The following is a 57671-nucleotide window of genomic DNA, read 5'->3' on the forward strand; positions in this document are numbered from 1 at the left end:
AGCACGCGCAGCTTCTCCTCGGGCGTCCACTTCTGCGGGTCAGTGGGCTTCTTCTCCTCGGGCGGCGGCGTCATCGCCGCTACCCTACGCGCCTCGCGCAACCACTGCGACAGCGTCGGCTGCGAGACTCCCACCTGACGGGAAAGCGCCGCAGCGCTCACCGCGCCTGGCCCCACCATCCGTTTCACCATCTCCGCCTTGAATGCATCCGTGTACGACACAGCTACCTGCCTGTACTCGCCCCCGGGGGTGGTCAGCTCGGCCGGTCAGCCGAGGCGACAACTTCCCTGACACAGGGGGGTCTTGGCACGCAGACAGAGGACGTCCCGAACGCACTGACTCCCGACAGCGCCGTAGATGCGCTCGACGAACGCTAATAAATACCCCTTGATGCGGCTCCCTTTTTCGGCCACAGCCGGGGGCACCCTCAAACTCAGCGTTGGGTCCTCGCTCGGCTTGAGTCGGTCCTCTTCACGCAACCATGCAGTGAAGGACTTCAGCGCAATGATGCGGTACTTCCGAGCTGTCCCCCAATCGGCCAGGAGCTTCCTCAAGTCTCGAAGTTGGACCTTGCGCAAGTCACGGCCAGCCAGCGCTTCGCCCCAGGCGGCAAGATAGGATCGAACCGCGCGTCTGTGGGCCAATCCCCGCCCCTTCTCCGTAAGATGCAAAAGAAGGCCAGCCATCGCATCCTCATCAATATAGACGGGAGCGCTCTCCAGAGCGGATTGGCGCCGAGTTCGGTACGCATCCGGATCTCGCTCCCAAAGCGCCAGTTCGGCAAGCGCCTCTCGCTCACTGGCGACGTCAAGCGCAACGCTGTAGCGACGCCCAGCCCATTGCCGCTCAATGACCCAAACCGCTCGACCGGCTGCATCTCGAATTCGACCGCCAGCCCACTTCCCGACCCACATTGCACCCATCGTCATCCCTCAGTGCGTTACCGGTGCGTTACCGGTTCGCTCAAAGGGCTAAATGGGGACGTTTTCCCTCTGTGGCTCCATGAGACCGGATTCGCCTTCAAAACCGGTGAGGGGCGCCGAGAGGCGTCCCTGGCGAGTTCGATTCCCGTGCCCTACCGCCACCTCTTGCCCTCTGAACTCGGTCGGTTGTGGCTGAGCCGCAGAGGTGTCCGCCGCCTCCAGACAGGTGCGCATGCATTCAGGCAGTTCCATGCGAGGAGAGCATCACATCCGCCAGCCAATGCATGCGCACGTGTTCAGAGAAGGCCAGGAGGTCGGATTGCGCGGCGTGGAGGCGGTCGAACACAGTGGGGTCCATTGTCCCGATACCCACGAATGGCTCCATGATGCGTTGAATACCTTGGATGACTTCCGCCAGGGAGGGGCGTGCCGCGGCCTCTTCCGGGGTGATTTCACCGAGGAATCGGAGCATTCGCTCCACAGCAGAACTGATGCCTACGCAGGCTTCGCTCAAGACCTCCAGCTTAGCGGAAACATCCTCCTTCAGTACAGCAAGCCCTGTTGAGTCCAGCTCCATGCCATTGAATGCATCCGAGATCTGAGCCATCCCATCGAGCAACTGACTGAAATGGACCACAGCCTTTTGGAGATCCTCGGCACAGGAGAGGCGAGGCGAACTCCAGCACATGAGGCCAAGCTCGTCCCATTTATCCCCTGGGATTTGATAGAGAAAATGGTTCCACCATCCCAATTCGAGCGAGCTGTCGGCCAGCAGCGTGAGCATGCTGAGCACCCAGGCATTGGGCTCGAACGCACGACCGCAAAAGGTCGGGACGATGACGACATGCCGCCACGTGGTGCGGACGATATCGCGAAATGGTCGGCTGATTTGTTCGCTCGAACAAACGGCACGGAGGATCTTGAACACCGCCTCCCGTGCCGTGTGGAGTTTCAAAGGCGTGTCCATGTCCAGCACCACCCAGAGCGCCGGTGCGTGCGCCCAGGGTGCATCCGTTTCGAGTAGGCGCGCAGTTGCCTGTTGAGGCGGAAGCGCCGAAAGCCTCGACCGCAGGTCGGTCCGGATGCGATCCAGGCCCTTCTCAACGCGGCCATGCGCGAGCGCCAAGGGCTGTTTCAGCCGGCCACGCTCGGGAGCAGTGATGAATAACAACCAGAGGGCCCGTACTGCCCTCACCATTTCCGTCTCCTGTGTCTCCAGTGCCACCAGATCGTGCGGAGCCAGGAACCGTGCGAGTCGCGAGGAGAATTCACGTTGAAACGCCGGAAGTTCCTCGATGGCATCTGCCAGGTTGAACATCGGCAACATCAAATCGGGTTCCTCCTTGTTTCGTTGACGAAGAATCGCGCGCGCCACCTCCGCCTGCGGAGCGGTTCCCCGAACAAGGAGCGGATAGAGCATCAGGGGCATCAGCACCTGCTTCAGGAAGTTTGAGAGGGCTCGCTCGTAGTTGCCGAGGGCCCTCACGTAAGGCTGATGTCGCACCAATGCCAGTTGATATTCCCGCCGTTTCTGGTCGTTCTCATTCGACTGTTCTGACTCCTCCGACGACCAGCCCCACTCATCCACAGCGGTTCGCGGGAGATACCATTTCCCCTGGGCAATCCGCTCCCGGTCGACCTCGTATGCATCCCACACCGGCTGATCCGGCTGCACCAGTGACACCGCTTCCGCGCCCCGGAAGTAGCGTTCGAGTGCGTCATGGACCCGCTGCATGAGGCGCATCAAATCTCGCCTTAGGGCAAGAACTCCGACTGCGTGCGCCTCCCAGGTTTCCGGGCGATCCTGGTAACTGACGCGGTTCAGGTACATCTGGTTGAGGCGAGTGGCCCATACGGGAGGCAAGTAAGAGGCCCGAATGTTCTTAATTGATTCATCGTGGCTCTCGGGGAGAAAGCGGACGCGATGCCCGTACCCTTGGGTGGCATAGACTTGTCTGCCCGGTTGGAGTTTGGAGAGCAATCGCGCGCGCCCAATCGCCTCCTCGTGTGGCTTGTTCCCTCCGGCCGACCCTTGACTGACCAGGTCGGTGGAGGTTCGGCGGATGAGGATGAAGTGTGCCTTGAGGGTATGCTCATCGTCCTCCAAGCGGACGATTCGAGCCTCACGACGAAAGCGCTCCAGCAGCCTTGGGCGCAGCAGAGTCAACCGCTCGGCAACTCGCACATCCTGGTGGAAGGAACATGCGTACGCCACCTCCGCTGCAGTTTCGAGCGGCAGCACATCAACCACGTCGGCGTAGGTCTCCAGCAGTGCTTCCAGCGCGGGCAGCGGGACGCCGATGCGGGCAGCGTGGAAGATCGTTTCAGCGGCGCTCGCCCATGCTTCGGGGCTGCTTGGGGCCTCGCGCGGCAACGGGGCATCGCGCAGCCACTGACCGGCCACGTCGAGGATTTCGCGAGGCTCGCTCTGGCGTGCCTGGAGTTCCCGGAGGGACTGCTTCCTCTCCTCTGGGACAATATCGAGGCTCAGGATGGGATTGACGTTGAGTTCCGGGGCGATATCGCGAACGTTCGCCACATCTGAATTCAACATGATCCACCAGGCACTACCGGAGCGGGCCTTCGCCTCGGCGATCACCGCCGCGTTTCGCGCCACGTAGCTGTCGAGCCCCCACCAGATGAGCGCACGGAAGACATGAGCAATGCCTTCCCACGAAGCGGGCCGTAACTTCGAGAGCGCATGCTGAAACTGCCCGTGTGCCTCCGCATGCCGTGAAAAGGCATACAGCAGGAAACCGCCAAGATCGCTCTCCACCATCTGAGGGAGACTGCGCGTCGCAACCTCGCCCCAAGGGTGGAACACAGGGTCCGTGAGCAACCCGACAAGAATCCCGGAACGCACAGGATGCAGTCCCTCGATCCATCGGGCCGACATATCGGAGCGGATGAGGAACTCACGCTCAAGCCTCCGCACGGTCAGACGCGGTTCGGCAAGCCCCAGCTCCCTTCCCAGCAATACGAGATCAAGCCGGGCACCATACGCCGAGGCAACCGCCACGCGCCGCAGCAGTTCCAGTTCCACGACAGGACGCTCGCCCCGGTGCACCTCGTCACTGATCCGGCCGACCTGATGCTCAAGGCGCGCATGAAGAGTATCGTGGTGGGTGAGGAGATAGGTGAACTCCAGCAAGGGGCCTCCTCCGCCGAAACGCCTCCAGGCATCCTCGAAGTCGAGATGCTCGGCTGAAGGCTGCCGCTCAAGGAACGACGCATGGATCGACTGAGCCTCCTGAGCATCTAGCTGGAGCCTGATTTCCTCGAACCGCAGGTCCGCCCGGCTAATGCTCGCGCGCAGCCAGTCCTCCTCACGGAGGGTAATGAGGATCCGGACGGAGAGGTGTTCGTGAAGTGACTGGACGACGTCTGTCCAGGCCGTATCGCCAGGGGTGACGTCCAGATAGACATAGATCGCCGTAGGCCCGCCGATGGCGTCGACATAGCCGCGCAGAGCTTGCGCGATGTTCCTGGCATGGCGACGGTCCTGCACCAAGCGCACTTCGAACCGGCTTACGGAGGGGACCCGGTCGTGCAGGAAGCGATACGCAAGCGCGCTCTTTCCCTGCCCGGATGCGCCCTGGATTACCACTACCCGGGACTTCTGGAATGCTGTCTCGATCAAGTCGAGCCGCGCGGGCCGGATGACGTCCACGCCCGCGAGGACATGCTCGAAGCGGGCGGAAACACCCTGATAGAACTCCTGCCCCAGGTTCTCCCTGCCCGTCACTGCCGCGATCTCCAGGAGCGGATGGACTGTCGAAAACCACTCTGCCTGGTACGCATCCCGATCCCGGAGGAATCGGCCGACAGCATTCAACCGCTCAATCAGCTGACTTCGGGTAAGGGTCGCGCGCGCTTCCGAGGCCTGGAAGAGCCATGCATGCAGCAGGTCGAACGCGGAGACAGGGTCACAGCCCGTCATCAACTCCAGCAGGCTGGCGGAAATGCTCGCCTTGAGTGCCTCCTCATTGACGGAAAGGAGCTTCACGCGGGACAGCAGTACTTGTGCCTGGACAGGTGAATACTTCCACCCCTCCAGGAGTTCTACGGCGTGTGCGCGATGGGCTGGCGATCCACTCCATGCCGCCTGCATTTCCTGCCCATAGGGACCGAAGGACACGATGCATTCCTGCGCGTCAGGAAAGTCCACCCGCCGCTTGAGCACACGTCGGAAGAAGGACTCGGGCTTCTCTGGCTTCAGCGCGGAGAGCGTCAGCGCCGCACCGTAGGCCTTCATCTGGATGACCTCGAGGACCCGCCCAGATTCATCCAGGATGTCGAGGTCCTCGCGTCCTTCCAGGCGGAAGACCTTGGCCGCATCCGCCGGTTGGAGCATGCGATAGAGGGTATACAGCGCTTGTAGCCTGTACCCCCTCAGTGCAGCCTGGGCGCCCGGTTCAGCCAACGTGGACCTCCATTCAAGGGTAGTTCAGAAGCTCCGCATGTCCCCTTACTACTTGCAAGGGGACATGCCGTGGCCATGGCCGAGTTGTACTGAGCCTGCCGGGCTACTCCCAGCCCGAACGTTCCGGCGTTTACGTGGGACTTATGGCTCCACGCCTGCTGGTCGATGTGGCGCGCAATCTGCCGCAGGTCGCCGTTCGCAAGCGTCTTCAAGAACTTCTAGCTCACGCTCAAGTCCTGTGGTCGCCGGAAATACCTTTCGGGTTTATAAACAATAGACCTCGGCCCCGAGAGCCACCGGCCGCATCTCCCTCAACTGAGGCCCCGCCCAGGCTCCCGGGAGGCCCGAGCCAGCAGCCGCCGCACGTCCCTTCCCTGGAGGCCGCCCATGACCGATGACCGCACGCCGCCCCACGAAACGCAGTTCGCGGACCCTCCGCCGGAGAACAGCTCCGACCTGGAGCGCGCCCGACCCGGGCTCCGGTTCACCATCGACACCACCACCTACGCGGCCCTCCGCACGCTGAAGCGGCGGGGCAATGGGGAGGTGGTACTCCTGGCCGAGCGTCACCTCCCCCATGGGCTCGCCGGGCACGTCACCCTCAAGCGCCTGCGTAATCCCGCCTCCTTCGAGCGCTGCCAGCGGCTCATCGAGGAGGTCCAGCTCGCCTTCCGCCTCCACCACCCGGCCATCGCCCAGGTCCATCACCTGAAAATCCACGCCGACAGGCCGCACATCATCGCGGAGTATGTGGACGGCCCCACGCTGGACACCGTCATCAGCCTCGCCACCATGCGCGAGCGGCCGCTCTCCGCAGCCTTCGCCCTCTACATCGCCGCCGAGATTGCCGATGCCCTCCACCACGCGCACACGCTGAGGGATTCGGAGAACCGGCCGCTGGGCATCATCCACCGCGACGTCGCCCCCCGGAACATCCGCGTGGCCCGGAGCGGCGAGGTGAAGGTGACGGACTTCGGCGCCGCCTACTCGCTCATGGTGGGCCGGGAGGAGACCCCGGGCCTCCTGCTCAAGGGCGACGTGGCGTACGCCTCGCCCGAGTACCTGCTCCGCAAGCCCATGGATGGCCGGTCCGATATCTTCTCGCTGGGCCTCGTCCTCATGGAGATGCTGACGTGCAAGCACCTCTTCGACCTGGAGGACGCGCAAGCCCCCAGCGCCGCCCTGGACGTGAAGACGGAGGAGGTGCCCTCCGTGCCCCTCACGCAGATGATCGCGCTCGTCAGCCGCTACCGCTCCGAGGACGTGGAGCACGCGATGGCGGGCCTGCCGGACGCGCTCAAAGCCATCATCCACAAGGCCCTCCAGCGTAAGCCCTCCGAGCGCTACACCTCGGCCGCCGAGCTGCGCGATGCCCTGCGGGCGGCGCTCGCGACACAGTCCCAGCCCTTCGGACGGAAGGAGGCGGCTGAAGAGCTGGCGCGGATGCTGTCGGACGCCTCCGTCCTGCGCGACCGGGTGGAGCTGGACGAAGCGGGCATCTTCCCCGAGGGCCTGGACGCCGACGAAGCAACTCCCGCGCCGAACGCGAAGTGAGCGCGGGCGACCGGGCGCCGCGTCAACGCAGCAGCACCTGGGCCACCTTCACGAGGGCGTCGAGCTGCTCCTCGTCCATCTTTCGCGCGAGGCCGGTGAGCTGCCGCAGCCTGGGCGCTCCGCCCGGCCCTCGCGCCCCCTTCCCCTCCTCCGCGTCCGCGAGCCCCAGCAGCTCGTCCGAGCCGATGCGCAGCACCGCGCACATCCGCAGCAGCGTCTGCACGCTGGGCAGCATCTTCCCGCGCTCCAGGCGGCTGTAGACCATGTGCGCCAGGCCCAGCTTCTCGGCCACTTCCGCCTGCGTGAGCCCGAGCTGCGTCCGGGCCTCTCGGGCGGCACTTCCAATACGGGTCGCCAGTTCTTCGTTCATGCGTCGAGGTACCAGGAACACCGAGGACCCCGTCTGCCGCGGGCAGGAGGCCCGCGACTCGGGAACGCCCTCCCTGCCGCATCTTGGCGGCCGTGTCGATGCGCGACGAGCCCCCTGTCACACGGCGCCGCCCCACCTACCGGCCGGCCCCCTCGGGCGCGGGAAACGCCAGGCCCTCACCGCTCAGAAGGAGGTCCACGGAGACACGAAGGACGCCGCACAGGTCCACCAGCGTGGGGAGGCTGGGCAACAACCTGCCGCGCTCCAGGCGACTGAGCACCAGCGTCGGCACGTGGATGGCCTCGGCCACCTGGGCCTGCGACAGGCCCGCTCGATGCCGGGCAGCGCGGACCTGGGCTCCAATCCGCTGGGAGAGCTTCGCGTACATGAAGAGACCTGGGAAAAGAGGAGAATACCGCGGAGACGGCACTCCGAGCATATACCTCAACAGGTTCAACCATGGTATCCGTCCAAGGTCTATGCTCCTCCCGCGCTGCTTCGCGGGGGGAGCTCTCACGAGTTCCATTGCCCGTTGAGCGCATGTCCAGGAACGCCGAGCCCGTACGCCCCGCCGAAGGAGAGGACTCGTGAGCCCGCGTCTGCATCCCGTCGTGCCCCCGGGCACGGACATTGGCGGGTACCTGGTGGAGGAGCGGCTGGGGGCCGGGGGATTCGGCGCCGTGTACCGCGCCCGGCGTGGAGAGCGGAGCTCCGCGCTCAAGCTCATCCCGCTCTGGGGGCTGGCCGAGTGGGCGGAGCGCGAGGTGGCCATCCTCCTGCGGCTCAAGCACGCCAACCTGGTGCGCATCCGTGGACACGGCCAGTGGCCGGACGAGGCGCCCCAGTCCTTCTTCATCGTCATGGACTACGTGGAGGGGCGCCGCCTGGACGTGTGGGCCACGGAGGAGAACCCCTCGGCCCGTGAAGTCCTGCGCAAGGTGCTCGGCGTGGCGCGCGGGCTGGGCGCCGCGCACCGGGCGAAGGTGGTGCACCGGGACTTGAAGGAGAGCAACGTCGTCGTGCGCGACTCGGACGGCGAGGCGGTGGTGGTGGACTTCGGCGCGGGCGGGTACGAGAGCGCCCCCAGCATCACCGGCGGCGTGCTCCCGCCGGGCACCCTGGAGTACCGCGCGCCCGAGGCCTGGCGCTTCCAGCAGGAGCACGGCGACGAGCGTGGCCGCTCCTACCAGCCCGGCCCCTCGGATGACCTGTACGCGCTGGGCGTCGTGCTCTATTGGCTCCTGACGGGCAGGCAGCCCTTCCTGCCGGACGAGGCCGAGGGCGTGGAGGCCGTGCTCAACCGCGCCCCCAAACAGCCCCAGGCGCTCAACCCGCGCGTCCCCGGGGCCCTCGGCGACGTGTGCATGCGCCTGCTGGCCAAGACGCCCGAGGAGCGGCACCCCGACGCCGACACGCTGTGCGCGGAGCTGGAGTCCCTGCTGGCCCAGGCGGACGAAGCCTGGGACGAGAAGCTCTGTGACGCCCATGGCGCGGACACCGCCACCACGCTCGCGGAGGCGCCGCAAGCAGTCGAAGACGAGCTGGCGCAGTGGCTGAAGCGGCGCAAGGCCCGGCCTCGTCGCGGGCCTCGTCCGCCACGAGGTGGGGACGCATACGAACCCGATGCAAACGCGGTGGCCATCCCGTTCGAGCCGACGCCCGCGGCACGCGCCGGACATTCCAAGGCCCTGCGCGTGGCTGCCTGGATGGCGCTCGTGGTGGTCTTGATTGTGGGCGGGCTGGTGCTCTCGCGCGGACTGATGCCCTCCTCCCCTCCTGCCGCACGTCACGGGATGGCACCCCATGCCCATGTCACCGTGGGCTCGCCCCCCGGCGGATCCGCGTTCGCGCTCGCATCCTGGACTCCCGGTCAGGAAGTGGCGGCACCCTGGAGGCCACTGGAAGCTGACGAGGCCGCAGGCTCGCTCGATGGAGCATCCACCCTTGCGGCCGTCGCCGTTCCCGCGACGTATTCCAAGGAGAAGGCCTCCGTGAAGATGAAGAAGGACACCGGCATGCTCCCCCAGCCCGAGCCGCAGCGCCTCCGGGGCACAGCCGTTGGCAAGGCGCTTGGCCTGGGTGTCGCGGCCTGCCTTTCGATGGCGTGCCCTGGCTCCCAGGTGCGCCCGACGCTGCCTCCCGAGGATTGCCCTCCAGGGGCCATTGAGGCCATGGAGCAACTCGGCCTCTTCACCCCCGGACTCGAGCGGCCTTCAACCACCTTCGACCTGAGCCCCAGCAAAGGTGGCAGAAACATCAAGGTCCGTGAGGGCACGACCACGGTCCGCATGGGAGTCACTTGGGGACGCATGCCTTCGCAGACCCTGTTCTCCGGGCAGCTCCTCGTCGGTCCAGAGCGGGTCTACGGACGACTCACCGAGGCACGTACTCCCAAGAATGAGCGTATCCCCGTCTGCGTGCAGTTCGTTGAACCGGAGGACGGCCGCATCGGACTCCTGAAGATGGAGCCCACCCGAGCTCCCGGCACGGCCACCGTCTACTCCGCCCTGGATTTGAAGGCCGTGCGCCGCTTCGAGTGAGGACCGACCGTGCCCGCGTCGCCCATCGCCTTTTTCGTGGTGCTCGTGCTCGCGACAGGAGCCGCGACCACCCAACCGTCTCCCACGGTCTCGGGCCTTGGGGTGCGCCGCGTCGAAATCTCGGCGGAGCCATCCTCGGCGGTGCCGCCCCCCGAGGTTCAGATAAGCCCACGGATGTCCACGTCATTCGAGTTCGACTCCGCCCTGGATCCGGCGAAGGTCGTGCTCGAAAGCGAAGAGCGCTTTTCGCTCGTGGACCTCGGGCGAAGCACGCTCCGGCTGGTGCCCTCGGAGCAGCTCCTACCCGGTGAGCGCCTACGGCTGACGGTGCGATTCCAGGATGGCTCGGTCCCCCTCGGTGCGGCCTTCGTCCTCGTCGCCCACCCCGCGCGCGGCGAGCGCATCGTCGAGGTGTGGCGACAGGCGCGCACGGCGGAGTCCTACCAGCAGGAGGCGAAGGAGGCCCGAGCGGAGGCCCAGCAGTGCCACGAGGAGAACGCGCGGCTGAGGGCGGAGCAGCGGGAACCGAGCGGCATCGCGGGCCTCCTGGCCAACGGTGTCATCCAAAAGGAGGAGGGCGTCGCCGCGAAGCTCCTCCGCGTCAACGAAGAGGTTCGTCAGCATCCAGGCAACGCACTCTGGGCACACCGGGCTTGGAGCTATCGCGCCCCTGTTCGCGTGGCCGTAGCGGTGGAGTTCGAGAACCCGGACGCCGCGAACCTCTGGACGGCGGAAGGTGCATCGCTGGTGAGCAAGCCGGGCACGTCCCTGAAGATCCTGACCGTCTGGCAAACGGCTCCCATCTCGCGCTATCCGTTCGGCCGCGTCGTGGTGGAAGCGGAAGTGACGCCGGATGCGGCGCAGGGGCCGTTCACCCTGAAGCTGTGGGGGCCGGGCGGGCTGCGCGCCATCACGCTCTCCGGCGTGACGTTCCCGTAGGCAGGCCGTCAGCCTCACGCACGCGACCCAGCGCCGCTCCAGCCCGAAGCACCTATCAGGTCTACTTGGTATTGCAGCAGCCCCCGGGCAACGTGAAGCGCTTCGGTCCCCAGGCCCTCCACAACACCGAGAACGTCATCCCGCAAGACAAGGACCCGCACACCAACGTCAGCTCCCTCTACTCGTCGGTCCGCATCGACAATACTCAGTCCCTTACGCAGACCGTGCGTCAAGGGTTGAGCACACAGTCCTACGAGGCCCAACGCGAGTTCGGGCTGTTGGCCATTGAGAACGTGAAGAAGAGGGTCTGGTGATGACGTTGGAAGAACGGGTCGAGCAGTTCACTCGGAATGTCGCGTGGAGTTGCCCCGTCAAGGTCGGACAGGTTGGCGGCTCGACCATGCACTTCTGTCACTCCCGTTCTGAAAAACGCTTCTTCCACTCCGCTGGCAACGTGGGCGGGCCTTTCAACTCAAGAAGCTGCCGCAAGTCGTGCTTGAAGCGCCGGAGTGCTGCGCCCAGGTCGTCCCAGGCAAACTCCGCGTTCTGCCACTCGGGATGCGGGGCGCCACCACCGATGCCGGCGACGATGGAGAGGTGGAGGGACGCGTCCGTGCGCTCGAAGAGGAAGGCGGGGTCGCCCTGCTCGCACGAGTCGAGGGTGTAGGGCTGTCTGTCGGAAAGTGCCGCTACGGCCCCGGTGAGTTCGTCCCACCACTGCCCGAGGCACACATCGTCCGGCCCCCAGAAGCCCATGCACGGCACGCGTCGCTCGCCGATGGTCCACGCCAATTCACCATGAACGTGAGGCTCATCTTCGCAAAGCGCCGCCAGGGGCCGACGCTCGTTGCCCTCGCCGGGCACATGGGCGCTGCGGAGTTCAAGCTGCATCGATGGGGAGCCTGACGACATCAGCCGACCTCCGCTGGAATTGCTCTCCTCCGCCGAGTACCGGCGGCGGCTCCTGCCCTGCCCAGCCCCTCCAGGGGCGCCCTCTTTCGTCGTCTTCTCCATCGGTCAGACTCGCTTTCTAGCCGAACGAGCCTGTCCGACTCTTCAAGGCGCTACACCATCCACGATGCGGACTCGCTCGGGTTCTCAGACAGCGGGCTGATCACGTATCTCATGGACTGTAGTTCACCGGAGCCAGCTTTGGACCCTCGGGAAAGGGCGTGGTACCCACGCGGACATGACGCGTCCCTCCTGGCTCCTGGCTGCGGCCCTGCCGCTCTGCCTCACCCTGACCGCATGCGGCACCACGACGGATCAGCCCTTGCCCTCCGTCGAGGAGCTGTCCTGCCACGACCGCATCCGGGAACTCTCCGCCCAGGACCGGAAGCTCTCCAGCCGGGCGGACCATAAGTACCAGTCCGCGAAGGAGGCCCCGGACGCGGAGCATTTCGTCTCGGTGATGCTCACTTCGCGGGAGAACGGTGAGGCCTTCGCGTGCGGACTGACCCGCGCCTGGGTCACCGAGGTGTTCGAGGGCCTTGAAAGACAATACTCCGAGTACCGGAATGACGATGGCATCGATGGCTCCAGGGCCGGTTACCAGATCGTCCACGGCGACGGGCTCGCCGCTCTCTTCCAAAGCCATGCAGAGAGCCTGGAGACCGTCATCTACCACGTGCGCCACACCGGCACGGAGGACCATGTCGTCACCGTCGAACAGCTTCCTCGCGGCCAGGGCTATCGCATCTATCAAAGCTATATCAACGCCTACAGCCTGAACGCATGGCTCTCCGCCAGCACCGACGGCCTCTTCGATGCGGACGCAGGGGAGATCATGGTGTGGCGGGGGCTCCAGACCGCCGCCAACGCCACCCTGGCGCAGGTCAGCGGCGGAAAGGCGTCGCTCGACAACCTCGACGCCCTGCCCGAGGAATGGCGGTTCGCCCGTCCGTATTACGAATACGTGCGCGACTATGACGAAGCCCGGGTCATGGCGAACTTCGAGAAGGCATGGACGCGGTACGGCCAGGGCCGCGGCCTCCCCCCGGCGGAGTTCTTCGACGACTACCTCGTCAAGCTGGCCCGACTGGAGGCGTACTTCCGTCAGAACGACCACGCGAGCAAGCCGTTCCCGGAGGACATCTGGAATACCTGGATCGACCTCTACGCCTCGCCCAATCCCCTCCACTTCCCGGGGATTCCCCATGACTTCATCACGGACCTGCTCCTGGCGGACCGCGACTACCGCCTGGAGATCCTGGTGGTGCCCCTCGCCGGAGACGACGCCGCCGTGAAGGCCGCCTGCGCGGAGAACGCTCGCATCCTCGGCGCGTCCCTCGCGGAGCCCTGAGCAGCCCGAACGCGAGGCTCGCCTGGACGAGGGAGCCCAGAACGCCCCTCCAAGGTCGGACGCCCCGGGCCCGTCGAATTGTTGCTCATCCGGGGAGTCCCGCCCACGCGTATCGATGCACGAGTTCTTCACGCCACAGGCGAGTCGCACGCGCCGTCTCCCCGTCCCACGAGGCCGGCGACCTCTGGAGCGAAAGAGCGCATTGTGACTTCGGGATACTGGCCATCAAGAACATCGAGAAGGGGCTCTGGTGATGAAGTTGGAGGATCTTGTCGAGCAGTTCGCCCAGAACGTGGCCGCACAGAACGAGGCCATCCTCCGGGGAGACGCCAAGACCGGGAACAAGCACGCCAGGAAGTACGGTGCCGCCGTCGATAAGCTCCTGGCCCACGGCAATGTAGGCCGTGACGCTCTCGCCGTGCTGCTCAAGCATGAGCGAATGGACGTGCGCGTGATGGCCGCCGCGCATCTGCTTCGCTATCGGACGGCTGAAGCCAAAGCGGTCCTGGAGGAAGCAGCCGAGGGGCAAGGGCTGGTTTCGTTCGGAGCGCAGCAGGCATTGAAACGCTGGGAAGAAGGAACCTGGGCGCTCGATCCAGAGTAGCCCACATCGGATGGACGACCTCATGCCGAAGCAGTTCTTCAAGTGGACCGATGATGTGTACCTCTTCGGCCGGTGGGAGCTGGGGCATCCTCTCGCTCATGAGGGACGGAAGCTCGATGACCAACTTGGCGCTGTCCAGGCGAGCCAGGTACACATCGCCGGTCAAGTCCCGAATCGTGTGTAGTTGTTCCGGAGGGGTTCAGGGGAGGAAGGCGCCTCGGAGGGATCAAGCAGTGGTGGTGTCAGGGGGTGACTTCAGCAGGGACATGTCGAGGTAGCGGCCGTCATCCCCGACGCTGGTAACTTCCAGTGCGACGGCGATGATGAGGCGCAGGGCACTGGCGCGGTCCGGGAAGGCGCCCACGAAGCGGATGCGGCGATTCACCTCGCTGTGAAGGCGCTCCAAGCCATTGGTACTGCGAAGGCGCTTTCAGTGGGCCTTGGCGAGAACGTTTCGCGTCAGGTGCACGGTACAGCGCTGCAGCCGCACCTCCGGAAGGGCCTGCCGGGCCGCAGCGGCCAGCCCTCTATGCCCATGTGAGTGAGACCCAACGCGGGTTCGGGCTGTTGGCCATTGAGAACGTGAAGAAGAGGGTCTGGTGATGAAGTTGGAAGAGCTGGTCGAGCAGTTCGCTCGGAATGTCGCGGCCCAGACTGATGCCATTCATCGAGGAGATTCCAGGACGGGGAACAAGCACGCCAAGCAGTACACCGCCGCACTTCAGGCGCTATGCGCGCAGGGGGATACTGGGCGAGAAGCCCTCGCCGTGCTGCTAACACATCCCCGTACGGATATTCGCGCCATGGCGGCTGGATTCCTGCTCCGCTACCGGACGGCGGAAGCCAAGGCCGTGTTGGAGGCTGCGGCGAAGGAAGGAGGCATCGGCGCCCTCGACGCAATCATGACCCTGAGGCACTGGGAAAACGGAACCTGGGCGCTTGATCCGGAGTAGCCCGCATCGAAGGGCCACCTCGGCGCTGTCCAGGCGAGCCAGGTACACGTCGTCGCAAGTCCCGCGGCAATTCGCCGGTGACGCCCCCGTTGTGGCCACGAAGCACACGGCTTCGCGGCCACAGCAGTCCAGCGAGAAGGCCACCTGGACGCGCTCCCCGTACTGGGCCGCCCGCAGTCCCCCAGCGCTCCAGGTGGCAATGCATCAGTACATCAGGAACGTGTCAGCGTAGGTGCCGCCGCCTGGATGGATGGCGATGAAGTCCGCCTTGCCGTCGCCGCTGAAGTCGCCCGGCAGGAAACGCGTGGCCGCATCCGCCCAGTAGTCAGCCGTGAAGCCGCCGGACGCCACTTGCCGGATGGTGCCGTCACCGTTCGAAAGGAAGGTGTTGGCATAGGTACCGCCGCCTGGATGGATGGCGATGAAGTCCACCTTGCCGTCGCCGTTGAAGTCCCCCGGCAGGAAGCGCGTGGCCGCTTCCGCCCAGTAGCCGGCAGAGAACCCGCCGGACGCCACCTTCCTGAAGGTGCCATTAGCGTTCGAGAGGAACGTGTCAGCGTAGGTGCCACCGCGCGGATGGATGGCGATGAAGTCCACCTTACCGTCGCCGTTGAAGTCGCCCGGCAGGAAACGCGTGGACGCATCCGCCCAGTAGTCAGCCGTGAAGCCACCGGACGCCACTTGCCGAATGGTGCCGTCACCGTTCGAGAGGAAGGTGTTGGCATAGGTACCGCCGCGCGGATGGATGGCGATGAAGTCCGCCTTGCCGTCGCCGTTGAAGTCGCCCGGCAGGAAGCGCGTGGCAGCATCCGCCCAATAGCCGGCAGAGAACCCGCCGGACGCCACCTTCCTGAAGGTGCCATTACCATTCGAGAGGAAGGTGTCAGCGTAGGTACCGCTGCGTGGATGGATGGCGATGAAGTCCGCCTTGCCGTCGCCGTTGAAGTCGCCCGGCAGGAACTGCGTGGACGCATCCGCCCAGTAGTCAGCAGTGAACCCGCCGGACGCCACTTGCCGGATGGTGCCGTCACCGTTCGAAAGGAAGGTGTTGGCATAGGTACCGCCGCGCGGATGGATGGCGATGAAGTCCGCCTTGCCGTCGCCGTTGAAGTCACCCGGCAGGAAGCGCGTGGCAGCATCCGCTGAATAGCCGGTAGAGAACCCACCAGAAGCCACCTTCCTGATGGTGCCGTCACCGTTCGAAAGGAAGGTGTCAGCGTAGGTACCGCTGCGTGGATGGATGGCGATGAAGTCCATCTTGCCGTCGCCGTTGAAATCCCCCGGCAGGAACTGCGTGGACGCGTCCGCCCAGTAGTCAGCAGAGAACCCGCCGGCTGCCACCTTCCTTACAGCTCCAGGACCGGTCGGGAGGCGCGGATAGAGGTAATTCAGCGCGGTGATGTCGGAGGCGGTCCACTCGCCGATGTCGGGCGTGAGGCCGCAGGAGTTCATCAGCGACCCGCCGACCGTCGCCGTGTTCGGCGTGTTGGGGATGTGGATGGCGCCCACACCCGCCTCTCCTTCGTTACCGCCATCACCGCAGCTGATGTTGCGATTGTAGTAATCCGAGTGGCGGAAGCCGATCGCATGACCCAGTTCATGGGTGATCACGTGCTCGTTCACTTCCACGCTGTAGCTGTTGAAGCCAGTGCCAATGAGAATTTTCCCATAGGGCAGGCCGCCCGACGGGAAGCCTGCCTGAGCGCCGCTGCCGGACACCGCCTGCGCGGTGATGGTCGCCGTACAGCCGCTGGCCGGGCCGCGCGCGAAGGTGATCCGCAGACCCCGCTCATTGTAGTTGATGATGGCCTGATCCAACCCCCTGCTCAGGTTGGTATAGGTATTGAATTCGGCGGTGGGGTTGACGCAGATCTTCGTCACACCCGTGCCGACGAGGTTGGTCGTGCGGTACTGCTCTGCGCTCCCCTCGGGGGCCTGGAGCATCTCGCGGGACGCGTCCAGCGTCACGTGGGCGTCGCGGCCCACGTACACAGCACCGTCGACGACCAGGATGTCGTCGGCCGGAAAGCCGGCTTCGATGAGGTTGGAGATGATCTCCTGGCTCTCCACCGTCGGTTCGGTGCCACAACCCACCATCACTGCGCCACAAGTCATAACGACAACGGATGCCTTCTTGAACATGGGGGTCCCTTGGACATTCAATGACAGAGGTGCGCCGTCCACCTGGGGATTCCAAGGTCGACCGCACAACTCTCAATCAGAATACCCAAAGGGAAATCAGGAATTCACAAAAACCGCACAATTCACGATATCCGCGAATGCGGCAATCTTCACCTCTGGTGTACTAGAGGTGAGCTCAGAAGACATTCGCGAGCCTGCGAACCTCCGCGGCCAGCTCCGGGTACTTCTCTCGCCCCAGGAACAGCTTGCGTCCCACGACGAATGCTGGGCGGATGGGCGGAATGGCGCAGGTCGTCACCATGGCCTGGTCGCTCTGAACCTTTTCCATGATGTCTGGCGCGGATGCACGCGCCAGAACCGCGTCGGGGTCCACCGGCAAGTCCCTCACGACCTCCCGAGTGACACGCGCCCCCACGTCGTTCTGCCAGCGATAGATCTTCTCGATGACCTCCCAGAAGCGTTCGGGGAGCGCTTCTCGGAGTGCCTCCGCGAACCCCGCGGCGAACACGCTCCCCGCCCGGTACCCCGTGATGCCATGAACCCACCGGAACCGAACGGCACTCCGGGCATCACCCAGCGCATCCATCAAGGGCTTCTCGCCCCCCGCCCACCAACCATAGACGAGGTCCCCCAGCTCGATGACCTCCACCCTCCCCTCACCTCGCGAAGGAACCTCGTCGCGGGGGAGCACGGGCGCTGGAAGCTGAACCTCGGGCTCGCGGCCCAACACCCGCTCCAGGCCGAAGCGCGCAAGCGCCATGTCCGTCCGCAGGCCATTCCCTCCCATGGAGAGCTGCTGCTCCAGGAGAATCTTCGGATCGAAGCGTCGATCTCCTTCGTGCCGAAGCAACAATGCCCCCATCCCCTGAACCCATCGCTCAAACGCGGTTTCAGGCGCCTCGCCTTTCGCCACATCGCTGCTCAGGGCCTCGTTCAGTTGCTCCACGACCTGCTTCGCCTCGGCCCCCAGGAGCTTTGCATCCAGGGAGGAATGCAGCCGCAAGGTCGCGAGCAAGGACGGCATGTCGCGAATCGCGGCCAATCCCGTGAGGAACACGCGCGGTGAGCCCGCCATCCGGGGCGGCGTGTACAGCCGGGCGAGCCGATGCGCGATGAGGAACTCGATTCCCAGGTCGCGGATGCACCGTGCGAACACGGGGTGTCGTGGGGGCTCGTTCGGGTCCTGGGTCATTGCAGGATGAGGCGGAGGTAGGGGGACAGGGCCTGTCGAAAAGCACCATCGTCAACTTCGATGCCGGTCGCAGGCGCTGGCGCCTGCAGGCCGTAGCGGCGCGCCAGTTCTTCCAGCACGAGCATACGCTCGCCGCTCGTCCGCGTGGCCAGCACGATGGCGTCTTCCATCTGCTTGCGCAGGTTCCCGGCGTCCGCAATCGGACGGCCGCCCATGCGAGACGCGAATCCTTCAAGGACCACCCGGACGGCTTGAGGGTACGTCAAGGACTCGGTCGCCAGCAGGTAGGCCAGCTCCAGACGCGGATTGGTCAAGTGCATGCCTGCGTTGTCCGTGTTCACGGAAACGCGAAGTGCGGGTTCGTCCTGCAGCATACGCGCCACGGGATGTGCCGACCATGGGTCGAGCCCGCTCAGCAACACGTTCGACGTCGGGTTGATTTCGATCACCACGCCGAGGTTGACGGCCTGGCCCAGGAGTTGTCTCCGTTTCTGCTCCATCGCCAGGAGCGCCTCCACCGTGTAGCGCTCCTTCCCGCGAACCCACACACCCTTTCGCTCCTTGAACCCCAGGCTTGTCATCAGTCTGGAGTTGACGCGCACCGGGTGCCCCGGGTCGACGAAGGAGGTACCGAGAATCACACCATGGCCGACGCGATCGGACCCGTAATCGAGAACGAGACGCACGTCTTCCAGCAGCGAACTCAGCGAAACCTGCCCCCGCACCTGCTCGCCCGCATGGACGGTGATCCCCAACAAGCCCCGGAAGCCATCCCGCGGCGCAAGGTAGTTCGTTTGATGCTCAACCCCGACGTGCGTGATGGCGTCGCGCATCACCCGATTCCAGACGCCCAGTTCACGTGCGCCCAGGGTCCCATCCTGAATGGCTTGGGCCAGTCTGTCCGCGACCACCAGGGGTGGTGTGTTCGCCGGAAGACCGAGACGTTGGACGAGGAAATGGAAGCGGAGGTCCGAACTGGACTCAAGGAATTGCTGAACACCGTCTCGCAGCCCTTCGTTGCCTTCGAGCAGTCCCACCAGTTGCTGACGATTGTACTGATGGACCTCCAGGAAGGGGTTGAGATAGGCATCTCTCAGTCCCACCGTGTCCTTTCCGATGCCCCCGGATTCCAGCCCGCTCAGATCGAATCCGAGAACGTAGGCCAGCTCGCCATCGCGAATTCGGCGCATGATCTCCGGGATGAAGTTCGGATCCGCAGCGTAGTTCTTCACCTGCGTGACAATGAGGCCCTGAACAAAATCCGCTCCAGATTGCCTCATGGCCTCGAACCATGCTTCGACATGATCGGAGAGTCCCTGGCGCAGCTCGAGCATCGACACGCCGTGCTCGTGAAGGTCGCTTGCCGCCATCGTGAGGAGCTCGAGGCCCGATTTCCTTCCGAGCAGGAATCGCTTCTGCCGGACGAACTCAGCGAAGAAAGGCGTGAGCAAGGGCTTCATCGTGGCATCGGTCATGGGCATCGAGACAACGTCCTCGATGTGCTCGATCAGCTTCTCACGCAACACGTGAAGGATCGCCGCATCCTCGGGCTTCGGCTCAACGAGCGAGGAGCGGTAGGCCTCGTCGTACTCCTTGAGGGCGGCCCGCGCGTCTTCCTGGGACTGTGTGAAGCGAGCACGATCCTCTTTGGAGATGCGACGCCTCCCCTCACGCCCGGAAAGCAGGTCGTTGACGGCCTTGATCCACCGATTGAGTTCCCCGCGAGCGCTTTCGGGGTTCGCCGTATCACCAATGAGTGCCTCCATGTACCGGACGATGTGTTCCGCCTCGAGCATGCCCCCCAAGTGGAGGTGGGTCTCCGCCAGCGGCAGCAGCCCTGGTGACGCCAGATCCCTCGCATCGCGCCCGCCCAGCAAGCGAAGGAGGATGTCCGCCAATCTCTGGGTGCGCTCCACGCTGACTTCATTCGCCGCAAGGGCCGTCTCCCCACGCGGCATCACCAACGTGCGGAAGAACTCCGGATTCATCGCCACGTAGGCCTCGACCAGAGGTCCTCGTTCCCGAAGAATCTGCCGCAGCTCGGGGGGCATTTCCGCGAGGCGAGCAGCAACCGTCGCCTCATTTGGCACCGTCGCCGCGACGAAGCCGACACCCGGCTCCAGGCTCATCGCCCGGACGTTCGCGGCATGTGTCTCCACCTGCAGCCGCAACGTCTCGATTTCGAACGCGATGCGAGTCCGGACGTCAGGGTCCGTGGCCAACCGAAGCGCCTGCGCCCGCTCCTGGATGATTCGCGGGAGCTTCTCCAGCTCGAGCCTGGCCTCCCACGCGATGGTGCCCGGCCTCGCTCCCGGATTGGCTCCGAACCACTGCCGGACCTGTGCCAGCAACCGCTGCACGGAGCCGCTCAAGCCCTGGAGCTGACGCATGGAACGCGCCGTCCGCACATGCATGTGGATGTCCACGGCCCGTGCCTGTGGCCCCACCTCGAGCCACACGCCGACGATGACGTCCTTGTGTGACACGTAATGCACCTGCACCGAGCCTCCCGTGAGCTTCGGATTGACGTGGACGGGAACCCGGTCACGCAGGTCTCGTGGCAGGGAGAGCGACGGGTCCTTCGCGCGCCCCGCGGTGCCGGGCTCCACCAGCTCCACCAGACGCGCGGCTTGCTCGCGCACCGCGGCCGGATTCGCGCCCTCGCGCACCACCAGGTGCACCTGGCCATCACGAATGACCACTGCGGCCTCCGCCGTGAGGCTGCCCTGCAAGCGCGCCATCTCCGAGGCTGACACCGACGTCACCGGAACCTCACGAGCGAGTGCCCGCGCGTCCTCCGGGAGCCCCTCCTCCATCTGCGTCCGCACCGCCTCCAGGGCCTTCGCCGTGCGCGACACCTCTGAATGTGCCTCACCGCTGCGGCGGCCCACGTCGGCGTCGAAGTCAGCCGACGTGCGGCCTGGATGCATCTGCTGGTACTCGGCGAGCCGCGCGGCGCGCTCCCCTTCGAGCATCTGGTTGAAGTCGGCCTCCGTCCGGCCTCGGTCCTCCGCCAGGAACTCCTCCAGGTGCAGCCGTCGTTGTTCATTCACCAGCGCCAGGAAGTCCTGCTCCGAGCTGCCCGGGTTGCGACGCTGGAACTCGCGAAGCGCCGCCTCGTGGGACTCCGGAGAGGTCAGCAGATGCTCGTGCGACAAAACGTCCGGGGCACTTCCAAGCCGGGGGCCACGAGCAAACCGCCAGGCCGCGCCGCCCACATGGCTCACCGAGGCGTGCCCGGCACTCATGGCGAGCCCCAGGGCCAGCCCGTGCCCCATCTGCTCCGAGGTGCCACGCACGATGTTCACCAGCGGGTTGCCATGCTCCCAGGCCTGGTCGTTCGCCACGTTGGCGATGACGGCGGAGGGCAGCGACTGCACCGCGTTCTCCATCGTCTGCGCGATGCCGTGTGCGGCGAGCTGGCTGAGCCGCCCGCCTTGCAACATGCGCTCGAGCATGGCGATGGAACGGGTCGCCTGCGTCAGCCGCCCGGTGCTCCCCACGAAGAGCTGCCGCAGCGACATCGACAGTCGCTGTGCCGCCCCCCGCATGCCAGCGCGCGTCACCACCGGCGCCGCGACGGCACGGCCAATCTGGCTGATGCCCAGCAGGCGATTGCCGAACCCCGCTGTCAGCCCCCCGACCAGGGCATCCACCAGCCCCAGCCCCAGGTCCATGAGGATTTCCTCGTGGCCGTACTGGTTTCCCAGCAACAACCACCGCGTCCCCATGGAGGCGGCCGTGCTCGCCATGGACGCGATGATGGCCAGGGCAATGGCGGCGGAGGCCCCGCCGGTGAAGATCGCTCCCACTCCCCCGACAATCAGCGCCACGGTGATTCCCACCACGTTGGCGATGCTGTCGGTCATCTCCGCCACCGCGGCGCGGTGGTCCTCCACGGCCGTCCGCACCGCATCGGCGTGGAAGTCGAAGTCGCCCAGCAGCCGTGCCCGCTCCTCCGGAGAGACGTCCGCGTCGTACATGCGGTCGGAGAGAGCCTCCAGTTGGGCCAGGCGTATCTGCATGAGCGCCTGCTCCGGGCCCGCGATTCCCTGCGAGGGTTCCTCCAGGGCCATGCGTGCACGCTCGATACGGACCCGGTCCTCGATCGTCTCCGGGGCCCCCATGAGCGCGATGCGCATGTCCATGTCATCGGAGCCGCTCAGCTCACTGGCCGCGCGACTGTCGAGCGTCTCGCCCGGATTCTCCCGGGCCCACTGCGCCCGCATCTCCTCGAGCTCTGCACGGGAGGCACCCTCGATGGCTCGACGAGCCCCCTGCTCATCCGTGCCCGCGCCACGCACCGAGAAGTCGAAGCGCTGGTAACGGGTGAGGTATCCGCCCTGACGCAGGAGTGTCCGCGCGCGCTCGCCGTCCACACCACTGGTGGATTCATCGAGCGCCGTTGCCAGCGACTCGCTGTACGTGCCGGCGTATCGCTGGCTCAAGGCGGTCATGTTCCCGTCAGCGAGGGCTCGCGCCTCCACCTCCAGTTCCGCCTCGATCTGACGCTCGACGAGCTGCTGCCTCCGCCAGCGCTCGGCAGGCGTCCAGCGTTGGCCGGTTTGCTGCCTGAATTCGGCCTCCTCCAGGTCGAGCAGCGCCATGAGGGCACGGCGCCGCTCGGGTGCCATGTCCCTCCGGACTGCCTCCAGCGCTCGGTCGTACTGCGACTCGAGGACCCGGTTCATCTCCGTATCGGAGGCGTAGAACGTGCTCTGACGCTCGATGGCGAGGCGTGCCGCATCCGCGCCAGTCTGGTCGTTGCTTGCCAGCGACAGCACCAGGTCGCGGTTGGGCCCGCTGAAGCGCGTGGCGAGGTCCTCCTCCAGCGAGCCTCCGATGTGGCCGTACGACGACAGCCCTCCGTAGGCATTGCTGATGGCCTGGACGCGACGGGTGACCTCCGCCTCGAACTTGTCTTTGGACCAGTCCGCGCTGCCGGGCACCTCCGTGACATCCCTGCGGACCTGCTCGTAGATGGCGGCAACCTCGTCACGAGCCCCCGCCTCGAACGAGGTGCCATAGGTGAGGTTGAACGCGTTGGCCCACGAGAAGCCGTGCACCTGCTGATTGATGGCGATGGCGTCCGCCGTCGCGGTGTCGCTGCGAAGCAGGGCGTCGGCGCGATCGGCATCGTGCGTGGTGAACGTGGCCCAGTCGTCCAGTTCCTCCCGCAGCGCGGCGTGGAGATCCTGGTGATACATCTCCCGGTACAACCGGGAGATTTGCTCGACCTCCTCCGGAGTCTTGTTCCGGAGGATCTGCATGATGGTCGCTTCGTCCGTCCCCGCGCCGGTCCCCAAACCGGCTTCCTTCATCGCCGTGTAGAGCGCGGCGGCGTCCGCTCTGTTCCGGTCTCCCGCCAGCAACGCGCGTGCGCGCTGGTATTCGGCCCCGGACAACTCGCTCTTGCTGTCTTTTTCGAGGTCCAGTCCGTAGGTCTGCCGATAGCACTTGCGCAGCGCCAGGGCCTCGAGAGGCCCCAGCCCCGTCATGGCTCGGAAGGCGCGGGCCTCGTCCGTCCCGATGCCCGTAATCCCCCCGTGGTAGGCGCGATAGATTTCGTCCGCCCGATGCGAGGCATCGAATTGAGTGTTCCCCGCGGCGCGGGCCACGTCGGCGAACACCGTCCAGGGCAGGTCGGAATCCGTGAACAAGTCCCGGATGCCACTCTCCAGTGAATCCTTGCGCTGGTTGAAGATGCGCGCCCGCATGCCCGCGGCCACGGCGCCAATCGGATCACTCGCCCCCTCCGCCGGGTCCGGATTGAAGTAGGCGTGGACGAGAGCCTGCTCCTCCGCGGACAACGCGTTGGCGGCAAGCAGCGCCTGTTCAGAAATCCCCGCGGAGGCCGCACGCTGAACCCGATCGAGCATCGCCAGGTCGCCCGCGACGGCCTGGACCGTCTCCTGGTTTTGCAGCGCCTCCCAGGCCTCGGCGTTGGCGCGAGTCTGGTCCGCCCAGTCCTCGAGCATCTCCAGGAACGACTCCCAGAAATCCCGCTCCTCGCCCAGTTGAGCCGCGGCCCACTCGCGAATCGATTCGCGCCCATCGTTGCCCGCGCTGGCCAGCTCCACTCGGTAGCCTCGACCCGCGTCGCGTGCCTCGGCTTTCAGCCGCTCGAACTCGCGGCGTAGGAAGGCCTGTCGCTCGGTGAGCCAGGCCGTGCTGCGAGCCACATCCGCCTGGACCTCCACCTGACTGCGCTCGCCCCGGTCCTCGTCGAGCTGGAACTCGTCTCGCTGAGCCGCGGCCTCATAGGCAGCCCGTTGGTCCTGCTCGGCCTGGACGAGTTCCTGCTCGCGGACCGTCGCCGACCGGCGATACAGCGCGTCCGCTCGCGCCACGCGCCGGTTGATGTCATCCAGGAGCGCGTCTCGCTGCGCGGTGACGGAGGCGGTCGGTGAAGAAGCCCCTCCCTCCGCTGCGCGCGCGCGCGCCTCCATCCAGATACGGCCGCCCGCCACCCCGTCACTGACCGCCTGACTCGCGCCTCCGAGTTCAGCCGTGGCCTCCGGAAGCGACATTTGGAGGCTTTCCTCTTCCAAGCGGGTCCGCTCGTCGAGCACGCGCCGCCGCTCGTCGACGGCCGTCTGGAGGTCCTCCTCCGCGATACCTGCCTCGGCGGCGATGGCGTTGAGCTGTTGCTCCAACGTGCGCTCGAACTCCGGAGCGAAGGTGTCCTCGCCCAAGCGGGCCGTCTCCGTGACACGCTCGAGCGCGCCGTTGGGGTACGCACTCCTCCGAGCCGAGGAGACCCACTCCCGCGCTTCCTCCCCTTTCCGGGCGAGCAGCCGCGCGATGACCTGCGCCGTCTGGGTACGCCGCGCCGGAGTGAGCGGAGGAACTTCAGGGGGCCTGGGCTCCTGAAGCGCGACGGGCGTGCCGTGACCGGGCTCGGGGGCCGAGCGCTCCATGAGGCGCTCGCGCATCATGAGCAGCCGGAATCGTGCCTCGTCATTGGGGTCCGAGACGGGAGGCCCCTCATCGAGCACCCGGTGGAGCTGACGGATGAGGTCCGCCGACACCGGCCGGTCTCCCGACCGCGGGTTGTTTCCAAAGGGGCTCACGGTGAGCGCGGGGGGCGTCTGCGTGGGGAGTGGCAGCCCCGACTTCACCTCGACGCCCCTTCGGGCCTCGGGAACCGGGTCTTCGGGAGTTGGCAGTGTCTCCGGAAGCCCTTCAGGCACCGGCGGCATCGCGGTCTCGGCACTGCGTGGGACGTCCGTGGCGCGGAGGCGCAACAGCTCCGCGCGAGACACCGTCACGGACCGCACCTCTCGGGCGCCGCTTGTGCCCGCCGTCACCGGAGCCACCTGAATGGCCGCCGTCCGGCGCTGAATCTGGGCCCGCACCGCGGCCATGGTGGGCGCGCTCCCCGTACTGGCATCCGCGACGACGTCCAGCGGGGAATCGGACAACGCAGGCGTGAGCTCGGGCACCTCTAGCGCCGCGTCTGCCGCCATGCCACCGCCAGCGTCCACGCCCTCGGGTCCCTCTTCGACTCGCGCCACCTCCACCGCTGGTGGCTCCTGCTCGGGCGCGCCTTGTGCTTCCTCCTCCGGCGCGGATGGCTCACGCTCCTGTGAAGCCCTGGCCGTGGCAGCCGAGGGGCCCTCGTCTCGCGCATCGTCACGCGACACCTCGCTGCCTGCCTCTTGATGCGGTGAAGATTCGACTGCCGCGCCATCCTCCGCACGCGTCGAATCAGCCGTCGGCTGCACTTCATCGGGAACAGGCGCTTCCTCCGGCGGCGCATCCAAGGCTTCGCTGTGCGCCCCCGCCGAGGCGTCCTCCATCACGGGTTCATCCAACCCCGTCTCGGAGAGGAATTCGGGGGTGTCTGACTCCACGAAGGAGGTGCCCGACGCCTCGCCATTCATTGGCGCCAGGTCGAGCGGCTCTGAGCGCAGCGCCTGCAACAGCGGTGATTCGTTCCCCTGCGATAAAGGGAGTATCGCCTGCGCGCTCAGACGAAACATCAAATAGCGCGGCAGGCGCGGGGACTCCGCTCGCTGTCGCGACTGTTCATCGCGTCGGGCGGTTGGCTCGGACGTGCGTGCCCGGACGTCTGGACGGGAAACCGCCTGCGCTTTCACCCGTGCCTCCTTGTCAGCTCAAGCCAGGCCAGATGCCCCCTGAATCATCGATACAGAATAGCCAGACTCCCAGACGAGGCGGACGGCCTGACAGGTTCTACGCATTCCACCCACCGCACCAAGGCCTTCTCACGCCCGTATGAAATCCGACACCATTCCGACACATAAAGTGCGAGCAGTCTTCACGGAAGGCGAACTCATCTGACGGACATGGGGGCTCCGCAGTGGCCAGTTTTTCCGCCGTCTACTCGGTAGGTGACTCGCTGGTCTCGTACCTGCGGCACGCCTATGAGTTGTCTCGGGAAGACGATGGGCTCCCGGCCTGCAGCTTCAGTCTCGTGCCCAGCACGACCATGGCTGGAAGTGAGACCAACGCTCCGCCGATAGACACGCCCGGCGTCACGCTCTTCCTCTACCGCGTCTCCGTCAACGAGCACCTGCGCAACGAATCCAGGCCGGAGGGCCCCCCGCCGCTCGCCCTGGACCTGCATTACCTGCTCACCGTCTGGGCAGACTCCGTCGACGTCGAACACCGCCTCATGGCCTGGGTCATGTTGCGATTGCACATGCATAAGGCGCTGAGCGCCTCGGACCTCACCCCCGCGGGAGCCTGGGGACCCGATGATCTCGTGCAGATCATCCCCGCGGAAATCAGTCACGAAGACCTCGCCCGGCTCTGGGATGCCTTGCGCCGCCCCTACCGGCCCAGCCTGACGTACGTGGCGCGCGTGGTGTGCATCGACGTGCAGGGCAAGCCGGCTGGAAGACCCGTGGTGGCGCGTCGCTTCGACTTCACGAACGAGGTTCCCAGGCGATGAGGATGGAGCGCATCGAGAGCCGGGCCCTCGCCGGCATCCGCCTCCTCGACGCGGAGACGCTGCGCCCTGTCGCTGAGCCCGTCACCCTCTCCGGAGAAGGCATTCGCATCCTGCGAAACACGAGCGGGCTGCTCGTGGTCGCGGCGGCGCCAGGCTTCGCCGACTACACGGAGCATTTCGAGCCACCGGAGATACCACCGCCCCCCACGCCCTTCACGCTGGTGGCGAGCGACGCCTCCCGTCGCTACCTGGACCGGAGCTTCACCCTGGTGCTGCCGCGAAGCACGACCCCACCGCCCCCAGGACAGCCGCTGCCCGCTGACTCGGTCTTCCGGCCCGTGGACGTCACGCTCTACCCCTCCCCATTGATGCGCCCCTCCGTCCGCAGCGCCGTGGTGCGGCTCCGGGTGGAGGATGCGCACGGCAAGCCGCTGTCCAGCGCGCTCGTGTCCCTGACCCTGGCCTCGCCGAGCATCGAGCGGTGGGGCCTGTCGAACCACAACGGAGATGCGCTCATCCCCATCGCTGGCATCCCCGTCGCGAACTGGAGCAACCCCGAAGCCCCGCCCCACTTCACCTTCAGCATCCGGGCCGCATGGGCTCCTTCGCCGTTGCCCCCCGACCCTGATTCGCTCGCCGCCGCGTTCCAGCCATTGAGCAGCACCCTGGAGATAGCCGCTGGCGAAGAGGTGACCGCCACCATCCAGCTCACCTGGGCCAATCCATGACTGTTGACCCTGACGGCGCGGCTGCGCGCCACGTAACCACGAAGAGAGGGGGCTCGCGTGCCTGAATATCTCGCACCTGGTGTCTACGTCGAAGAGACGAGTTTCCGAGCCAGGTCCATTGAGGGAGTGAGTACCAGCACCAGTGGCTTCGCGGGTCCTGCTCGCAAGGGTCCCACGAATGGCACGCCGGCGCTCGTCACGAGCTTCGCCGAGTTCATCCGGCTGTTTGGGGGTCTTGGCGATCTGGACCTGACCGGTACGGACGAAACGACGAACTACCTGGCGCACTCGGTGCGTGCGTACTTCAACGAAGGCGGCGCGCGCCTCTACGTGGCGCGGGTCTTCTCGGGCACGCCCGCCAGCGCCACCGCCCAGGCGGAGGTCATCCCCAACGCCAACGCCGACCTGCGCGCGCGCTTCACCGCACGGTTTCCGGGCAGCGGCGGCAACGGCACCATCACGGCGCAGGAGGTGCTGACGCCTGCCACGGTCGGTGCCATGCGGCGCGCGCCTGTTGGCAGCATGGTGCGGCTGAATCAGACCGCGGCCTCCGCCGCGCGCGTGGTGGGCACCCTCCCGCCGCCGTTCAGCCTCCCTGACGGCACCACGCTCACGCTCCAAATCGATGGAGGCCCGGACGTCACCCTCACCTTCCTGGGCCGCAACGCCGAGGCGGGTGCGACCGCGGAGCTCGACCCTACCACCACGTTCCTTGAAGCCAACAGCACGCTCACCGTCACCCTGGGCGGACAGGTGCAAACGCTCACCCTGCCCACCGACGGCCCGCTGACGCCCTTGGAGGTCGTGGACCACCTCAACCGGCAAATCCGCGGCGGCTATGCCCGGCTGAGCGGCGCTGATGACGCGGCGCCCGCCGGACGGCTCATCCTGGGCACGGACGCCCGAGGCACCCAGGCGCTCATCGAAGTCTCCGCGAATCCCCAGCTCAAGCTGGACGCCCAGACGGTGGACAACGCGGCGGACCCGGCGAACAACAACGTGGGCGACCTGGGCGAGGTGACGCTGGGCGACCTCCAGGCCTTGCTGGGCGCCAACGCGAATGCCTCGGTCGAGGACAGCAAGCTCGTCATCTCCCACCCGGTTCCTGGTGCCGGTCACACGCTGGAGGTGACGGCGGTCAGCTCCAGCGCGCTCGGTCTCGACGCGCCCACGGTCGAACCCGGCGCGGACGGTACGCCCGGCGAGACGTGGTGGGTGAAGCAGGCGGACAGTACCTGGTCCAACGGAAGTGACACGCTCCCCCTTCCGGCGGATGCGGCCTCCCAGTTCCAGCAGCTCCCGGGAGGGAGCAGCTTCGTCACGTTGACCGTCATCACCCAGGACGCGGATGGGCAGGAACGGAGCTACGAAGGGCTGGGACTCGACCGTTCCCACCCGCGCTACCTCGGCAGTGTGCTCACGCCCACGCCAACGACGCTCTCCGAGCAGATGGAGCGGCTGTACGCGTTCGAGGCAGGCACCAGCGTGTCGGTGTTCGCGCTCCGCGCGGCCCTGGCCTCGGGGCCGTTCGCGCTCACGGGAGGCACGGACGGTTCGGCGCCCGGTGCCGCACAGTATGACGACGCCCTGGACCGCCTGGGAGGTGTGGAGGACATCTCCATCATCGCCGCGCCAGGCTCGTCCGCCTATGCGTCGGCGCAAGCCGTGCGGCTGAGCCTCATCAGCGCGGCGGAGAAGCGCCGTGCGTACCGCGTGGCCGTGCTCGACACGCCGCGCGGACTGGGCCCCCAGGACGCGATGGACGTGCGCGCGCAGCTCGACTCCACCAAGGCGGCGCTCTACTACCCATGGGTCGTCGTGGCCAACCCGCTGGCCCGTCCCGACGCCGCGGACGTCCCCCGTGAAATCGCGCTGCCGCCTTCCGCGTTCGTGTGCGGCATCTACGCGCGAAGCGACATCGAGCGTGGCGTGTTCAAGGCCCCCGCGAACGAGGTGGTCCGTGGCGCGCTGCGCTTCGAGCAGGACATCAACTTCGCGCAGCAGGAGACGCTGAACCCGCAGGGCATCAACTGCCTGCGCTTCTTCCCTGGACGCGGCTACCGCGTGTGGGGCGCCCGCACCATCAGCTCCGACCCGGAATGGAAGTACGTCAACGTCCGGCGCTACTTCAACTTCCTCGAGCGCTCCATCGACGAGGGGACGCAGTGGGCGGTGTTCGAGCCGAATGGCGAGCGGCTGTGGGCCAACATCCGGGAGACGATCGGCAGCTTCCTGGAGAACCAGTGGCGCACCGGCGCGTTCCTCGGCACCGAACCCAGGCAGGCGTTCTTCGTCCGGTGCGACCGGACCACCATGGACCAGAACGACCTCGATAACGGGCGGCTGGTCTGTCTCATCGGCGTCGCGGTGGTGAAGCCCGCCGAGTTCGTCATCTTCCGCGTCGGCCAGAAGACGGCGGATGCCCGGACCTAACGCAAAGGACCAGTCGCCATGACCACCCGTCCCACGCCCTACGGCGCCTTCAACTTCGAAGTCAGCTTCGATGGAACGTCCTTCGGTGGATTCTCCGACGTGTCCGGGCTGAACACCGAAATCACCCTCTCCGAGTACCGCGACGGCAACGACCCGGAGAACCATGTGCGCAAGGTCCCCGGTCCCTTCAAGACCGGGGACGTGACGCTCAAGCGCGGCATCGTCGACTCCCGGGCCATCTGGAGCTGGGTGGAGGACGTGCGCCGCAACGGTCCACTCGGGCGCAAGGCGGCCGTCACCATCCGGCTGCTCGACGAGGCGCGCAACCCCGTGCAGTCCTGGAAGCTGGTGAACGTCACCCCCATGAAGTTCTCCGGCCCCACGCTGGCCGCCAAGGGGGGCGGAGACGTGGCCATGGAAGAGCTCGTCCTCTCCGCTGAAACGGTGCGGATGGGCTTCCCGGACGTGGACTGAGCGGAGCGCAATGGGGGACCCAGGTCCATGCGGCGCCTGACTTTCGAAGCGACAGAGCGCGTGGCGCCCAGCGCGCCCGAGCGGATGGACGTGGCCTGCTTCGTCGGCTTCGTCCGCCGTCGTCCGGAGTCGCCCGTGGCGGCGGCCCTGTCGCGCTACTTGTTCGAGCAAGGGTGGATGACCGCCCCCACGCTCCGCGTGGACCCCAGCGATCCGCAGCATCCCCTCACCGACGTCCCCCTGCCCTTCGAGAGCTTTGGCGCCTTCGAGCGGCACTTCGACTGGCGAGCGCGCACCGGCCTCACGCCCGATGAGCCCACGGCCCTGGGGGCGGCGGTCCGCGCCTTCTTCGCGCAGGGGGGACGCAAGTGCTACGTGATACGGATGGCGGACCCGCTCCCTCCGGAGCAGGACCGCCCGACACGGCTCCAGCGCCTCAATCTGCTGCTTCCGGGCAGTCGGCTGCCCGCGCCTCCTGGAATGGAGCATGCCGCGTCCGCCATCGACCGGACGACGTGGCACGGCGCGGCGCACCTGTTTGGCCTGCCCGACGTCTCCTTCCTGTGCCTTCCGGACCTGCCAGAGCTGGTCGCGGAAGTGCCCGAGCCCCTGCCCGTTCCCCGCCTCCCGCCCCTCGGTGCTCCTGGATTTGGCCCGTGTGTGATTCCCCTGGGAGAAGCCGGACCCCAGTGGCGCACGCCGGAGCGCGAGGCGCCGCGTTGTGACCTGACCGGCTACCAGGACTGGGCCGGCTTCCTCGCCATCCTCGCGGAGCTGCTGCGTGACCGGCGCCTGCGAGAGACACACCTGATCGCATCGCTGCCGCTCCCCTCCGCCAGCCTCGTCTTCGATACAGCGGCCGGGAAGCGCACCGCGATGCAGGACATGGGGCGGTTCCTGCACGAGCACGGCCTCCTCCTCCCGTTCCAGAGCGCCTTCATCCAGCTCGCCTATCCCTGGCTCCAGACCGCTGGCTCCGTGGGCCTGCCGGAGAACCTCGAGGCGCCGGAGGGCGTCCTGACGGGCGTCCTGGCGCGCAATGCGCTGCTGAGAGGGACGTTTCGGAACACCCTGGGGCTGTCGCTGGTCGATGTGCGACGTGTCTTCCCGATTCCCTCGACGCGGGACCTGACGCCCCGGCTTCCGGAAGCAGGCCCGAGGGGACTTGTCGAGCGCGTGTCCTTGTTGGGCCCAACGCCGCTCGGGCTGCAGGTGCTCTCGGATGTGACCTCCAGCAACATGGCCAGCCACCGGCAGGCGCCGGTGAGCCGGTTGCTATCCTCGGTCCTCAGGGCCGCGCGGCAGATGGGCGTGGACCTGACGTTCTCGGCCTCCAACGAGACCACCTGGCGGGAGCTCCGCTACCAGTTCGAGGCCATGCTGGGCCGATACTACGAAGCGGGTGCGCTGCGCGGAGCGAACCGCGGCGAGGCGTTCTCCGTGCGGTGCGACCGGACCACCATGACCCAGGACGACCTGGATGCAGGCCGCCTCGTCGTCATGGTCGAGTTGGATCCCGCGGCCTCACTCGAACGCTTGCACGTGAGGCTTTCGTCGCTGGAGGGCGGCGTCACGCTACGGCAGGAGGACGCCGCATGAGCGATGCGACCTTTGTCCTGCACACCTTCCGCTTCGAGCTCGCGTTCCAGCCGGAGCCGCTGTCCGGAAGCGGCGGGGGCGACGCTCCGGTGGATGGCGCGTTCTCCGAGTGCTCCGGGCTGGAGGCCACGATGGAGCCGCGCGTGATTCAGGTCGGTGGCCACAACCTGGGCGCCGTTCAGCGCGCAGGTCCCGTGACCTTCGGCACGGTGGTGCTCAAGCGGGGCATTTCGGAAGGAGAACGGCTGCTGCGCTGGTTCGCGCGAGTCACGTCGGGAGACTACGGCTACCGCTGCACGGTGCGCATCCGACTCAAGGCGCCGTCGGAGAACGGCGAACTGCGGACGGTGCTCACCTACAAGCTCGACCGGGCCCTGCCCGTGAAGTTCAAGGCGGCCGACTTCAACGCTCGGGCGACCGAGGTCGGTATCGAAGAACTGCACCTCGTCCACGAGGGGCTGACCCTCGAGGAGGAATGAGCCCATGCGAGACAGGACTCCCGAGAGCGCGAGCTTCATCAACGAGAGCAACGGCCAGGAACTCCCGGTGCACTTCAATCCGGGCTCGCTCCAGTACACCGTCAACAACAAGCTTCAGAACGTCCGTGGCCAGGAGTTTCAGCAGTTCGTCGCGGAGAGCAACGCGAAGCTCTCGATGGAGCTGGTGTTCGACACCACGGACACGGGAGCCAACGTCTGCGACCAGACCATCCGGATCGCACGGATGATGGGGACCAAGACCCAGATTCCTCCGGACGTCACGTTCCGCTGGGGCGCGTTCGAGTTCACCGGACTGGTGGAGACCTATCAGGAGACCATCGACTTCTTTTCGGCTGATGGCATCCCGCTGCGTTCAACGGTGGCGCTGGGAATGACGCGGCAGCAGCAGATCTTCTCGCGAGGCGCTGAGGGAGAGCGCTCGCGGCAAGTGGCCGCGGCTCCCAACCAGCCCATCCCGCGCGCGGTCGCGGAGCAGAATGGCGAGGACAATCCGCGCTTCCCCAGTCAGGACGTGATGACCGTCGACCCTTCCGTCCCGCTGGCCTCGCCCGCCGCGTTCGCCACAGGCGCACCTGGAGGCGCCTTGGGGGCCGGCGCCGGGGCTGGGTTTGGCATGGGGGGTGGAATCGGCGCGGGGGCTGGCTTCGGCGTTGGCGGTGGATTCAGCGCGGGCGCGGGGCTGGGCCTCGGCGGCGGAATGGGCGCGAGCGGGATCTTCGCTGCCGGCGGTGGCTTCTCGGCGGGTGGGGGCTTCTCGGCCGGCGGTGGCTTCTCGGCGGGTGGGGGCTTCTCAGCCGGCGGTGCCTTCTCGGCCGGCGGTGCCTTCTCAGCGGGCGCCTCGTTCGGAGGCAGCGCCACCTTCACCGCGGGGGCAGTCGCGGGAGGCTCAGCCTCATTCGGCGTGGGTGCGTCCGCATCGAGCCCGATCTTCTCCGCGGGAGCGTCGTTCTCCGCTGGAGCCAACTTCCCCGCGACCACGGGGGCATCCGCCTCGGGCTGGACCGCGAATGCCTGGGCTGGCGCGCAAGCCTCCGCGGGCCTCTCGGCCACAGCAGGCGCGTTCGTGGGACTGCGTGCCGGTCCTCCACGCACCTCCATCCGGCTGGAGACCGTGCGCTCCACCGGGCACGTGGACACCTACACCTACGAAACCACCGGAGACGGCCTCTTCGAGCTCGGAGGACGTGCCCGAGTCACCAGGCCCCGCTTCGGCGCGACCCTGCCCCCCAGGGGCCGCCTCCGCTTCGAGGGAGATTGAGCCATGTCCATCGTCTTCGACGAGGTCCAGGGGTCCGTCGTCTCGGGTTCCACGCCAGACGCGAGCCAGCGTCCGGCCCCGGAGCCAGCGCTCACGCCGCCACCCGTGGATCCGACATCGATTGCCCGTGCCATCCGGCTCCTCACGCAACGCAAGGCCCGCCTCTTCGCCGACTGAGTCCGCTCCCCGTTCTCCATGACTGACGCCACGTCACAGCCAGAACATCACCGCCCCACGGTGCGCATCTTCGGCAAGGCCGACGCACGCGTCACCGGTCTGGTCAGCAGCATGCGGGTCGAGGAAGCCGAAGGCGGCCTGTGCTCGCTCGAGCTGCGCTTCGAGGCAGTCGCCCGCTACGCCGACACCGTGGCCGAGCAGGTCTTCGAGGACGAGCAGTTGCTCAGGCTCGGGGCCTCCATCGGCATCTACACCGGTCCCGAGAGCGCCCCTCAGGAGATTTTTCGCGGCGTCATCACCGGAATCGAAGCCGTGTTCTCGCACGACTCCGCGCCGGAGTTCGTCGTGCTCGCCGAGGACGCACTGCAGAAAGCAAGGCTCGCGCGGCGCACGCACGTCCACAGCGACCTCAAGCTGGCCGAGCTGGCGGAGAAGCTCGCCCGGGACCTGGGCCTGACGCCCATCATCACAGGCCTTCGCGAGTCCCTGGGCCTCCAGGTCCAGTGGAACGAAAGCGACCTGGCCTTCGTGCGGCGATTGCTGGCCACACGGGATGCGGACCTGCAGGTGACGGGTGACGAGCTCCACGTCTCCGCACGGAGCGCGGTGCGCCGGGGCACCTTGGAGCTGACCCTCTACTCCGAGCTCCGCCGGGTGCGCGTCACGGCGGACCTGGCGCATCAGGCCACCCAGGTCACCTGCACCGGGTGGAACGCCATCCAGGGGGCCGCGGTCTCCGGCCAGAGCGCCGGCTCGCGTCCCGGCCCGGGCGCGGGTCGTACCGGCGCGGAGCTGCTCCCGCAGACGCTGGGCCCTCGGACAGAGCACCTCGGGTCGCTGCCCGTGTCCACCAGCGACGAGGCCACCGCCATCGCCAGGGCCGCCTTCGATGCGCGCGCCCGGCGCTTTGTCCGCGTCGACGCCACCGCGGAGGGCACCCCCGCGCTCCGCGTGGGGACGCACGTGAGGCTCAGCGGCATGAGCGCTCGCTTCGACAACACCTACTACGTGGTCCGCGCCAGCCACCGCTACGACACCCTCCACGGCTACGAGACGGACTTCGAGGCCGAGTGCGCCTTCCTGGGAGAGCCATGACCGACACCGCACACGCGCAGGAGCGCCGCCTGCTGGGCGCCATGCTCGGCACCTATCTGGCGAAGGTCGTGTCCGTGGAGGACCCCAGCCACCTGGCGCGCGTCAAGGTCCGCCTGCTCACCGCGCCCGAGGGCCTGGCCGATGCGGACGTCGCCTTGTGGGCGCGGGTCGCCGTGCCGTTCTCCGGCAGTGGTTGGGGCGCGCTCTTCCTCCCGGACAAGGATGACGAGGTGGCCGTGGTCTTCGCCGGAGGAGACCCGCGCCAGCCGCTGGTCGTGGGCGGCCTGTGGAACGGGCGCGCCCGTCCGCCGGAGACGCCCGGTGGAAATCGCGTGGACCGCTACGTCATCAAGGCCCGGAATGGCAGCCGCATCGCCATCGTCGAAGCGAGCGAGGGCACCGCGCAAATCACCCTGGAAGTCCCCGGTGGCGTGAGCGCCACGCTGAAGCAGGCCAGCGGAGGCGAGCTCACGCTGGAGGCAGCGGGCAACACCATCACGCTCGCCCAGCAGGGCGTCACCGTCCGGGCCGCGACCACGGTGTCCGTCACCGCCAGTCAGGTGGAGGTGAGCGCCGGTCAGGTCACGGTCAACGCGGCGATGTCGTCCTTCTCGGGCGTCGTGAAGTGCGACACGCTTCAGACCAACTCGGTGATGGGCGTGACGTACACGCCAGGGGCGGGCAACGTATGGTGAGCCACCCCGTCAAGCTGCGCGGGCTCGTTTTCGACGGAGCCACCGGAGCCCCGCTGGCGGCCCAGCGCGGCGCCCCCGCGTTCATCGAGCGGCAGGACCAGGAGTTCGTCCAAGCCATCTTCGGAGAGCTCAGGTCCGAGGAAGGCCGCAAGGCGCTGGCGGACACCCTCATCTCCGATGGGGCGCTCAACCCCCAGGGGCTCAAGCTGCTCCAGCCCGTTCACGGGGTGTTCAACGTGGCCTTGCTGGAGGCCTGCTGCGACGTGTTCGGTGAGCCTCGGGTCGAGGCGACCCGAATCGACAGCGCAGGGCTCGTCATCCGACGTGTGGGCGCGGGCAATACGCGCGAGGCCTGGGTGCGGCGGGACGGCAAGGTCGCCGGCTGGGTCACGCTCGACGGTGAGGAACAGGAGCGCGACCCCGACCCTGGACGGCGCGAAGGGCCCGCGGGCCCCGGCCCCGCGGACGTCCGGCGCGAGCTGCTGCGCCTCATGCGGGCCACCAGCCGGGACCAGGAGACCGTGACATCGCTCTTCATCGCGCCGCCCGACGCGTGCGCCGCGGCGAAGCGCACCGTGCTGTACGGACTGCTCCAGGTGGCGAGCAGTGAAGCACCGGAGGGCGCATCCAGCACAGCGCCCGCTTTCGACGACGCGCAGGTGCGGAGCCTGCTGTCCCCCTACTTCGCGGCGGGAAAGACGGTGGACTGGACAGGGCTCGAAGGCCTGTCGGTCACCTACCAGGACGTGGCCCAGCGCAGATTGCCGCAGGCGAAGCACGACAAGCTCGCCCTGTTCATCGACTTCCTGCGTGGACTGGTCGCGGTGTTCGACGCCTTCAAGGTGCCCGCGCTCATGACGGCGATGAACCGGGTGCAGCTCGACGATGGCAATGGCCAGAAGCGGCCCGCGGGCACGGCGCTCTCCGGACTGGCGGACGTCCTCGTCCAGGGGAAGACGGGCACGGTGGTGTTGCCTCGTTCGTGGACGCATCCCAATGCCTCGGAGGCGGCCCAGCTCCTCCAGGCGGCGAAGGCCGCCACCGCGCCCCGGATGCGGGACCTCATCCCTCCCGAGCGACGCTTCGAGCGGCGTGGCTCGCGCTATGTGGCCAGGGCCTTCGTCCGGGTCCGCCGCGAGGATGGCTGCCCACCCGCCATCGTCTGGAGCGAGGAGAGCGCCCCCTTCACCATCGCCGCCTGGCACGAGCGCGGAAAACGGCCGCCCGTCCTCATCCCCCTTCCGTCGCTCAAGGACCTGAGCGCCTTCAAGCCCAACGTCACCTTCCAGGTGCCGCCGGGGATGAACGAGCTGCTGAACAAGAACTCGCCGAAGGACTTCCTCGAAGGCTCAGCCAGTCCCCCCGCGGGTCAGGGCATCGGGTGGCTCTGTGGGTTCAACATTCCCATCATCACCCTCTGCGCCTTCATCGTCCTCAACCTCTTCCTGTCGATGCTGAACATCGTCTTCTTCTGGATTGCCCTCATCAAGATCTGCATCCCCATTCCCGCCTCGCTGCGCGAGCGGTTCGAGGACTGACCGCGCCATGAGCCTGAAGCCTCCCGACAGGCGCCCTCCCGTGGGCTTTCCGCTGCGGCTCGTGCCAGACGAGCGCGGTGAGCTGGCGTTTCCTTCGCTGGAAGCCAGCGTGCGTCAGTCCATCGAGGTCATCCTCCGCACGCGCCCCGGCGAGCAGCTCATGCGGCAGGGCTTCGGTGCCGGGCTGGAGCGGATGGTGGGGCAGCCCAACACCGTGTCCACCCGCCGGCGCATCCAGGAGCTGGTGCAGCGCGCGCTCACCGAGTGGGAGCCGCGCCTGGAACTCATCCGCGTGGACGTACTGGAGATGGCGGACCTGCCCGCCCAGGTCCGCGTGGAAATCGTCTACCGCCTGCGCCGCACGGGTGACGTGCAGCAGCTCGGGCTCGCCATGGACCTCGGAGGCTAGATGCCCATCATTCCTCCCCGACTCGACGACAGGAGCTTCCCGGACCTCGTCGAGGAGCTGCTCTCCCGCATCCCGGGCCATACCCCGGAGTGGACCCATGCCCGCGTGGGCGACCCGGGGCGCACCCTGCTGGAGCTCTTCGCGTGGCTGGCGGACTCCATCCTCTACCGCGCCAACCTCATCCCCGAGCGCCAGCGACTGGCCTTCCTTCGGCTGCTGGGCGCGAGCCTGCGCCCCGCCGAGGCCGCCACCGGCGTGGTGAGCGTGCACTTCGACACCGAGGTGCTCCAGCCTTCCGTGTCGCTGCGGGCCTTCGCCTCGTTGCGCAAGCCCGTGCCCTTCGAAACGCTGGATGAGCTGACCGTGGTGCACCTCACCGCCGAGGCGTACCGAAAGCGCCCGCTCACGGAGACGGAGCGTCAGCAGCACGCGTCGATGCTGCCCCGGCTCGCGCAGGTCTACGGCCTGGACCCCAAGGCCCAGCACGGCTTCTACGCGACGACGCCCGTGTTCCCGCTCGGCGCCGCTGACCCGCGCGGGCTGGACCTGGTGACGGAGACGGTGGACGGGAGCCTGTGGCTCGCGCTGCTCGCCCCCAAGGCGGAGCACGTGGTGGCCCTCCGGGAGGACCTGACGAAGGGGAACGGACAGGGGCCTCGCGTCCTGAGCGTGGGCGTCTCCCCCGTCATGGAGGTCCCCGCCCTGTCCGAGCTGCTCGGAGCGCGCGGCCGGCTGCCGCACGTCTGGGAGGTGACGGGCACGCCCGCCGCGGACGGGTTGCCGGTGTACCACCGGCTCACCGTCGTGGCGGACTCGACGCAGGAGCTGTCCCGCCGGGGCGTCGTGCGGCTGCTGTTGCCATCCGACCTGGGCGCGCCGGTCAATGACGTGAGGGCGGACGCGCGCGCCGGCCTGGGCGACCGGCCGCCGCGCCTGGACGACCCGAGAGTGGCGGCGCGATTGGTGACCTGGCTGCGCCTGCGTCCCAGCGGAAGGCCGGAGCGCTTCGCGCTGGGCTGGGTGGACATCAACGCGGTCGAAGTGGACCAGCGCGAGACGACCGGCGGACGCCTGATTGGACAGAGCGACGGCAACGCGGAGCAGGAGTTTCGCCTGCCCTCCGGCTCCGTGGAGCGCGCGACGTTCCAGCTCTTCATCGAAGAGCCAGGGGCGGGATACCGCGAGTGGCGGCTCATCGAGGACCTCGCGCTGGCCCGGCGCGACGAGCCCGTCTACGCCCTGGACTCCGAGGCGGGCACCGCCCGCTGTGGAGACGGCGTGCGCGGACGCGTGCCTCCCGCAGGCGCCCAGGTGCTCGTGGCCCGGATGCGCAGCGGCGGCGGCGCCGCGGGAAACCTCCCGCCGGGCAGCTTGAAGGACATCAGCGCCTTCCGGGTCGATGGCAGCCCCGCGCCGGGGCTGCGGGTGCAACAGCCGGAGCCCACGCTGGGTGGCCGGGACGCGGAGACGCTGGCGGAGGCCGAGCGCCGCATCCCCGCGCTGCTGCGCCACGTGGACCGGGCCGTGACGGAGGAGGACTACCGGCGGCTCGCGGCGAGCACCCCCGGCGTGCAGTTGGGGCGTGTGGAGGTGCTGCCCCGCTTTGAGCCAAGGCGACGGCGAGACGGTGTTCCCGGTGTCGTCTCCGTCATGGTGTTGCCCACGGCCACGCGGCTCGAGCCGCCCTACCCGCGGGCGGACCGGCCGCTGCTGGAAGCCGTCCATGCCTACCTGGATGCGCGCCGGCCGCTCACCACCGAGCTCTACGTGATTGGCTGCGAGTACGTCCCACTGGGGCTCGGCGTGGGCATCACCGTGCGCGAGGGCTTTGGCAGGGAGACGGTGGTGCAGGCGGTACGGCAGGCCGTGCGCCGCTTCATCTTCCCGCTGCCGGCGGGAGGTCCCACCGGAGAGGGCTGGCCGCTGGGCCGGGACGTCCAGGACCGGGAGCTCTATGTGGCGGTGGCGCAGGTCCCCGGGGTGGCCAGCATCGCCGGGGTGAGCCTCTTCGCCTGGGGAACGGTGACGCGCGTGCTGAGAGACCCTCGCCGCGCCGGAGCCACGGCCGACGTGGCGCGCTTCACGGTGGAGCCCCCTGCCCCGTCCGTCTGGCAGGCCGAGGGTCCAGTCAACCCGAGCTGGCTCCAGCTCAAGGGCAGCACCGCGACGACACCGGTGGAGCTGTCCATCGCGGACTGGCAGCTCCCGGAGCTGCTCAAGGTGGCGGTGAATGCCGACGGGGAGGTGCCGACGATGCTCCACGGCATCGGCGATGAGGGAAGCGGCGGCATGGACTCCTCGCAGGCGGGCGTGGCGGTGCCCATGGTCCCCGAGGTCTGCTGATGGACGCCAACCGCCTCCGGTTCTACATGCTGGCGGACGCGCCGGACTGGGTCACGGAGAGCTCGGTCTCCGCGGGCGAGGTGTGTCTCTACGACGCGAAGCGCAGGACGCTCCGGCTGGGGAGCCTGGGAGAGAGTCGCACCTTCGATGAAGCGCTCGACCTCGCGGTGCTGGAGCCCAGGCTCGCTCGCGTACCGGGCGCGGTGGACGCCTTCGGCACGTGGGTATGGTGGGACGACGTGGCCGGGCAGGTGCGCGCGGCGGGCGGAGGCGCTGGCACCACCCTGCGATTCGAGCCCGCGCAGGTGGGGTTGTCCGGCGCGGTGACGGACCTGTCGCCTGGAGCTGGCGGCGTCCTCTACCTCGCGGTGGCCCAGCGCGTGGTGGCGCTCCACCTGCGCAAGGTGTGGTCCGCCGTGGTGTTCCCGGCCGAGGGGATTCCCGCGCACCGCATCGCCGCGGACCCGCGGGGTGGCGCCTATGTCCTGAGCGGTCCGCCTTCCTTCGCGCCCAACGCACCTCCCGCCGTGCTCGGCCGCGTGGACGGGCAGCCGCTCCCGGACATCCTGTCCATTCCCTCCGGCGCTGGTTTGTTCCGCCCGATGGAAGAGAACCCGGACCCGCCTCGGCCCCGGGTGCTGGAGAAGCTCGCGTGGCCTGGCGAAGTGCCGGTGGCGCTCGCTTGTGACGCCGACGGACGGCTGGCGGTGCTGAGCTGGGTCATGGACCCGGCGCTCGCGGGTGTGCCCCCTGACGCGGCGCACGCGCGGTTGCGGTTTTTCACGGGCCGCTTCTCCGCGCCCGTCGCCCTCCCGGGCGTGCTGCGGCCCTTCAGTCTTGCCATCCTTCCGGACGGCCGCGCCGCGGTGCTGTCGCTGCTCGACGACGGCAAGGTGGAGGCGGTGGCCTACGCGCTCCCGGCCGGTGCGTCAGAGGCGATTCCCCAGGGAGACTACTTTCCACTGCCCGGCCATGACGGGGGCCCCTTTCTCCAAGGGGCACAGCCTCCGCACCACGCCGTCACCCCAGGGCTGGCCCACATGGCGCCAGTGCCGCTTCAGGCCCTGTCGCTGCCCCGGTGCGCCGAGCGGGGCCGCGCCGCCAACCCGCCGAACCGTCCCTTCGATTCGGGAGACGGGCGCACGGTGTGGCACCGCCTGTACGTGGAGGCGCTGCTGCCCCCACGCACCGGGGTGCGCGTCTGGCTCGCCGCCACCGACGAGCCCGTGGCTCCGCCGAGCGCCTCGCCGCACTGGCACGAGCATCGCCTGGGCTTCGTCCCGGAAGCCCCTGTTCATCCAGACGTCCCACACGGGAGCTGGGTACCGCTGCCGTCGGAGGTGCCGTTCCAACCGGGGATGCTGCCCGTTCCGCCGGCCCCGGGCGAGAGTGGCCTGTTCACCGTCCTCATCCAGCGCGCCCACGCGAAGGTGCGTGCGCTCGCCGGACGGTACCTGTGGGTGCGGGTGGAGCTGTTCGGCGACGGCCGCCGGACGCCCGAAGTGGGAGCGCTGCGCGCGTATGCATCGCGCTTCTCCTACGTGGACAACTACCTGCCGTCCCTCTATCGCGAGGAGCTCTTCGGCGAGGACGCGGACACCGCCGGCCACGCGACTCCCGCGGACTTCCTGGAGCGCTTCCTCGGCATCGTCGAGGGGGTGCTGACGCCCATCGAGGACCGCATCGCCCATGCGCACGTGCTCACCGACCCGGGGCACGTGCCTGGTGATTCGCTGGAGTGGCTCGCGAGCTGGGTAGGCCTCTCCTTCGACCCCGTGGTGGGCGAGAGCCAGCGGCGCGCGATGCTCCGGTCCGCGCCCGCGCTCGCCCGGCGGCGCGGCTGCGTCGAGGGCCTGCGCCTGGCACTGGACCTCGTCACCGACGGCGCGGTGAACCGAGGCGCCGTGGTGGTGGTGGAGGACTTCCGGCTTCGGCGCACGCTGGCGACCATCCTCGGCGCGGACCTCGCGGACGCGGAGGACCCGTTGCTGCCGGGCCTGGCCCGGAGCGGGAACTCCTACGTGGGCGACACGCTCTTCCTCGGGGATGAGACGCGCAAGGAGTTCCTGGCCGTCTTCGGGGACGAAACGCTGCAGAGCCGGGCGGAGGCGGAGGCGGTGGAGCAGCTCCTGGAGCGGCTGGCACACCGGCTCACGGTGCTGGTGCACCAGGGCACGGACACGCGGACCCTGGGCCTCATCCGGAAGGTGGCGGAGCAGGAGGCCCCCGCGCACGTGCAGGTCTCCGTCATCACCGCGAGCCGTCCGCTGCTCGTCGGCGTCGCGTCGCTGGTGGGCGTGGACACCTACGTCGGGCCCGCCCCCGCCCCCACCTCGGTGCGAGTGGGCCACAGCGTGCTGGGGCTCGCGGACGTCATCGAGCGTCCGTCGAGCCTGGACCCCAGATTGGAAGGAGGTTGATGACCATGTCGCCCCCGAATGACGCCTTGCTCGACGCAGAGACGCGAGACCGGCTCCACTACGACACCGGCGTGCTCCTGGACGCGGGAGACTTCACCACCGAGCAGACCTATCACCGAGGCCGGCTCACCCGGGCCCTGGCGTACCTCCACGGCGTCGGGACGGTGGCCGGGCTCAAGGTGAGTCACCACGAAGGCACCGAGCCGGAGCATGAGGAGCTCCGGGTTTCCGCCGGGCTCGCGTTGGACCCCTTCGGCCGGTTGGTGGAAGTGCCCACGGACGCGTGTCTCAAGCTGGACCGCTGGTACTGGCAGGAGCCGCTGGCGATGGCCGACTTCGGCGTCTTCACGCCCGCCGAGTACCGGCTGAGCCCCGATGCCGCGGGATTTCCGCCCACCGGAGTGGTGGCGGACCTCTTCCTGCGTTTCCTCCAGTGCGAGCGCGGCAAGACGCCTGCCTTCGCGGCGGGGCCCTTCGACGCGATGGACGCCGTGGTCGCCTCGCGCATTCGCGACGGCTACGAGCTGCGACTGGTGCCGCGCTCCACGGCGTATCCCCCTCCGGAGGTCCCCAAGAGCCCCTTCCCGGACCCCGTGGACGAGCCAGACCCGGTGCAGCGACGCATCAAGCTTCGGCAGGCCATCTTCAACGCCTGGCGAGGCAGCCGCGAACAGGAGCTGGCGAAGCTGTGGAGCGACACCTTCATCCCGGCCTCGCTGCTGACGGACCCGACCCAGCCCGACCTGAAGATGAGGGATCCCGCGTGGGTCTTCCTCGCGCGCGTCGTCATCGGCGCAACGGACGTGGAGGACGTGCGCGGCACGGAGGTGCGGCCCACGCGGCAGGGGAATGTCTACGTCGACAATGACCTGAGGCCCTTCAGCCTCTCAACCGCCGCGCTCGCCCGGTGGATGGGCGTCTTCTAGGCCCGACTCTCTCGAAGGGGGATAACCGTGTTCAACCCAACCAGTGGACCCGCCCGGGAGAAGCTCACCTGGGAGACGGCACAAGCGCTGGAGACCGCCCGGGCAATGGTGCACGACGACCGGCGCGTGCGCTCCTTCTTCTTCGACGGGCGCTTCCTCACCGCGAAGGACCTCACCCGGGAGCAGAACTACTTCCTCACGCGGCAGGCCGACCTCTCACGCGCCAATGGCACCGGGGTGATGCACGGGCTGACCGTCACGCCCAGCCAGGACCGAACGACGCTCACCGTCCGCCTGGGCCATGGGCTGACACCCGGCGGCGAGCTGGTGGTCGTGCCTCGTGACTTGACGGGCATCCGCCTGGACGACATCCCGGAGATTCAGCGGCTGGACGCGGCCTTCGGCCTCGCCCCCGTGCCGCGCGAGCTGGCGCGGAGCCGCTCTGGGTTGTACGTGCTGGTGCTGCGCCCCGTGGAGTACACGGCGAACCCGGTGGCCTCGTACCCCACATCGCTGGGCGCCGCGCGGACCACGCAAGACGGCGACATCATCGAGGCGGTGGCGCTGACGCTCATCCCCTACCCAGACCCGGTGGGCGGCGGCACCTTCGAGACGCGCCGCAGCCGCGCGGCCCATGAAGTCTTCGCCGGAGCGGGGATGCGGAACCTCCCCGTGGACGCGCTGCCGCTGGCGATGCTGGCCTTGGACCGAGGCACCCTCCGCTGGCTGGACACCTTCCTGGTGCGGCGTGAGGTGGGCGCCGAACAACGCAGCGTGGTGGGCTTCGGCATTGCCGCACGGGAGCTGCGTGAAGCCCACGCGCTTCAATATCAGCAACACCTGAAGGAGGTGCTCCAGGCGCGTCGCGCGGCGGGCCAGAGCGAGCGGTTCCTCGCGAGCGAGCACTTCTTCACGCTGCCCGCCGCGGGGACCCTGCCCGCGGCGGCCATCGAGGCGGGCAGCCTCACGGAGTTCTACTTCCCGCCCGAAGTGGACGTCGAGCTGACGGTGGTGGCCGAGGACGAGCTCGGCGCCATCCTCGACGAGTCCCTGCAACTGCCCCCCATCGACCTCACGCAGACGGGCGAGGCCCTGGAGTCGGTGTCGATCCTGGTGATGGTGCCCGTGGCGCGCCATGGCATGGCGCAGCGCCTGGAGGGCCTCCGCGAGGTGCTGCGCGCCGCGCCGCTCAAGCTGCGGGCGGCGGCGGTGGGACAGGTGGCGCGGCGGCTGCCCGCGCATGCCTTGCTGGACCTCACGCGCCGCTGGCAGGTCCAGCCCGTGCCAGAAGCGCCCGTGACAGACCTGGTGGAGGCGGCGTGGAGCGAGCTGCTCTCCGGCTCGAGGACCCTCTGGTATGCCTGCCGGCGCAGCCTGCCGCACCGCCACTCCGCGGTGGGCCAGCCGCTGCCCGAGCCGGAGGACCACGACGGCGAGCAGCACTTCGAGGAGCTCGTGAAGAAGCTCCGGCAGGCGGAGCTCTATGACGAGTTCTCCGCCCTGCCCCAGCGCGGCACCGCCATGGCCATTGGCCAGCTCGTTCCCGTGCTCAACACGCTGGCCCACGGAACCACGCGGTGGCAGTTCGCGGGCCTGGCCTCCGCCACGCTGCGGCTGGAGCGCCTCCAGCACAAGGAATACATGGCCGCGCTCAACCGCTTCCCTGCCACCGTCAAGCAGGGCCTGGCGAGGCTCGAGGCGGAACCCAGCCTCCTGAACGTGCCGCTGGCCACCCTGGCCGCGTCCTACCGGATGCCAGACATCGGGGCCTACGTGATGACGCTCACCGCCGCGGCCTACGCCACGTTCGTGACGGAGCTGAAGAAGCTGCTGGATGAAGGCGTGTCGCTCGACGAGGCGTTCCTGGCGCTGCGGAGCTGAGAGATGATCACCAAGCCGATTGCGGATCCACTGGCCAACGAACATGTGCTCCGCGTGGAGCCACGCATGGCGCCCTTCGGCGTGGACGCCGAGTGGCGGAGGAGGGCCCACTTCTTCACGGGACGCGCCGTGTCGGCGGACGCGCTCGCGCTGGAACAGGAACATCGCGCGGGGAGGCTCGCGCTCCTGGGCCAACACCTCACGCCAGGCATCGTCGCCGGCCTGGAGGTTCATCTGGAGCGGGTAGGCCCGCAAACCTTCATCCATGTCCGGCCCGGCAACGGCATCGCCGTGACAGGCGAGGACGTCATCATCCGCCGGCAGCTCCGCGCCCCGCTGGGAGCGATTCCCCTCTTCCCAGGACACCGGGACCCATCCACGTTCTCCCTGGAGGCACTCGCCAACGAGGAGCCCCCCGTGGACCCGCTGCCGTTTCCCAGAGCCGCGGTGCTGGTGCTGGTCCCCACCACATCCGTGCTGACGCCACCGGCGTCGCAGACGGACGCCTGCGAAGTGGACCCGGAGTCCTATTCCTTCGAGGACGCGGTGCGGACGGAGGGCGCGGCGCTGGTGCTCTGGGGCTGGCCCGAGGGCTGGGACATGCCGCAGGACTACTCCCTGCGCTGGCGCAGCCGGCTGGTGTACAGCCTCTTCGAGCGGGAACGCCGTCGCCGGAGTGGACTGCTCGCCCCCTGGGAGCACGCGGGCGTTCCGCTGGGTCTGCTGGGTTTCAAGGAGGGTCCGGACGGTCCGGAGGCGTTGTTCGTCGACCGGCATGCGGTGGCGCGGGCGGGTGGACTGCCACGCGCGCGCACGCCGTTGCTGAAGTCCCGCGGCTCGCCCGTGCTGTGGCAGGCGCGCATCCTCCAGTTCAACGACCACCTGGCGGAGCTTCCCCCGGAGCGGCTCGCCCAGGACAAGGCCATCCTCTACTTCCGCCGCCTGCCGCCCGTGGGCGTGCTGCCGCCGGACGCCGTGGACTACCGCGCCTGGACGCGGCGCTTCTTCCCCGACCGGTTCGAGCTGGAGGCGGTCCCCATTCCACTGGAGCAGCTCGACACGGTGGCGATGGCCAGCGCGGCCCTGGAGCCGCTGGACATCACCCGCGAGGAGCGCGTTCGCATCCTCGTCCCCGTGCCCGGCGCCGTCTATGAGCCGGGGCTGCTGCATGACGCACCGCTGGACCCCGCCTTCCTCGCCGCCATCGAAGAAGGACTTCAGCGCCTGGGTGGATGGCTGAAGCGGCGCATCGTCGTGCGCGCGCGGATGAGCACCCTCAAGGACACCCTGTACGGCGCCACCGGCAAGCACTATCCCCTGGTGGACCCGGAAGCAGACCCGGACGAGGCGCGCTACATCCCCGCCGCCGACCCGACGAACCCCACCGAAGAAGACTACGGAACCTCGGGTGAGACGGTGCCCTCGGCCGAGGCCTACCTCCAGAACCACTTCGAGCCGTCCTGGGAGTTGGCCGTCGATGCGCGCTCCGATTTGCTGCCTCGTCCGCAGGGAGACCCGACGCCCCGGTTGGAGTTCGCAGGACAGCTCACCTCCGCGCCCGTGGTCATCTCCACCGAGGACCGGGCGCATGTGTTGTTCCGGGGACCGTTCTGGACGCTGGGCTACCGGACCTTCGACGGCCGGGCGTGGAGCAAGGTGACACCCGTGCTTCAGGGCAGGGTCAGGTCACGCTCCGTGCCCGTCGCGGCGATGTGGCCGCGCGGGCGGCTGGACGTCTACTTCCGGGACGACAAGGGCAACCTGCACAACACCTACCTGGACACCCGGGTCAGCAATCAGCCCTGGAGCAGCCCTCGCGTGCTGGCGAGCGACGTCATGGGCGATGCCGCCGCGGTGTCTCCCTCCGAGGGCCGCACGGACGTCTTCTACCAGGCCCTCCGAGGGCAGGTCCTCTCACTTTGGTGGATGACCGTCACCGCATCACGCGTCATCCGGCCGAAACCCCTTGAGACGCCGCTGGCGTTCAAGGGCGAGCCCATCTCGGCGGTGGTGTCGCGTGGCCAGCTCATGGCCTTCCTCCTGGACGCCCAGCGCAACATCCAGCAGGTCACCGTCTCCCCGGACCCCACGCAGGGCGCGGCGGTCTGGACGAACCACTCGCTGGGACGGGAGGTCCGCTGGCTCAAGGCCTGCGCCTCACCGGATGACGGCACCGTGGATCTGGTCGCGCTCACGGGCAGCTCCCTGCTGCACCGGCGCTTCAACGGCCTGGTGTGGAGCGAGTGGAAGGACCTGGGCAACAGCCATTCGCTCACCGCCGCGCTGTCCGCGCCAGGCAAGGGCGTGCTGGATGTCCTGTCCCGAGCGGTCAACGGACGCATCCGGTACGCCCGATTCGATGGCACCACCTGGACGCCCTGGAAGACGCTCGGCACCGAGGTGGCACGCTCCGCGCCCGCGGCCATCCGCCGCGGCGACCAGTTGGATGTGATTGTCAGGGCGCGTGAGAACCTCCTGTGGCATCGGCCGGTGCGCCCGCCCCTCCACACCACCCAGCGAACCCAGGGCCTGCGCGGCCTGATGCGCGACCTGTCCAACCGGATCCAGCGCGTCGATGAGGCCGTCGACGCGGCCTTCCTTCAGGTCCAGTCAGAAATCCATCGCGTCCGCCAGCTCATGCTGGGCAGCACCAGCTCCGCCGTGATGACGGCGTCTCCCGTACTCACGGACGTCGCGCAGGCAGAGACGCGTGTCGCCACATTGACGGACGTGGAGAAGTTCATCGGGGTCCTGAACACGAAACGCAAGGTGAGCTGGTCCACGGTCCGCTACCTGGATCAAACCAACCTCCGGGACCGGCTCCTCAAGGTGTCGCCCGTCATTGGCACGCTTCACTCGGCGATGGCCATCAAGCGAGAGGTGCTCGGGAAGCTGTTCACCCTGCTCTCCGGCATGGAGTTCAACCTCGAGGCCGTGCAGGTCCCCAACGTGAAGGTCCCCCCGTGGCGTCGGTCACGTGTGCCGGTGGACGGACAGCCACCGCCCATCCCCACCCCGGAGCCGCGCATCGACATTCCGTTGAGCGAGCTGCGTGCCCTGACGGCGGAGGATTGGAACCAGGTGTTCACCCATTACGTGGCGCCCAAGGTGCCCACGCGAGCGGAAGAGGCCACCTACTTCTCCATGTCCGTGGCCCAGCTCGAAGACGTGCTGGCCGTGCTGCGGAACCTCGAGGACCGTGTCATGCAATACCGGGAGGCCCTGGAGGAAGGCGGGCGCCTGGTGAGCGTGCTCCGGGCCCATGAGACACGGGGAGGCGAGCGCCTGACAGTGATTGGCACGGAAGTCTCCGAGTCCCGCCAGGACGTCATGGTGGCTCGCGCGCTCCTGGCCGAGGAGCAGACCCGGCTGCAACGCATCAACGAACGACGCGCCCTGGTGCTGCGCGAGCACGTTCGCTTCCTCGTCTACCACCGGCCGAGAGAGCAGGTCATGGACCGCGCCACGCCCGTCCGCGCGTTGGACACCGGCATCTACGAGTCGGAGCTGCCCGCGGCGCTCGCGGAGACACGCGCCGCGCCACCAGAACTCTGGGCCCTCATCCAGCTCCTGCGCGACGCCCCGCTGGACTGGTTCGCGCAGGGGCCATCGCTGTTCCAGCGCCTGGACCGGCTGGACCTCGTCCACCGGACCCTGGAAGGCGCTCGGCAGCGCGCCACGGTGCGCGTTCCTCCCGCCCTCCCCCAGATCACCCGCGCGCCCAGCCGCTCGGGTGAAGGCGTGAACCGTGTCTTCACCGCGCAGAGCCAGGTTGTCTCCCAGGCCAGGGTCGTCACCGCGACGCTGGAGCTGGCCAGCCTCCTCCACCGCGGCTGGGCAGAGCTGGTGAAGCTGGCGTTGCCCATCACCTCGTTCGGCGACCTGATGGACACCGCGCACGGGCGGCCGGACGTCGCTCGAGCCGCGGCCCGTGAGTTGGAAAACACCGCCAAGGTGGCCACGTACCTCTACTTCCTCTTCGGCGAGGTGCCTCCACGCGTCCGGATGGAATGGGCGTCGATGCTCAGCGAGTACGACGCGCCGTGGGACCTGAGGGACCTGGCCCGGCTGCCCCAGTGGAACACGCTGGAGGTCACGAGCCGACGCCAGCTTCAGGAACTGGTGGACTGGCTCTTCGCGCAGATGAACCCGTCACGCACCCAGGCCGTGGCGCTGATGAACGACCTGGTGCGCTCGGCGCTGCTGCTTGCGAGCCACGCCCCCGTGGGAGAAATCGTCGCCGGGCACCTGCCGAAGCCAGCCCCCGCCAGGGTGGGAACGGTGCTGGACCTGCAAGTGGACCCATCGCGCATCCGCGTGGGCACCCATGTGCTGCTCGCCTCCGGCGTTCACACGGTCCAAGCCGTGGTGGAGGACCTGGGCACCGGAACAGCCCGCGCGCGCGTCTTCTCCACGAGCGCGGCCAGCGTGAACCTCGCGGAGAAGACGGTGGCGAAGTTCTCCGAGCCCGAGCAGCGAGGCGGCCTGCTCCCGACGCCGCGGCGGACACTGCTCCGGTGAGCGCGGAACGGCGGGTGCGCCAGGTGAAGCTCGCGGCGGCCAGCACCGCGCTCGTCCGGAGAGGGGCGGTCCTCCTGGAGGATGCGCTGCGCACCGCCTCCCTTCCGGATGCTCCCGGGGGCCGGGTGCTGGTCATCCGCCAGCTCTCGCTCGGGACGATTCACGCGGACCGCAGCCCGGCCACGCTCTCGCTCGTCGTGGAGCAACGCGTGCGCGAGCTGGCGCGGCTCGCGGTGCATGCGAGGTCGCAGTCCGCCGTCACCGCGCAGGCGGTCTACTTCCGGGATGAACTGGAGCCCTTCGTGCTGCTGGCCACCCGGCTTGCCCAAGGGCTGCCCCTGGACGCCTGGTTCTGGCGGTTGGCCGTTCCTGGACTGCACCCGGGGATGTCCCGAGACGACATGCTCCGCCTCGCGCTCGCCAGCGCCTTGAGGACGGAGCCGGGCCATGCCGCCGCGATGACGCTCGTCTCCGAGCTGCACGCGCTCGGCGCACTGGCCCCCCTGTTGGGCGCGCTGCGATGGCAGGATGGACCCGCGCTCGCCCGATCCTGGTGGGGACACCTGCCTTCCCGCCCGGCGCCACGGCTACCCCCGGACGACGTGGGCCCGACGGAGCAGGTCGCCGAACCGCTCCGGAGTACCCTCGCGCGCTGGGCGCGAACCTGGGGAGCTGGCGACGCCCGTGCCTTGTGGCTGGCATCGGTGGCGCTCTGCACGCGCATTCCATCCCGAGTAGCCTCGCCCGATCTTCCGTCGCGGGCATGGCGGGTGCTGGGGGCGCTCCAGGATTCCCCTACGGCACACCTGCCCACGCCACGGGAACCGCTCGAACAAGCCCCTTCGAAGCCGGACGCGCCCACTGCCCCCACTGACGCGGGCATGGTTGCTGGCATCGCAGCGTCGTCGCCTCCATCGGTGCGGGCGCTTTCCAGCGCCCCTTCTTCCGACAAGGTGACGAAGCCCCTGGATGCCATACCCGCGTCTCCAGCGGGGGTGACTGCAGCTCCGCAGGCGAGGGTACGCCCTGGGCCCGCGGACATCGACGAGGCGCCCGGAGACATCGGAGCCACGCCTCAAGACACTCTCCCGCGCTACGCGACGGAGGAATCGCTCCCCACAGTCGCAGGGGGCCTGCTCTTCCTCTTGCCCATGCTGAACGCGTTGGGCCTCGAGGAGTTCCTGGCGGGACACCCAGCCCTCGCCGATCTTGGAATCCCGGAGCGCTTCCTCCGTCACGTCGCCGAGCGCCTGGGTGTTCCTTCGACGGACCCATTGTTCCGCGTGCTCCAGGAGGCCACAGCAGGGCCGTTGCCCGAGCCCAGCCCCTTCGTCCTCCCCGTGCGCTTTCAGGCAGGCGCCGGTGCGCGGGCACCGTTCCGTCTCGTCCGTGAATCCACGGGACGCTGCGTTGCCTTCGATGCACGAGCCCGGTTACCGCTCGCCTCGACCTCTCGCGGGGAAGCGCTTCCCCCACCGTTCGACCGATGCCTGACGACGCCCCTGGCGCATCGGCTCCCCTGGAATGACGCCACCCTCATGTTGCGCGCGGCCCTCCTCGCGGTGGGCCGCGTCACGCGGCGGCTGGCACACATGGGGCTGAGGGAGCTCGTCCTCCGTCCTGGCCACCTCGTCGCGACCCGCACGCATCTGGACATCGTCTTCGCCGCCTCGCTGGCGGACATCCGCATCCGCCGCGCGGGGCTCGACATCAACCCGGGCTGGGTTCCCTGGCTCGCCCGCGTCATCCAGTACCACTATCAATACGACGAGACCGGAGCATGACGACGTCCTCCCTGCCCCTTCGCACCACGGTCCTCGCGGCGTTGGCCCTCACACAGGAGGACTCAGGGGATGGAGAGGCCATCGAGCTGCGCTTCCTGCGACAGCACCTGGATGCAACGGGGCGGGACTGGGTCGCTCGCGCTCGGGAGTGCCGCACACGTCCGGGCTCCGAGGATGCTGGACTCGTCATGCTCGGCGAAGTGCTCGGGCTCTCCCTGGTGGAGCTCCTGGCAGTGGCCCTGGTCGCCGCCGTCGAGCAAGACCCGATGGTGGGCCGAGCCGTCGCGTATCTTCAAGCGCCCGTGGGGGCCTCCCGGCCCACGTTGGGACTGGTTTCCAGCGCGCTGGCGCCGGCCGCTTCCGGAGGCCAGGAGGCCCTTCTCCTCCTCACCGCCGGAGCGGCCCTGGGCAGCGGGCTGCTGACGCGCCTCCGGGAGGACCTGCCACTGTGTGAGCAAACGCTGGCCATGCCGCTGCCACTCTTCCTGGCGCTGTCCGGGCACGACGTCACCTGGCCTGGGGCAACGCTCGGCTCGGCCCGCCTCATGGAGGTACCGCTGCCTCCCTCCCTCATGGATGGCGTGCACCGGCATGCGCGCTTTCTCGCAGGCTCGCCTCGGTCGACGCTCGTGCTGCGCGGCACGTCGGTTTCTGAAACCCGCACCGTGGCGGCGGCGGTCGCAATGGCGCTCGGACGCGCCCCCCTCTTCCTCGGAGCAGAGCTACAGCGGGGACTGGGGCCCTTCCTGATTCAGCGAGGACTGCTTCCCATTCATGTCCACGACCTCGCGCCCGGCGAGCGGAAGGCGCTGCCCAACGTGCCGTACTACGACGGCCCCGTGCTGGCCATCACCGGCCCCGAGGGCACGCTCGACGCGGCGGACCGCGCGGTGTTGCGCTGGTCCGTTCCACGACCTCCCAGCGAGGAACGGCGGGCCCTGTGGGAGTCCTCTCTGGGCGCACCAAACCTCGCCGAGGAGCTGGCCCGACGGCACCGTCAGGGAGCAGGTCGGATTGCCCAGCTTGGCCGGCTGGCCCGGCAGAAGGCGGAGCTGGACGGACGACAGACACCCGAGCTGCAAGACGTGCTCGCAGCGGCCTGGGAGGCGGAATCCGAGGGCATGAGCACGCTCGCGGAGCCGTTGATGGACGCCATCCACGACGACGCCATCGTCCTCGTGCCCCAGGTGAAACGAGAGCTGGAGCTTCTCCTGGCGCGGTGCCGCGCTCGGGACGATCTGGTCCACGGCCTGGGCCCCTCCGCGACGGTGCGCTATCGCTCGGGTGTCCGGGCACTCTTCATGGGCGCGTCGGGCACGGGCAAGACGCTCGCCGCGGGATGGCTGGCCACGAAACTCGGACTGCCGCTCTACCGCGTGGACTTGGCATCCGTGACGAGCAAGTACATCGGTGAGACGGAGAAGAACCTCTCTCAGGTCTTCGCGCGGGCCGAGCATGCAGACCTGGTGCTGCTCTTCGATGAAGCGGACTCGCTCTTCGCCAAGCGCACCGACGTGAAGGACTCGAACGACCGGTTCGCCAACGCCCAGACGAACTACCTGCTCCAGCGAATCGAGGCCTTCGACGGCGTGGCCATCCTGACCAGCAACAGCAAGAGCCGCTTCGATTCAGCCTTTACGCGCCGCCTCGATGCCATCATCGACTTCACCCTGCCCGGCCCCGCCGAGCGGCGCGCGCTCTGGACCACGCATCTGGGCACGGCGCACGAACTTCCCGCCAAGGAATTGAACCGACTGGCGGCGACGGCGGACCTGGCCGGAGGGCAGATTCGCAACGTGGTGCTGACGGCCGCGCTCATCGCGCGTGAGGCGGGCCGCGCCATCCAGCCACCGGACATCATCGAGGCGCTCGTGCATGAGTACCGGAAGCAGGGCCGCGAGCCCCCCTCCGAGCTCCGCACCGTGCCCCCGGGCTCCGCTGACGGCGCCCGTGACACCTGGCGCCGCTAACGTGGCACTTCACCTGGCCTACCTTCACCTTTTCGATTCTGATTTGCGCACCTTGTACTTCAGCCAGAGCATGTCGCCCTTCCGCAGCTCGGAGGAGACCAGCTTGAGATGGCGGACCGGGCCCCTTCCCTCGCCCGCATCGAACAGAGAAGGCGTTCCGATGGAACCATCCGCGATGGGCGCCACCAAGACGCTCAGCTCGTCGATGAGGTCCTCTGCCAGGAAGGAGCCGTTGATCTTCCCACCGCCCTCCAGGAGCAACCGCTTGATGCCGAAGTCCTTTCGGAGCTTTTCGAGCACCCTCTTCAGGTTCAGCTCCGCCTTGCCGCCAAACAGGTAGGAGACGCCCTTCGATTGGAGGAAGGCCAGGTAGTCGTCAGAGACCTGCTCCGTGAGAATGGTGATGACGTGCTCGTCATCGATGGAGCCCGACTTCCAGGTGAGCTTGCCCGAGGGGTCCAGCGCGATGGCGTAGGACTCCGCGTCGCGCCTCGCGATGAAGTCCGTCCTTGGAATCGGCTGGCCTGACTTGCGCACCGGGACCTTCGCCTTCCCCGCGTAGGGCTCCATCGAAATCCGGCCAATCATCCAGGCGTCGGCGTCGAACGTCTCCGCCGTCCGCTCGTACTCGGACAGGGTGCGCGACGAGAGCTTCCATCTCGTCGTGACGATGCGCCCATCGATGGAGGGCACCATGTGGCAAATCACGTACGGGCGCTTCGCTCTGCGCATCTGCTGTCTCCTCGGACTCAGGGCCTGGTCGTCAGGGTGACATCTTCCCGACGAGCCCCTGGGACGGCGCGTTGACGGGCTCGACGGTGAGCCGGCCCCTATTGAACGCCAGAATCGCTCTCACCCCTCCTGCGCCCTTCACGTACGCCAACACCCGCCGCCTGCCTCCACAACGAATCTCCGGCTTAGGCTGATCGAGTACGCAGCCGGCCTTCGTAATCACGCTTACCGATCGGTACACCGCGCGAGCGGAGGATGTCGTAGGCAGTGACGGCGTGGAAATGGAAGTTCGGCAGGGAAAACGAGAGAATGAACGTCTCCGACGTGAAGGCGAGCCTCCGCGGCCCGATTTGAAGGTCCAGGTCCTTGCCCGCGCATGGGTTGACCTCGTCGGGCGTGAACGCCTCTAGCGCCACTTCCGCTTTGCCGATCATCGCCTGCAGGTCGGCGAAAGGGACCGGTCCGACCAAGGCCGGCGGGGCGAACACACCGGTCTTGAGGGCTTCCACCCCCCACACGGAATGGTGCCATGTGGCTTCGACCTGAAAGTGGAAGGGCGCCATGTCGTCGAAAAGGCGCGCGTTCACGAAGTCGTTGGGATCAACCCCCGTCTCAGCGCAGTGCTTGGCCGCACGGTCGAGAAAGCCTGCGACGGCCCTCACCGTCTGCAGGAAGGTGGGCACGCTGAGGTCGTAGAGCGATGTCGTCATCGGCTTTCCTTCGCATTCTGCTGCTCGCGTTTCCGCCTTTTCAGCATGCGCCCGAACGACCACGACAACAAGAACCGGGCGTTCGAAGCCCTCAGTCCCGCAGCGGACCCTTCGGCGCCGCGTTCCGATTCAGGCTCTGGGGCAGCAGCCGCTTCTTCTCCCGCTGCTCCTTCAGGACCTTGTCGAGCGCGTCACGGATGTCTTGCGGCAGAGGCTGCCCCGCCACCGCGCTGCACCGGTTCCGGGTCTCCAGCGGGTCCTCCGTGAGGTCGTAGCACTCGTACTCACGAGGAATGAACCGCGCCGTGGCGACCTCGTCCGTGTTCCCCGCCGCGCCCGCGAAGAAGCGCGGGTTGTCCGAATAGCAGCTGTACTTCCAGAGCGTGTCTCCCGTGAGTTCGGGGAGGCGGGTGACCACCGTCTCGATGTGCTTGGGCTGGATGACGCCCGCGAACGCCTGGCCAGTGAGGTTGTTGGTCATCTGGAGCCCTGACTCGACGTTGTCGTCGGTCATGAAATAGATGGGCTCATGCCGCTCGGCCTCCCGGCCCAGCACCAGACCGGACAGGTCCCTGCCCACCAGCGGCTGAGCCTCCGAGTGGTCCCGTGCCAGCTCACGCCGGGCCGCATCCGCGTCGATTCCGGCGAGCCCCAGCAGCGTCGGCACCAGGTCCACGTGCGACGTCACCACCTCCGTCCTCCGGGGCTCCGGAAACAGCCTTGGATTGGAGATGACGCACGGCACGTGCAGCGTCTCCTGATAGGCGTTGTACCACTTCTGCATCATGCCGCCGTGAGCCCCGAGCATCTCACCATGGTCGGACGTGAGGACGACGATGGTGTTCTCGAAGAAGGAAGTTCTCTTGAGATGTTCGTAGACCCGCTGGATGTGTTTACTCACCTCCGCCATGAGGAAGTAATAGAACTGCCGGTACGACGCGGTGTCGCGCTGCGGCAGGTACATGCGCGGATACGTGTAGACGTAGTCCTTCTGACAGCGCGGCTTGCTTTCGAGCGACTCACCTGCCGTCGGCGACGGGGCCACATCCGGCAGCTTCCCCGCTTGCTGAAGGTCGCTGAACTCGGTGAACCAGGGCAGGCCCGAGAAGACGATGTCGTGCGGATTGACGAAGGAGCTCACGACGAGCCACGGCGCCGTGTCACCCTTCGCGGCCTGATGCTCCAGGTCGCTCAGCAGCCGACAGACCTGGTCGGCGAAGCCTGGGTCGCGGACTGAGGCATCGTTCGCTTGTGAAGAGCCATGTGGCTCGGGGCCAATCCAACCGGAAAAGCCGAACTTCTCCAGACGCCCGGCCTGCTCGTACAGGGCGATTCGTTCGGGGTAGGCGTCGCCGCTCACGTCATTGCTCATGAGCGCCGTCTGCGTCCCCGGCACCAGGATGTCCTCGTCGGAGATGTGCCACTTGCCCCGGTAGTGCGTCTGATAGCCGCCCTTCCGGAAGTACTCCCCCAACGTGGGAACGGTGTTGGGCGCAAGCCAGTACATGTCCGGGTCGAACGAGGACTTCCCGATGCCGGGAGTCTGGCTCACGCCATGAAGCGACGGATATTGCCCCGTGTAGAGCGTGGTGCGGCTGGGCGCGCAGGCCGTGGAGGCCGTGTGGTGCCGGAGGAACTCGATGCCATGCTTGCGGAGCTCCTGGCCGACCCGGTCATTCTCGACACGAAACCGACGGGCCTCTTCGTTCTCGTACGGAGGCGGAAATCGTTCCTCGTCCGTGGTGATGATGAGGAAGTTGGGGCGCTTGCCAGCAACCGTCATGTCACGACCTCCTGATGGGGAACGCAAACTGTAACTCAGAAGGCCGTGACGCATGACCGCCCCCGCACGACTTTCTACTGCAGCGCGTCCATCAGCGCCGACTGGAGCGTCTTCCGGTTCTGCGGGAAGCCCTGATTGGGATAGGGCCGGGCTCCACTCAAGAACTGCACATACTTCTGATACATCGGGTCGGAGCGCGCGGGCTCCTGCTGATAGAAAGCCTGGGTGGCCTGCAGCAGATAGCGCGGCGTCGTGCCCTGCGGCGCGTCCCCGCTGAAGGCGATGAGGCTGCGCACGTCCGGGTCCTTCATGAAGTTGGTGAAGGCGCGGGCGTCCTCGGCACACGTCCCCGTGCACTGCGCGCTGACCACCAGCGCGTCCACGAACACCGCGGGCGCGGAGCCCGTGCCCAGAGGAACGGAGATGACTTCTGGCAGCGCCATGCCCGGGTTGGCCTTCCGGACGAAGAACAGGCGCTCCGTGTAGCCCATGAAGCCGTTGGCCTGCCCCAAGGCGAACGCCTCTTCCGCCAGGGAACTATCCGCGTAGGTGCCGTCGAGACATGGGTTGACGCCTGCCTCCAGCTCACAGCTCTTCACCACGTCCTCGAACGAATCCAGCGCCGACGCGTCCAGCGGCAGCGACAGCGCCTGGGACAACACGCCCGTGGGATTCGTGTCGGCCCACGCGTCCAAGTAGGACGAGGGCAACGTCCAGCTCCCGCTGTAGTTGGCCGCCAACGGGCGCATCCCCGGTGCCACATCCGAGAGGATCTGGACCAGGGAATCGCCATCCGTGGCCGACGACAGGTGGGGACTGTTCGAGTAGACGAC

At 67.8% G+C, this 57671-nt stretch carries 37 protein-coding genes and 2 pseudogenes (1 of these 39 running past the window's edge); 26 read left to right on the forward strand and 13 right to left on the reverse strand.

Annotation, left to right across the window (positions count from 1 at the left end; all coding sequences use genetic code 11):
- Together BLU09_RS31155 and BLU09_RS31165 are read right to left on the reverse strand one after the other, a co-directional pair.
- A partial coding sequence (locus BLU09_RS31155; protein WP_143043229.1) for a transposase occupies positions 1 to 221 on the reverse strand: 221 nt, incomplete at its 3' end.
- A gap of 940 nt (positions 222 to 1161) precedes the next feature.
- Positions 1162 to 5346 (reverse strand): hypothetical protein, encoded by a 4185-nt coding sequence (locus BLU09_RS31165; protein WP_090493986.1) that lies wholly within the window; start codon positions 5344 to 5346, stop codon positions 1162 to 1164.
- 387 nt (positions 5347 to 5733) lie between these two features.
- Between BLU09_RS31165 and BLU09_RS31170 the strand changes: the two genes are divergently transcribed.
- Positions 5734 to 6900: a serine/threonine-protein kinase gene (locus tag BLU09_RS31170; protein ID WP_090493988.1), complete on the forward strand. Its 1167-nt coding sequence runs from the start codon at positions 5734 to 5736 to the stop codon at positions 6898 to 6900.
- Between the two features lie 22 nt (positions 6901 to 6922).
- Here the strand turns inward: BLU09_RS31170 and BLU09_RS31175 are convergent, their stop codons facing one another.
- Together BLU09_RS31175 and BLU09_RS31180 are read right to left on the reverse strand one after the other, a co-directional pair.
- Positions 6923 to 7270, reverse strand: coding sequence for a helix-turn-helix transcriptional regulator (locus BLU09_RS31175; RefSeq protein WP_020479164.1), 348 nt, complete (start codon positions 7268 to 7270; stop codon positions 6923 to 6925).
- A 136-nt stretch (positions 7271 to 7406) separates the two neighbouring features.
- Entirely contained in the window at positions 7407 to 7658 is a 252-nt protein-coding gene (locus BLU09_RS31180) for a helix-turn-helix domain-containing protein (RefSeq protein ID WP_244172180.1), read from the reverse strand.
- Positions 7659 to 7857: 199 nt separating this feature from the next.
- Here BLU09_RS31180 and BLU09_RS31185 point away from each other — a divergent pair, with 199 nt between their 5' ends.
- The 3 genes and pseudogenes from BLU09_RS31185 to BLU09_RS31195 form a co-directional block, all read left to right on the forward strand.
- Positions 7858 to 9810, forward strand: a complete 1953-nt coding sequence (locus tag BLU09_RS31185) for a serine/threonine-protein kinase (protein WP_090493992.1) — start codon at positions 7858 to 7860, stop codon at positions 9808 to 9810.
- Between the two features lie 39 nt (positions 9811 to 9849).
- Positions 9850 to 10749, forward strand: coding sequence for a DUF2381 family protein (locus BLU09_RS31190; protein WP_425270590.1), 900 nt, complete (start codon positions 9850 to 9852; stop codon positions 10747 to 10749).
- A 77-nt stretch (positions 10750 to 10826) separates the two neighbouring features.
- Positions 10827 to 11063 (forward strand): annotated as a pseudogene (locus BLU09_RS31195) (AHH domain-containing protein); the annotation flags it as partial.
- Between the two features lie 97 nt (positions 11064 to 11160).
- Here BLU09_RS31195 and BLU09_RS31200 read toward each other — a convergent pair.
- Entirely contained in the window at positions 11161 to 11640 is a 480-nt protein-coding gene (locus BLU09_RS31200; protein WP_090493998.1) for a hypothetical protein, read from the reverse strand.
- Positions 11641 to 11938: 298 nt separating this feature from the next.
- On the opposite strand from BLU09_RS31200, the gene BLU09_RS31205 reads away from it, so the two are divergent.
- Complete coding sequence (locus tag BLU09_RS31205) at positions 11939 to 13051, forward strand: hypothetical protein (protein WP_090494000.1); 1113 nt, start codon at positions 11939 to 11941, stop codon at positions 13049 to 13051.
- A gap of 253 nt (positions 13052 to 13304) precedes the next feature.
- Positions 13305 to 13655 carry a DUF2019 domain-containing protein gene (locus BLU09_RS31210; RefSeq protein ID WP_090494002.1) on the forward strand — a complete coding sequence of 117 codons (351 nt, stop codon included), beginning with the start codon at positions 13305 to 13307 and terminating at the stop codon, positions 13653 to 13655.
- Positions 13656 to 13881: 226 nt separating this feature from the next.
- Here the strand turns inward: BLU09_RS31210 and BLU09_RS31215 are convergent.
- Positions 13882 to 14187: pseudogene (locus tag BLU09_RS31215) on the reverse strand (transposase); the annotation flags it as partial.
- A gap of 70 nt (positions 14188 to 14257) precedes the next feature.
- Here BLU09_RS31215 and BLU09_RS31220 point away from each other — a divergent pair.
- Complete coding sequence (locus tag BLU09_RS31220) at positions 14258 to 14608, forward strand: DUF2019 domain-containing protein (protein WP_090494004.1); 351 nt, start codon at positions 14258 to 14260, stop codon at positions 14606 to 14608.
- A gap of 204 nt (positions 14609 to 14812) precedes the next feature.
- Here the strand turns inward: BLU09_RS31220 and BLU09_RS39960 are convergent, their stop codons facing one another.
- The 3 genes from BLU09_RS39960 to BLU09_RS31235 all read right to left on the reverse strand — a co-directional run bounded on the left by BLU09_RS39960 (position 14813) and on the right by BLU09_RS31235 (position 25867).
- A complete protein-coding gene (locus BLU09_RS39960; RefSeq protein WP_090494007.1) occupies positions 14813 to 16750 on the reverse strand; it encodes a M57 family metalloprotease in 1938 nt (645 codons plus the stop codon).
- Positions 16751 to 16925: 175 nt separating this feature from the next.
- Entirely contained in the window at positions 16926 to 17906 is a 981-nt protein-coding gene (locus BLU09_RS31230; protein WP_143043231.1) for a thioredoxin domain-containing protein, read from the reverse strand.
- Between the two features lie 32 nt (positions 17907 to 17938).
- Complete coding sequence (locus BLU09_RS31235; RefSeq protein ID WP_143043232.1) at positions 17939 to 25867, reverse strand: hypothetical protein; 7929 nt, start codon at positions 25865 to 25867, stop codon at positions 17939 to 17941.
- Between the two features lie 401 nt (positions 25868 to 26268).
- On the opposite strand from BLU09_RS31235, the gene BLU09_RS31240 reads away from it, so the two are divergent.
- The 19 genes from BLU09_RS31240 to BLU09_RS31325 all read left to right on the forward strand — a co-directional run bounded on the left by BLU09_RS31240 (position 26269) and on the right by BLU09_RS31325 (position 53613).
- Complete coding sequence (locus BLU09_RS31240; protein WP_090494013.1) at positions 26269 to 26862, forward strand: Pvc16 family protein; 594 nt, start codon at positions 26269 to 26271, stop codon at positions 26860 to 26862.
- 2 nt (positions 26863 to 26864) lie between these two features.
- Complete coding sequence (locus BLU09_RS31245; RefSeq protein ID WP_244172181.1) at positions 26865 to 27590, forward strand: hypothetical protein; 726 nt, start codon at positions 26865 to 26867, stop codon at positions 27588 to 27590.
- 126 nt (positions 27591 to 27716) lie between these two features.
- Complete coding sequence (locus BLU09_RS31250) at positions 27717 to 30023, forward strand: phage tail sheath subtilisin-like domain-containing protein (RefSeq protein ID WP_244172182.1); 2307 nt, start codon at positions 27717 to 27719, stop codon at positions 30021 to 30023.
- Positions 30024 to 30041: 18 nt separating this feature from the next.
- Positions 30042 to 30497, forward strand: coding sequence for a phage tail protein (locus BLU09_RS31255; protein ID WP_090494020.1), 456 nt, complete (start codon positions 30042 to 30044; stop codon positions 30495 to 30497).
- A gap of 27 nt (positions 30498 to 30524) precedes the next feature.
- Positions 30525 to 32096: a phage tail sheath protein gene (locus BLU09_RS31260; RefSeq protein WP_090494022.1), complete on the forward strand. Its 1572-nt coding sequence runs from the start codon at positions 30525 to 30527 to the stop codon at positions 32094 to 32096.
- Positions 32093 to 32575 carry a phage tail protein gene (locus BLU09_RS31265; RefSeq protein WP_090494024.1) on the forward strand — a complete coding sequence of 161 codons (483 nt, stop codon included), beginning with the start codon at positions 32093 to 32095 and terminating at the stop codon, positions 32573 to 32575. The genes BLU09_RS31260 and BLU09_RS31265 overlap by 4 nt, the downstream gene beginning before the upstream one ends.
- 4 nt (positions 32576 to 32579) lie before the next feature.
- Positions 32580 to 33854, forward strand: a complete 1275-nt coding sequence (locus BLU09_RS31270; RefSeq protein ID WP_090494026.1) for a CIS tube protein — start codon at positions 32580 to 32582, stop codon at positions 33852 to 33854.
- Positions 33855 to 33857: 3 nt separating this feature from the next.
- The gene (locus tag BLU09_RS38950; RefSeq protein WP_167371200.1) at positions 33858 to 34031 is read left to right on the forward strand and encodes a hypothetical protein; all 174 of its coding nucleotides are present in this window, start codon (positions 33858 to 33860) and stop codon (positions 34029 to 34031) included.
- Positions 34032 to 34049: 18 nt separating this feature from the next.
- Positions 34050 to 35126 carry a phage late control D family protein gene (locus tag BLU09_RS31275; RefSeq protein WP_090494028.1) on the forward strand — a complete coding sequence of 359 codons (1077 nt, stop codon included), beginning with the start codon at positions 34050 to 34052 and terminating at the stop codon, positions 35124 to 35126.
- Positions 35123 to 35821 (forward strand): phage baseplate assembly protein V, encoded by a 699-nt coding sequence (locus tag BLU09_RS31280; RefSeq protein ID WP_090494030.1) that lies wholly within the window; start codon positions 35123 to 35125, stop codon positions 35819 to 35821. Before BLU09_RS31275 ends, BLU09_RS31280 begins: the two co-directional genes overlap by 4 nt.
- The gene (locus BLU09_RS31285; RefSeq protein WP_244172183.1) at positions 35815 to 37359 is read left to right on the forward strand and encodes a hypothetical protein; all 1545 of its coding nucleotides are present in this window, start codon (positions 35815 to 35817) and stop codon (positions 37357 to 37359) included. The genes BLU09_RS31280 and BLU09_RS31285 overlap by 7 nt, the downstream gene beginning before the upstream one ends.
- 7 nt (positions 37360 to 37366) lie before the next feature.
- Positions 37367 to 37768: a GPW/gp25 family protein gene (locus BLU09_RS31290; RefSeq protein WP_090494035.1), complete on the forward strand. Its 402-nt coding sequence runs from the start codon at positions 37367 to 37369 to the stop codon at positions 37766 to 37768.
- Positions 37769 to 40111: a putative baseplate assembly protein gene (locus BLU09_RS31295; protein ID WP_090494037.1), complete on the forward strand. Its 2343-nt coding sequence runs from the start codon at positions 37769 to 37771 to the stop codon at positions 40109 to 40111.
- On the forward strand, positions 40111 to 42531 hold the full coding sequence (locus tag BLU09_RS31300) for a phage tail protein (protein ID WP_090494039.1): 2421 nt from the start codon (positions 40111 to 40113) through the stop codon (positions 42529 to 42531). The genes BLU09_RS31295 and BLU09_RS31300 overlap by 1 nt, the downstream gene beginning before the upstream one ends.
- Positions 42532 to 42536: 5 nt before the next feature.
- Positions 42537 to 43457: a hypothetical protein gene (locus tag BLU09_RS31305; RefSeq protein ID WP_244172184.1), complete on the forward strand. Its 921-nt coding sequence runs from the start codon at positions 42537 to 42539 to the stop codon at positions 43455 to 43457.
- Positions 43458 to 43484: 27 nt separating this feature from the next.
- A complete protein-coding gene (locus BLU09_RS31310) occupies positions 43485 to 45338 on the forward strand; it encodes a hypothetical protein (protein ID WP_090494042.1) in 1854 nt (617 codons plus the stop codon).
- A gap of 3 nt (positions 45339 to 45341) precedes the next feature.
- Positions 45342 to 49859, forward strand: a complete 4518-nt coding sequence (locus tag BLU09_RS31315) for a DUF8189 domain-containing protein (RefSeq protein WP_090494044.1) — start codon at positions 45342 to 45344, stop codon at positions 49857 to 49859.
- Positions 49856 to 51643, forward strand: a complete 1788-nt coding sequence (locus BLU09_RS31320) for a hypothetical protein (RefSeq protein ID WP_090494046.1) — start codon at positions 49856 to 49858, stop codon at positions 51641 to 51643. Before BLU09_RS31315 ends, BLU09_RS31320 begins: the two co-directional genes overlap by 4 nt.
- Positions 51640 to 53613: an ATP-binding protein gene (locus tag BLU09_RS31325; protein WP_090494049.1), complete on the forward strand. Its 1974-nt coding sequence runs from the start codon at positions 51640 to 51642 to the stop codon at positions 53611 to 53613. Before BLU09_RS31320 ends, BLU09_RS31325 begins: the two co-directional genes overlap by 4 nt.
- Before the next feature lie 24 nt (positions 53614 to 53637).
- Here the strand turns inward: BLU09_RS31325 and BLU09_RS31330 are convergent, their stop codons facing one another.
- The 4 genes from BLU09_RS31330 to BLU09_RS31345 form a co-directional block, all read right to left on the reverse strand.
- Positions 53638 to 54345, reverse strand: coding sequence for a RibD family protein (locus BLU09_RS31330; RefSeq protein WP_090494051.1), 708 nt, complete (start codon positions 54343 to 54345; stop codon positions 53638 to 53640).
- Positions 54346 to 54530: 185 nt separating this feature from the next.
- Entirely contained in the window at positions 54531 to 55055 is a 525-nt protein-coding gene (locus tag BLU09_RS31335) for a DUF1993 domain-containing protein (RefSeq protein WP_090494053.1), read from the reverse strand.
- Between the two features lie 91 nt (positions 55056 to 55146).
- Positions 55147 to 56838: a sulfatase family protein gene (locus tag BLU09_RS31340; protein ID WP_090494055.1), complete on the reverse strand. Its 1692-nt coding sequence runs from the start codon at positions 56836 to 56838 to the stop codon at positions 55147 to 55149.
- A 74-nt stretch (positions 56839 to 56912) separates the two neighbouring features.
- Positions 56913 to 57671, reverse strand: partial view of an extracellular solute-binding protein gene (locus BLU09_RS31345; RefSeq protein WP_090494057.1) — the 3' portion only. It continues 441 nt past the right edge of the window; only the last 759 of its 1200 coding nucleotides appear in the window; its start codon lies off the right edge, out of view; it ends in the stop codon at positions 56913 to 56915.

The organism is Myxococcus virescens (assembly GCF_900101905.1).
Taxonomy (GTDB): Bacteria; Myxococcota; Myxococcia; order Myxococcales; family Myxococcaceae; genus Myxococcus; species Myxococcus virescens.

What these genes read in the sequence shown, in the direction of transcription:
- BLU09_RS38950 (WP_167371200.1), top strand. Translation starts at nt 33,858, where the DNA reads ATGTCCATCGTCTTCGACGAGGTCCAGGGGTCCGTCGTCTCGGGTTCC.
- BLU09_RS31295 (WP_090494037.1), top strand. Translation starts at nt 37,769, where the DNA reads ATGCCCATCATTCCTCCCCGACTCGACGACAGGAGCTTCCCGGACCTC.
- BLU09_RS31285 (WP_244172183.1), top strand. Translation starts at nt 35,815, where the DNA reads ATGGTGAGCCACCCCGTCAAGCTGCGCGGGCTCGTTTTCGACGGAGCC.
- BLU09_RS39960 (WP_090494007.1), bottom strand. Translation starts at nt 16,750, where the DNA reads ATGTTCAAGAAGGCATCCGTTGTCGTTATGACTTGTGGCGCAGTGATG.
- BLU09_RS31270 (WP_090494026.1), top strand. Translation starts at nt 32,580, where the DNA reads ATGCGAGACAGGACTCCCGAGAGCGCGAGCTTCATCAACGAGAGCAAC.
- BLU09_RS31330 (WP_090494051.1), bottom strand. Translation starts at nt 54,345, where the DNA reads ATGCGCAGAGCGAAGCGCCCGTACGTGATTTGCCACATGGTGCCCTCC.
- BLU09_RS31175 (WP_020479164.1), bottom strand. Translation starts at nt 7,270, where the DNA reads ATGAACGAAGAACTGGCGACCCGTATTGGAAGTGCCGCCCGAGAGGCC.
- BLU09_RS31210 (WP_090494002.1), top strand. Translation starts at nt 13,305, where the DNA reads ATGAAGTTGGAGGATCTTGTCGAGCAGTTCGCCCAGAACGTGGCCGCA.
- BLU09_RS31315 (WP_090494044.1), top strand. Translation starts at nt 45,342, where the DNA reads ATGATCACCAAGCCGATTGCGGATCCACTGGCCAACGAACATGTGCTC.
- BLU09_RS31255 (WP_090494020.1), top strand. Translation starts at nt 30,042, where the DNA reads ATGACCACCCGTCCCACGCCCTACGGCGCCTTCAACTTCGAAGTCAGC.
- BLU09_RS31260 (WP_090494022.1), top strand. Translation starts at nt 30,525, where the DNA reads ATGCGGCGCCTGACTTTCGAAGCGACAGAGCGCGTGGCGCCCAGCGCG.
- BLU09_RS31200 (WP_090493998.1), bottom strand. Translation starts at nt 11,640, where the DNA reads ATGCAGCTTGAACTCCGCAGCGCCCATGTGCCCGGCGAGGGCAACGAG.
- BLU09_RS31245 (WP_244172181.1), top strand. Translation starts at nt 26,865, where the DNA reads ATGGAGCGCATCGAGAGCCGGGCCCTCGCCGGCATCCGCCTCCTCGAC.
- BLU09_RS31305 (WP_244172184.1), top strand. Translation starts at nt 42,537, where the DNA reads ATGTCGCCCCCGAATGACGCCTTGCTCGACGCAGAGACGCGAGACCGG.
- BLU09_RS31280 (WP_090494030.1), top strand. Translation starts at nt 35,123, where the DNA reads ATGACCGACACCGCACACGCGCAGGAGCGCCGCCTGCTGGGCGCCATG.
- BLU09_RS31335 (WP_090494053.1), bottom strand. Translation starts at nt 55,055, where the DNA reads ATGACGACATCGCTCTACGACCTCAGCGTGCCCACCTTCCTGCAGACG.
- BLU09_RS31300 (WP_090494039.1), top strand. Translation starts at nt 40,111, where the DNA reads ATGGACGCCAACCGCCTCCGGTTCTACATGCTGGCGGACGCGCCGGAC.
- BLU09_RS31180 (WP_244172180.1), bottom strand. Translation starts at nt 7,658, where the DNA reads ATGTACGCGAAGCTCTCCCAGCGGATTGGAGCCCAGGTCCGCGCTGCC.
- BLU09_RS31205 (WP_090494000.1), top strand. Translation starts at nt 11,939, where the DNA reads ATGACGCGTCCCTCCTGGCTCCTGGCTGCGGCCCTGCCGCTCTGCCTC.
- BLU09_RS31340 (WP_090494055.1), bottom strand. Translation starts at nt 56,838, where the DNA reads ATGACGGTTGCTGGCAAGCGCCCCAACTTCCTCATCATCACCACGGAC.
- BLU09_RS31170 (WP_090493988.1), top strand. Translation starts at nt 5,734, where the DNA reads ATGACCGATGACCGCACGCCGCCCCACGAAACGCAGTTCGCGGACCCT.
- BLU09_RS31265 (WP_090494024.1), top strand. Translation starts at nt 32,093, where the DNA reads ATGAGCGATGCGACCTTTGTCCTGCACACCTTCCGCTTCGAGCTCGCG.
- BLU09_RS31290 (WP_090494035.1), top strand. Translation starts at nt 37,367, where the DNA reads ATGAGCCTGAAGCCTCCCGACAGGCGCCCTCCCGTGGGCTTTCCGCTG.
- BLU09_RS31220 (WP_090494004.1), top strand. Translation starts at nt 14,258, where the DNA reads ATGAAGTTGGAAGAGCTGGTCGAGCAGTTCGCTCGGAATGTCGCGGCC.
- BLU09_RS31275 (WP_090494028.1), top strand. Translation starts at nt 34,050, where the DNA reads ATGACTGACGCCACGTCACAGCCAGAACATCACCGCCCCACGGTGCGC.
- BLU09_RS31325 (WP_090494049.1), top strand. Translation starts at nt 51,640, where the DNA reads ATGACGACGTCCTCCCTGCCCCTTCGCACCACGGTCCTCGCGGCGTTG.